This window comes from Desulfosporosinus sp. (genome assembly GCF_014237355.1).
GTDB lineage: Bacteria > Bacillota > Desulfitobacteriia > Desulfitobacteriales > Desulfitobacteriaceae > Desulfosporosinus.
On record NZ_JABZFS010000080.1, the window covers coordinates 170,897 to 215,085 of the forward strand.

The 44,189-nt window shown below is 41.8% G+C and carries 38 protein-coding genes and 1 rRNA gene; 7 read left to right on the forward strand and 32 right to left on the reverse strand.

Going from position 1 to position 44,189, the window contains the following annotated elements; genetic code table 11:
- Nucleotides 1–234: 234 nt before the first annotated feature.
- From HGJ98_RS20225 to HGJ98_RS20350, 26 genes are all read right to left on the reverse strand, one after another.
- Nucleotides 235–411: a rubredoxin gene (locus HGJ98_RS20225; protein WP_291353508.1), complete on the reverse strand. Its 177-nt coding sequence runs from the start codon at nucleotides 409–411 to the stop codon at nucleotides 235–237.
- A gap of 63 nt (nucleotides 412–474) precedes the next feature.
- Nucleotides 475–1,890, reverse strand: a complete 1,416-nt coding sequence (radA, locus tag HGJ98_RS20230) for a DNA repair protein RadA (protein ID WP_291353509.1) — start codon at nucleotides 1,888–1,890, stop codon at nucleotides 475–477.
- Nucleotides 1,891–2,035: 145 nt separating this feature from the next.
- On the reverse strand, nucleotides 2,036–4,477 hold the full coding sequence (locus HGJ98_RS20235) for an ATP-dependent Clp protease ATP-binding subunit (protein WP_291353510.1): 2,442 nt from the start codon (nucleotides 4,475–4,477) through the stop codon (nucleotides 2,036–2,038).
- A gap of 76 nt (nucleotides 4,478–4,553) precedes the next feature.
- A complete protein-coding gene (locus HGJ98_RS20240; protein WP_291353511.1) occupies nucleotides 4,554–5,615 on the reverse strand; it encodes a protein arginine kinase in 1,062 nt (353 codons plus the stop codon).
- On the reverse strand, nucleotides 5,605–6,120 hold the full coding sequence (locus tag HGJ98_RS20245; RefSeq protein ID WP_291353512.1) for a UvrB/UvrC motif-containing protein: 516 nt from the start codon (nucleotides 6,118–6,120) through the stop codon (nucleotides 5,605–5,607). Before HGJ98_RS20245 ends, HGJ98_RS20240 begins: the two co-directional genes overlap by 11 nt.
- Nucleotides 6,121–6,133: 13 nt before the next feature.
- Nucleotides 6,134–6,604 (reverse strand): CtsR family transcriptional regulator, encoded by a 471-nt coding sequence (locus HGJ98_RS20250; protein ID WP_291353513.1) that lies wholly within the window; start codon nucleotides 6,602–6,604, stop codon nucleotides 6,134–6,136.
- Between the two features lie 245 nt (nucleotides 6,605–6,849).
- Nucleotides 6,850–7,149 (reverse strand): hypothetical protein, encoded by a 300-nt coding sequence (locus tag HGJ98_RS20255; protein WP_291353514.1) that lies wholly within the window; start codon nucleotides 7,147–7,149, stop codon nucleotides 6,850–6,852.
- Nucleotides 7,150–7,381: 232 nt separating this feature from the next.
- Nucleotides 7,382–8,569, reverse strand: a complete 1,188-nt coding sequence (locus HGJ98_RS20260; protein ID WP_291353515.1) for a Xaa-Pro peptidase family protein — start codon at nucleotides 8,567–8,569, stop codon at nucleotides 7,382–7,384.
- A gap of 82 nt (nucleotides 8,570–8,651) precedes the next feature.
- A complete protein-coding gene (locus HGJ98_RS20265; protein ID WP_291353516.1) occupies nucleotides 8,652–10,628 on the reverse strand; it encodes a hydantoinase/oxoprolinase family protein in 1,977 nt (658 codons plus the stop codon).
- A 25-nt stretch (nucleotides 10,629–10,653) separates the two neighbouring features.
- Nucleotides 10,654–11,328: a vitamin B12 dependent-methionine synthase activation domain-containing protein gene (locus tag HGJ98_RS20270; protein WP_291353517.1), complete on the reverse strand. Its 675-nt coding sequence runs from the start codon at nucleotides 11,326–11,328 to the stop codon at nucleotides 10,654–10,656.
- Nucleotides 11,329–11,896: 568 nt separating this feature from the next.
- Nucleotides 11,897–12,484 (reverse strand): rubrerythrin, encoded by a 588-nt coding sequence (gene rbr / locus HGJ98_RS20275; protein ID WP_291353518.1) that lies wholly within the window; start codon nucleotides 12,482–12,484, stop codon nucleotides 11,897–11,899.
- Between the two features lie 58 nt (nucleotides 12,485–12,542).
- Nucleotides 12,543–12,806 (reverse strand): hypothetical protein, encoded by a 264-nt coding sequence (locus HGJ98_RS20280; protein ID WP_291353519.1) that lies wholly within the window; start codon nucleotides 12,804–12,806, stop codon nucleotides 12,543–12,545.
- Nucleotides 12,807–12,821: 15 nt separating this feature from the next.
- Nucleotides 12,822–13,136, reverse strand: a complete 315-nt coding sequence (locus HGJ98_RS20285) for a nitrous oxide-stimulated promoter family protein (protein ID WP_291353520.1) — start codon at nucleotides 13,134–13,136, stop codon at nucleotides 12,822–12,824.
- A gap of 254 nt (nucleotides 13,137–13,390) precedes the next feature.
- A complete protein-coding gene (locus HGJ98_RS20290; protein WP_291353521.1) occupies nucleotides 13,391–14,305 on the reverse strand; it encodes an RluA family pseudouridine synthase in 915 nt (304 codons plus the stop codon).
- A gap of 227 nt (nucleotides 14,306–14,532) precedes the next feature.
- A complete protein-coding gene (locus HGJ98_RS20295) occupies nucleotides 14,533–15,789 on the reverse strand; it encodes a malic enzyme-like NAD(P)-binding protein (RefSeq protein WP_291353522.1) in 1,257 nt (418 codons plus the stop codon).
- Between the two features lie 126 nt (nucleotides 15,790–15,915).
- The gene (locus HGJ98_RS20300) at nucleotides 15,916–16,800 is read right to left on the reverse strand and encodes a CoA ester lyase (protein WP_291353523.1); all 885 of its coding nucleotides are present in this window, start codon (nucleotides 16,798–16,800) and stop codon (nucleotides 15,916–15,918) included.
- Nucleotides 16,801–16,870: 70 nt separating this feature from the next.
- Entirely contained in the window at nucleotides 16,871–17,767 is an 897-nt protein-coding gene (locus HGJ98_RS20305) for a CoA-binding protein (protein WP_291353524.1), read from the reverse strand.
- A gap of 64 nt (nucleotides 17,768–17,831) precedes the next feature.
- A complete protein-coding gene (locus HGJ98_RS20310) occupies nucleotides 17,832–18,119 on the reverse strand; it encodes a hypothetical protein (protein ID WP_291353525.1) in 288 nt (95 codons plus the stop codon).
- A gap of 9 nt (nucleotides 18,120–18,128) precedes the next feature.
- Nucleotides 18,129–19,406, reverse strand: coding sequence for an ATP-grasp domain-containing protein (locus tag HGJ98_RS20315; protein ID WP_291353526.1), 1,278 nt, complete (start codon nucleotides 19,404–19,406; stop codon nucleotides 18,129–18,131).
- 389 nt (nucleotides 19,407–19,795) lie between these two features.
- Complete coding sequence (locus HGJ98_RS20320) at nucleotides 19,796–20,146, reverse strand: cupin domain-containing protein (RefSeq protein ID WP_291353527.1); 351 nt, start codon at nucleotides 20,144–20,146, stop codon at nucleotides 19,796–19,798.
- A 285-nt stretch (nucleotides 20,147–20,431) separates the two neighbouring features.
- Nucleotides 20,432–21,808, reverse strand: coding sequence for an FAD-linked oxidase C-terminal domain-containing protein (locus tag HGJ98_RS20325; protein WP_291353528.1), 1,377 nt, complete (start codon nucleotides 21,806–21,808; stop codon nucleotides 20,432–20,434).
- Between the two features lie 18 nt (nucleotides 21,809–21,826).
- Nucleotides 21,827–23,131 (reverse strand): FAD-binding oxidoreductase, encoded by a 1,305-nt coding sequence (locus tag HGJ98_RS20330; RefSeq protein WP_291353529.1) that lies wholly within the window; start codon nucleotides 23,129–23,131, stop codon nucleotides 21,827–21,829.
- 91 nt (nucleotides 23,132–23,222) lie between these two features.
- The gene (locus tag HGJ98_RS20335; protein ID WP_291353530.1) at nucleotides 23,223–24,473 is read right to left on the reverse strand and encodes a (Fe-S)-binding protein; all 1,251 of its coding nucleotides are present in this window, start codon (nucleotides 24,471–24,473) and stop codon (nucleotides 23,223–23,225) included.
- Nucleotides 24,474–24,700: 227 nt separating this feature from the next.
- Nucleotides 24,701–25,477, reverse strand: coding sequence for an IclR family transcriptional regulator (locus tag HGJ98_RS20340; RefSeq protein ID WP_291353531.1), 777 nt, complete (start codon nucleotides 25,475–25,477; stop codon nucleotides 24,701–24,703).
- 230 nt (nucleotides 25,478–25,707) lie between these two features.
- On the reverse strand, nucleotides 25,708–29,322 hold the full coding sequence (locus HGJ98_RS20345) for an AAA family ATPase (protein WP_291353532.1): 3,615 nt from the start codon (nucleotides 29,320–29,322) through the stop codon (nucleotides 25,708–25,710).
- On the reverse strand, nucleotides 29,319–30,641 hold the full coding sequence (locus tag HGJ98_RS20350; RefSeq protein ID WP_291353533.1) for an exonuclease subunit SbcD: 1,323 nt from the start codon (nucleotides 30,639–30,641) through the stop codon (nucleotides 29,319–29,321). Before HGJ98_RS20350 ends, HGJ98_RS20345 begins: the two co-directional genes overlap by 4 nt.
- A gap of 250 nt (nucleotides 30,642–30,891) precedes the next feature.
- Here HGJ98_RS20350 and HGJ98_RS20355 point away from each other — a divergent pair, with 250 nt between their 5' ends.
- From HGJ98_RS20355 to HGJ98_RS20375, 5 genes are all read left to right on the forward strand, one after another.
- Complete coding sequence (locus HGJ98_RS20355; RefSeq protein WP_291353534.1) at nucleotides 30,892–31,311, forward strand: VOC family protein; 420 nt, start codon at nucleotides 30,892–30,894, stop codon at nucleotides 31,309–31,311.
- A gap of 123 nt (nucleotides 31,312–31,434) precedes the next feature.
- On the forward strand, nucleotides 31,435–32,100 hold the full coding sequence (locus tag HGJ98_RS20360) for a uracil-DNA glycosylase (protein ID WP_291353535.1): 666 nt from the start codon (nucleotides 31,435–31,437) through the stop codon (nucleotides 32,098–32,100).
- A gap of 123 nt (nucleotides 32,101–32,223) precedes the next feature.
- A complete protein-coding gene (locus HGJ98_RS20365) occupies nucleotides 32,224–33,471 on the forward strand; it encodes a spore germination protein (RefSeq protein WP_291353536.1) in 1,248 nt (415 codons plus the stop codon).
- Nucleotides 33,472–33,491: 20 nt separating this feature from the next.
- Entirely contained in the window at nucleotides 33,492–34,598 is a 1,107-nt protein-coding gene (locus tag HGJ98_RS20370) for a GerAB/ArcD/ProY family transporter (RefSeq protein WP_291353537.1), read from the forward strand.
- The gene (locus HGJ98_RS20375) at nucleotides 34,595–35,710 is read left to right on the forward strand and encodes a Ger(x)C family spore germination protein (protein ID WP_291353538.1); all 1,116 of its coding nucleotides are present in this window, start codon (nucleotides 34,595–34,597) and stop codon (nucleotides 35,708–35,710) included. The genes HGJ98_RS20370 and HGJ98_RS20375 overlap by 4 nt, the downstream gene beginning before the upstream one ends.
- Nucleotides 35,711–35,760: 50 nt before the next feature.
- Here HGJ98_RS20375 and HGJ98_RS20380 read toward each other — a convergent pair whose 3' ends face one another.
- Nucleotides 35,761–38,169 carry a vitamin B12-dependent ribonucleotide reductase gene (locus tag HGJ98_RS20380; RefSeq protein ID WP_291353539.1) on the reverse strand — a complete coding sequence of 803 codons (2,409 nt, stop codon included), beginning with the start codon at nucleotides 38,167–38,169 and terminating at the stop codon, nucleotides 35,761–35,763.
- A 19-nt stretch (nucleotides 38,170–38,188) separates the two neighbouring features.
- Complete coding sequence (gene nrdR, locus HGJ98_RS20385) at nucleotides 38,189–38,680, reverse strand: transcriptional regulator NrdR (protein ID WP_291353540.1); 492 nt, start codon at nucleotides 38,678–38,680, stop codon at nucleotides 38,189–38,191.
- A gap of 249 nt (nucleotides 38,681–38,929) precedes the next feature.
- Here nrdR and HGJ98_RS20390 point away from each other — a divergent pair, with 249 nt between their 5' ends.
- Together HGJ98_RS20390 and HGJ98_RS20395 are read left to right on the forward strand one after the other, a co-directional pair.
- Nucleotides 38,930–39,067, forward strand: a complete 138-nt coding sequence (locus HGJ98_RS20390; protein ID WP_291353541.1) for a hypothetical protein — start codon at nucleotides 38,930–38,932, stop codon at nucleotides 39,065–39,067.
- A 645-nt stretch (nucleotides 39,068–39,712) separates the two neighbouring features.
- Nucleotides 39,713–41,005 carry a hemolysin family protein gene (locus tag HGJ98_RS20395; protein WP_291353542.1) on the forward strand — a complete coding sequence of 431 codons (1,293 nt, stop codon included), beginning with the start codon at nucleotides 39,713–39,715 and terminating at the stop codon, nucleotides 41,003–41,005.
- Between the two features lie 182 nt (nucleotides 41,006–41,187).
- On the opposite strand, the gene HGJ98_RS20400 is transcribed toward HGJ98_RS20395, so the two are convergent.
- The 4 genes from HGJ98_RS20400 to rrf all read right to left on the reverse strand — a co-directional run.
- Nucleotides 41,188–42,882 carry a long-chain fatty acid--CoA ligase gene (locus HGJ98_RS20400; protein ID WP_291353543.1) on the reverse strand — a complete coding sequence of 565 codons (1,695 nt, stop codon included), beginning with the start codon at nucleotides 42,880–42,882 and terminating at the stop codon, nucleotides 41,188–41,190.
- Between the two features lie 280 nt (nucleotides 42,883–43,162).
- On the reverse strand, nucleotides 43,163–43,288 hold the full coding sequence (locus HGJ98_RS20405; protein WP_291353544.1) for a hypothetical protein: 126 nt from the start codon (nucleotides 43,286–43,288) through the stop codon (nucleotides 43,163–43,165).
- A gap of 367 nt (nucleotides 43,289–43,655) precedes the next feature.
- The gene (locus tag HGJ98_RS20410; protein WP_291353545.1) at nucleotides 43,656–43,889 is read right to left on the reverse strand and encodes a hypothetical protein; all 234 of its coding nucleotides are present in this window, start codon (nucleotides 43,887–43,889) and stop codon (nucleotides 43,656–43,658) included.
- A 192-nt stretch (nucleotides 43,890–44,081) separates the two neighbouring features.
- Nucleotides 44,082–44,189 (reverse strand): 5S ribosomal RNA (gene rrf / locus HGJ98_RS20415); the annotation flags it as partial.

Below are 44,189 nucleotides of genomic sequence, written 5' to 3' on the forward strand. Positions count from 1 at the left end.
TTACACAAATTGTATCACATCCTCTACTATTTACTTTAAGGCTATGATATCAACTAAATCTTACTATAAGCTTGTTGTAATTCTTAAGAACTTCTTAAGTTTATCCTTTTCTCCCTATGTAATTCGATCAATGTTAAGAAAGTTCTTTCATAACAATAACGTTAAACTTGTACTTTCTGGTCTATAGTAAAAAGCAGTCGGCTTCCGCCGACTGCTTTTCTAGAAAAGGGATTTTTAAATTGGTTTAAACATTTTTTTACCTGCTCCGCATAATGGACATCTCCAATCATCCGGTAACTGATCAAAAGCAACATCCTTGGGAATTTTACTTTTCTTACAGCCTTTATCTGGATTATATATGTAACCACAACTTGATATTTGGCATTGCCACATTTTGCTTTCTTCGTTCAATTCACTGTCCACCCCCTTAGTTTGATTTTATCACTAATTAGTATTAATTACAATTACAAAGTGCTAATTTAGTTCTTCAATAATATGAAACTCATTATCAGCCTTAGCAGGCTTCATATTCAAATCCATAATTACTTCGTACAAAGTGTTTAGTTCTACAATTTTTAGATTTTTAAATCTCGAAGCATCCCTAACGGTATTTTTAGCAACGTAGACTCGTTTAAAGCCCATTCTATCGATTTCACGAATTCGGGCTTCAATTGATGGGACTTTTTTCAGTTCTCCAGTTAGCCCTACATCTGCCACAAAAACAATATCATTGGGAATCGCTTTATCTTTCACTGATGAAACAATACACATGATAATCGCTAAGCTAACTGATTGTTCTCTAAGTTGAAGCCCACCTGTGGTCTTGATGACGATATTTTTATCGTAGAGGTTAATCTTGCCTCTTTGTTCAAGGATAGAAATCAAGGTATTTAATTGGTCTCTTCTCAAGCATTCTGCTATTCTGGACGGATAAGGAGCGAAGGACTTCGAGACCAGACTTTCAACTTCTACAATAATTGGCCGTGTCCCTTCTTTGATCACTGCTAAGGCGCTGCCCGAAACCGTTTGCCCCTGTCCCCTTTGGGTCATAAAGAATTCCGACGGGTTATCAATGGACAACATTCCTTGTTCGGTCATCGAGAAGAAGCCTATTTCACCTGTACTCCCAAATCGATTCTTGGAGCACCAGGCTCCCCTTAATTCTTCTCCATTTTCACCATTGAGAATTAACACGGCGTCAACCAGATGTTCCAAGGCCCTGAGCCCAGCAATTTCATCATCCTTCGTCATTTGACCTACCATGATTACTGCTCTAGGACGTTTGCTATTCTTGGCAACTTTCAAAAGTTCGCTGGCACATTCCATGGTCTGAATGGGAGAACCAGGACGAGAATTATGTTCATCGAGGGTAAAGGTCTGGATGCTGTCAATAATAATCAAATCCGGGTCAAGCTCTTCAATCGAGGCCAGAACATGGTTCATACTTGTATCAGAATAAATCCATATGTCGCTCTTACTTTCCTTAAGAATGCGATCTGACCTATTTTTTATTTGGCTATCACTCTCTTCAGCTGAGGCATATAAAACCTTATAGCCCTTCGAGGCAACGTCATCCGCCACTTGTAACAGTAAGGTTGATTTTCCTGCACCGGGCCTAGCTGTCAAAATAATAATGGAATCTTTAACGATACCTCCACCAAGAACCCTATTAAATTCACTGATGCTCGTCACGATACGATCGCTGTTGCCAGCTAAAACGTCAGATAGCTTCTTCGGATAGGTCTTTCTCTTACTCTGTGAAGACATTGTTTTGGGTTGACTCTCTGACTCTTCAAAGGTATTCCATTCCTCGCATTTTGGACACTTACCCAGCCATCTAGGACTTTCTGATCCACAGTTAGAACAGCGATAGATTACTTTGATCTTCATGCAACGCCTCATTTCCTCTGGGAATCCCTGGATTTACCCCAAAATAAATACTTATTCAATAGTATATCAACGATTTAATGAAGTAGGGGCAATTCACAAATTGCCCCTACTTCTATCAATTATTCTTTGTTTCTTACAACACTACTTAAAGCTTGGAAAATTTCATTTTCCCTTCCTCTGCTTCCACGCGAATTCGATCACCATTTTTGAACTCTCCTTCGAGAATTTTCTCGGAAAGAGCGTCTTCGATTAATCGTTGTATAGCCCGACGAAGAGGTCGAGCTCCAAAAATCGGATCGTTTCCCTCCTTAGCAATCAGTTCGACCGCACTGTTATCAACCTGAAGTTCCAAGCCATTTTCCCTTAGACGCTTATTGACCTGTCGAACCAAAATTTCGGAGATTTTTACTAAGTGTTCTTTTTGGAGTGAATGAAAAACGACTAATTCATCAATACGATTCAAAAACTCAGGACGGAAAGAGCGTTTTAACTCATCCATTACATGTCCTCGCATATTTTTGTAATCCGTTTTTTCATCTTTCTTTGCTGCAAAGCCCATGGCTTCCTTCTTAAGGAAGGAAGAGCCTACATTCGAGGTCATGATAATCACAGTATTTCGAAAATCGACTGTTCGTCCTTTAGTGTCTGTTAATCTCCCATCTTCAAGGACCTGGAGTAAAATATTGAAGGCCTCAGGGTGTGCCTTTTCGATCTCATCCAATAAAACGACACTATATGGTTTTCGCCTTACCGCCTCGGTAAGCTGACCTCCTTCATCATGTCCAATATATCCAGGAGGCGCTCCTACAAGCCGAGAAACCGCATGTTTCTCCATATACTCTGACATATCAATGCGAATTAAAGCTTTTTCATCCCCGAACATTCCCTCTGCCAAAGCACGACCAAGTTCTGTTTTACCAACGCCTGTTGGTCCAAGGAAAATAAAGGAACCTATGGGACGTTTAGGGTCTTTCAGCCCTGCCCGTGCTCTCCGTACCGCCCGAGCTACTGCTGTAACGGCGTCCTCCTGCCCAATAAGTCGTTGATGAAGAAGATCTTCTAAATGCAAGAGACGTTCACTTTCTTCTTCGGCAAGTTTTTTGACAGGAATTCCTGTCCAGCTAGCTACTATCTGTGCGATATCCTCCCCAGTCACCATGGCATTTTCTTTATAGCGCTTAGTTTGCCACACATCTCGTTGCTCAGCAAGTTCACTACGAATTTTTTGTTCCTGGTCTCGGATTTGAGCAGCTTTCTCAAACTCTTGACTAGAAACCGCTGCCTCTTTTTCTTTTTTCAGGCGTTCCGCTTCTTCTTCCAGAAGTTTTAAATCAGGAGGAGCAGTATAACTAGTAAGTCGAACACGTGAAGCTGCTTCATCCATTAAATCGATCGCCTTATCCGGCAGGAATCGGTCCGAAATATAACGGTCTGACAGGCGTGCAGCGGACTCAATCGCCTCATCCGTTATCTTCACTCGATGATGAGCTTCGTAACGATCCCTTAGACCACTCAGAATCCCTATTGCTTCCTCTACGGTAGGTTCACCAACATTGATCGGTTGGAAACGACGCTCTAGGGCTGTATCCTTCTCAATATATTTTCGGTATTCTTCTAATGTTGTAGCCCCTATACATTGTAATTCGCCTCTGGCTAGAGCGGGTTTTAAGATATTTGCGGCGTCGATTGCACCTTCTGCAGCACCAGCACCTATCAAGGTATGAAGTTCATCAATAAAAAGTATGATATTCCCGTCCGCACGGATTTCCTCCATTACTTTCTTTAAGCGCTCTTCAAATTCACCACGGTATTTACTTCCTGCCACCATTGAGGAAAGGTCTAAGGTAATAACTCGTTTGTTGACCAAAATTTCCGGAACTCTGTTATTCACAATGCCTTGTGCCAGTCCTTCAGCAATGGCTGTTTTACCAACACCAGGCTCTCCTATAAGCGCAGGATTATTCTTGGTTCGTCGGCTTAAGACCTGAATGACCCGTTCTATTTCCTTTTCCCTTCCAATCACTGGATCTAGACGTCCTTCTCGCGCCTGCAAAGTAAGGTCTCGTCCGAACTCGTTAAGAGCGGGCGTATTAACCGGCCCCGCATTTTTAGATGTCGGTACGGAGTTTGGGGCTGGTATTGCGGATTCATCTAATTCTCCACCTAATAACTTAACAACCTGTTTCCATACCCTTTCAGGCCCCACATTGAGGTTCCCCAGGATGCGGGCCGCTATTCCTTCACCTTCCATAATCAGACCCAGCAGTAAATGTTCGGTTCCAATATAATTAACTTCTTGCCGATGAGCTTCCTCATTAGCTAATTCTAGAACTTTTTTGACTCGGGGTGTAAAACCGACTTCTCCATTAAAAGGCTGGCCTACCCCGGTTATTTGTTCAACCTGACTTCGAATTTTAGCAAGGTCTAGGTTCATTCCAGTTAAGGCTTGGGCAGCAATTCCTTCCCCTTCCTGAATTAACCCAAGCAATACGTGTTCAGTTCCTACTACTTGATGTCCCATTCGTTTGGCTTCACTGTGAGCTATTGCTAATACCTTTTGTGCACGTTCAGTATAACGACCTTTCATTATTCCTTCATCCTTTCTTTATGTGATGCGCGCGATTCGACGCCGAGTTTGAACTAGTAGTGAAAGCGAAGTTTCATTACTGTATCGTGCCTCGGTCTTCGCACATGGCGTTTCGAATTAGACGAGCCCGCTCCTCATCCCGTTGGCTAGGATCAAGCCCCCGATCGAGAATGTATTGCAAGCATCCAGGGCGGGTATCGACGATTAACGTAGCAAAGCAATCCTTGGTCTTCGGTAATATCCCCATATCAGACCCTAATTTATCATGCGACAAAAGATGCATCGCATCTTCGGAAGAAAGCAGCCGTGCATTTTGCAAAGTACCTCGAGCCCTCCAAACTTTATCCTCTAAAAGCATAGGCATTTGCTGACGCAGGTTTTCTCGGGCTTGAAGTTCATGCTCTACGATCTGTCTGGTTACCGCATCTAAATGAGTTAAGATATCTTCTTCACTTTTACCCAGGGTAATCTGATTGGAGATTTGATAGATGTGCCCAAAGGCCTGAGAACCTTCCCCATATAACCCACGGACAGCCAAACCTAAGCGGGCCGCCGCTCCTAGAACCTGTTGAACTTGTTTAGTAATAACCAAGCCAGGCAAGTGGACCATAACTGAAGCCCGAAGCCCAGTTCCTACATTCGTAGGACATGCAGTGAGGTACCCTTGACTTTCTCTATAGGCAAAATCCAGCTTTGCCTCCAGAAGATCATCTAAGGCTGTTGCCAAGCGATGTGACTCAATTAGCTGATTACCCGGTAAAAGAACTTGAAGTCTTAAATGATCTTCTTCATTTACCATGACTGCATAACGATGATCAGAGTTCAACGCTACACCACACGCACTGGTCGTGCCTCCTAAACTAGGACTTATTAAATGTTTTTCGATCAACACTTGTTTTTCTACATCATTTAGCTCTGCTAGGGATATATAGTGAAGATTCTCGTCATTTCCTTCCACATAGCCTAAGGCTTGGGAAATAATCTTTTCAACTTCGGCAGCATTTTCTTGGCTTAGGCCATGGGGAAAAGGAAATTCCTCGAGGTTACGCGCTAATCTCACTCGACTGCTAATAACGACTGGAGAATCTGTTTCGCTCATCCAGGCACTTTGCTGTAAAAGAAGTTCCTTACGACTCACTTTTTTCCCCTCCCGTCGATTGTTCAATTTTGCGAATCTGATCTCTTACTATAGCAGCCTCCTCAAAGGCTTCTTGTTCAATCAAGTTTTTAAGTGTTTCCTTTAATTTTCGTTGTTCCACTCGACTTCTAATCTCAGCTCCACGTCTTACAGGGATCTTACCGACATTTTGCCCTCCACCATGCACTCGACGCAACAACGGCTCAAGCTGATTTTCAAAGGTTTCATAACAGGTGCTGCAGCCGAGCTTTCCGACTTGGGTAATTCGAGAAAAGCTAATTCCACATTTAGGACACTTCATCTCCATAGGTTGCTCTTTTGTCGTAGCATTAAAGCCAAAAAGTGCTTGTAAAAACTCCGGTACAATAGCGGGATGAAAAACCAAACTTACTTCCTGAGTTTTTTTAGCACAAGTCTCGCAGAGGTAGACCTCACGAGTTTGTCCATTTTCTGTTATAAACAATTGCATAATAGCCTCTTTCTGTTGACAATGTTGACAAAGCATTCTAACTCCTCCTTTACACCAAATCATCTCTACTTAAGGTTGTTAAAATATCCTTCATAAGGCGTGCCCGCAAAGCATCCCAATCTCTAAATTCTCCACCTAAATTATTGCCAGAAAGCACGCTCTTAATCAGCGCCGCTTCCCTAGGAGTTATTAGTTCCTCATCTAAAAGCCGTTCCACCAAGGCATTTGATCGGTCACGGGAAAGTTGTTCTCCAACTAGTTGACGCATTACTTGTTGATACTGCCCTTCAATACCCAATCCTAAGCGAATTATTCTCAGATATCCTCCGCCCCCTCGGCGACTTTCGACAAGGTACCCTCTTTCAACTGTAAAACGAGTGTCTAATACATAGTTAATCTGAGATGGAACACAGGCAAACTCACCTGCGAGCTCACTTCGTTGTAACACAATATATCCTTCTGATGTTTTTTCTAGAATCTGTTTCAAGTATTCCTCAATGCGATCCGCTAGGTTTCCCATTGTTTATGTCTCCTTGTCAACGTAATATTTCTAGATACATATCATTGACCTTCCCTGACCTTCTAGTTATATGATACCCAAATTTATATATTTTTGCAAAGATTTTTTGCAAAAATTTAATAGGTTATTGCAAGATGTATTTATTGGATTTAACCCTAGCCTTAGTTAGACGAGCTTAACTGAAAAAGGGTTACGTCTATTTTCTGACGTACCCCTTCTCCTCTCTGAAAAATATCTGTTTACAACTACTTTGAAACTATAACAAAGTAAAACCAAGAAGATAGTGTTAGTAAACCAACACCGCCCAACAACCAAATGACAGGCTGCCCTTCAAGTCGTTTTGAATATATCCCTTGTAGCCGTGAGGGATTTCGCTCTATTTGCTCAGTAGGTTTAGCAATGGATGGTTTGCCCAGAGATTCACTCAGTTTCCGCATTCCAACTTTAGATGAGGTCACCCGAGGGGATATATCTATCCATTGCAACGAGCCTTTTAGCATTAGGTTAAGCTCCTTGGAACTTAGCCAAACATAGTTCTCTTTCATGGTTTTCCTCCACTAGTCCTCGATCCAATCAGATTAAGGTAAGTATTCCCCAGTTTCTAGTGGTTCAATCTCCCTAGGGAATTAGCGCCACTAGTTATAGTTTCTATCTAGGACGAAAAAATCCCTGCCGCTTAGGCAGGGACCTTTGTCCTTAAATTCTACAAAATCTACGCTATTATATCATCAAACGCACATACTCCAATGTCTTATTACCAAATCATCAAAAATAATCTTAAAGAACTATTAATTCTCTTGGTGTTACGGATAAATATCTTGCACCCAGGTCAGATTCAATGACGACTGTATCTTCAATCCCAACGACTCCAACCCCGGGGAAAACAAACTTAGGTTCAATAGCCACTACCATTCCAGATTCCAAGACCTCACTGGATCCTTTGCTAATGGTTGGGAGCTCATCAAGTTCTAGGCCTACACCATGCCCAACAAAGCGGACCTTCGCTGTTCCATAGCCCATGAAATTATCTCCGTAAGGCGTATTCTCCTGGACCCAGTTTAGAATTTCTTCATAAACTTCACCCGCTACCCGTCCCGGTATCAAGGCCCTGCGAATTCTCTCCTCCACCTGTCTTGCTGTCTCATAGGCGATTGTCAGCTCTTCGGATAAAGGTCCTAAACTCAAAATTCGGGTTTGGTCAATCTGATAACCGTTAACGACGGTCACCATATCTATAACAATCGGTTCACCTTTCTGAATCTGCTCCATAGAAGCTCCATTCGGATGGGCAATGGAGATACCTTGTCCTGTGACAGGCCCATCAAAGCAACTACGAACTGCTGCTCGAGCACCTGAAGCGATTACACCAACATGAAACTCAGAATCAAATCCTCGCATACGAACGTGACCACCATGACCGAGTGACCTTGCCTTGCCTTCTAACAATCCTTCGAATTCGACCTCACTCATCCCAGGATGAAGAACTTCCTTGGCAAATTCGAGCACCAAGGGTAAGATTCTTGCACTTTCTTCAAGTCGAGCTATCTCCCAACTCGTCTTAACTGAACGCTGTCGGCGTACCTCTTTGGAGATATCCACCATCCTAACTTCCGGAAATGTTTTACAATAACGCTCATACTGATTTACAGGGAGAACATCCAATTCCAGTCCCAATAGTCTTGGCAAGGGGAGTCCGGCTTCTTGGATATTATTAGGAATTTTTGACATCCCTCTAAGGGGAAAGACCTCCCAAGAACTTTCCTTCTGAGCTCTGTCGAAATCTCGATAGGCAAGGACAAGCGGCCTTCCTTCCACCGGAATGTAGATATGAACATTTTGAGCAGTCCCCGTATAATAGAGTGTATCCGCTCGTTGAACCAATAGTGCTCCGTCAATTTCCCTCTTCCTTAGGTTGACTTGAAAATCAGCAACTCGTTTTTCTAATTCTTTACTAGGTACTCTCATTCCTTCCCCTCCGTTTTGTGTAATATTCAGAATGTTCTATACCATTATGTTCATATTTCCGCTGAATTGCAAGCCTTTTAATTTATGACCAAGTCGAAGTTCCGATTGCTGTGACTTTAATTTTGCATTCAATAAAAAGAGGATGATCCGGAGAATAATTGATCTCAGCGTTAATATCTTCACGTTTAACAATAAGCTCATAGTGCTGGGCTCCAGTTTTTTCTGCTTCCCGTGAAGCATGCTTCCGGGCTTCATTCTCGGCATAATCGACCGCTTCCTCAAATTCATCTAAATGTTTGTGTCCCTTTAGCGAATAAACGACAAACCCGCCAAAGTTTGAATCCGGTCGAATCATCGTCTCAACGTTTACAACAATTTTTCCAACTGCGGCTCCTACCGCATTTGCTACTTCAGCATGTTCTGGAACAAGTAATGGTGTATTTAAAAGCTTAGCGACTTGGGGTAACCAAGCATGGGCCGGTGCACCAATTCCGATGATAGGCATACCCGCATTAAGTCGACAATGAAGCAAACCATTCTCTTGTGGATGAAGGGCCTTATTTAAATAATACATAACCTGTTCATTGCTCAGAGGATTGCTGCTGTTGCCTTCATACATTTGGAAGCTTTGGATTATGGTAAAACAAAGATTATCAATTATCCTTTCAGAGGCTGCATTCAAAAAATCTTCTAAGGATTTCCCCATTTTTTGAGCTAAAAGCTCGCATCCCAGCTTTGCAACTTGATCATTCCAAGCTGTATAAGTCCCACGTACATGAAGGATGTCTGTAGGTGTTAGAGTAACACGGGCAATCAGCCCGAGATTTATTAGTTTCTGAAGGTAGGACTCTGAGCTGAAGAGAATAGGGTCTACTTCCATTTTTTCGGCTAAATAGTAAAAAGTATGGGGTCCCGATCCCAGTAAATCAAGCAATTTAATTTCTGAAGGTAACAGCGTTTCACGATTTTGACGGGGAAAGGCCACAAAGCAATCAACAGACTGAATAACTGAAGTGTTTACTATCTTTGAGGCATATTGAAGAAGCTCCTTCTCGATAGAAGGATATTGGGAAGCCACATAGCAAAGAGGAAAAGCACGCCGAGGTCCCACAAGGAGCTTCCGGTCTTTAGTCATCTGAATCTGACTATCCCCGCCAAGTCCATAGGTATTTATTTCAGCGGAATGGACACGAGTAAACCACCCGCCTACTACCGCCCCCTCTTGGGTTAAACGAGGAATACCTTCCTCGACGAGGGCGATATCGGTCGTTGTTCCCCCTATGTCAACGATTAAAGCATTATCCGTGGGGGTAAGATATGTACCTCCAATAATACTTGAAGCAGGACCAGATAGAATTGTTTCGATGGGTTTCTCACGAGCGACTTGTTCACTCATTAAACTGCCATCGCCTTTAACAATCATTACAGGAGCATTTATCTCTTGTTCGGCAAGAACCTTTTTAACGGATTGAATAAGTTCTGCAATGACTGGGAGAAGTCTAGCATTTAGTACTGCGGTCACAGTACGCTCATATAAACCTAGAGTTGTGGTCAATTCATGGGCACACACAACAGGTATATGAAGCACTTCTTGAACAAGATCCCGAACCTGAAGTTCATGTTCAGGGTTACGTATACTGAGGTATCCGGAAACCGCAACGGCTTCAACCTTACCCTTAAAAGAGACAAGCTGCCCCCGCAGTAAGTCCAGGTCCAAATCTTCCATGGGCCATCCTTTTATATCATGTCCGCCAGGAGTCAGGATGACGTGCTCAGTTGGCAGAATTCCGTTGGGTTTACGACCAACCTGGATTAATCCAACTTCACACCCGCGGCCTTCAACAATTGTATTCGTCGCAAGGGTTGTTGAAAGGGAGACCATAGACAATGTATTAAAGGTTGTTGCGCCTAGACTATCAAGACAGTTGCGAATTCCAATTGTTAAGTCTTCAAGTGTTGTAAGAGCTTTTGATTTTGCAATTATTTCCTTTGAAGCCGGATCGATAATCACTCCATCGGTATACGTTCCACCAGTATCTATCCCTAAAATCCACCCCAATTTAATCCCTCCAATTAAAGAAAACTTACTGATACTTTGCTTTAAGCTCCGGATCATACGGTGATTTTCGCCCAGGGCATTTTTCCCGTGGACATAGTTGGCAATTTTCAAAGGTTCCTTCCTTCGGAAAACGAATTCCGGAAATGGATTTCACAGGCAGCAAAAGAAAACTTTCTGTAAGTTCCACACCGATTTGTTCTTTAACCTGACCGAGCAATTGGAAAAGGGGTTTTTGCTCTGTTATCGGCCAATCAGGCAACGAACCGGGGTTCATATTCGAAGCAGAAGTTAATCCGAATTCCTCATCAAGGATGGTTTTGAAATTTTCCGAAGCCGATTCAAGTATTATTTCTTGGATTGTATCTGCACAAAAGTTTTCAAACATATCTGTAATTCCCTTTCCCCATGCTTCTAATTCCACACCACTAGTTACCACAAAGGGAAAAACCCGATGAATATTTTCCAGGTTAACACTTAAAATACGGCTTTTGAACTTGATTCCATCGATAATAACGTTATGTTCATCACTTGAATCCACATAGGCATGCTTATAAATCACCTTGGGTTTAGCAATATTTCTTGCTTCTTCTGCTAATTCTAATATTCGACTTCGATATGAATGCCCTTCCTTCAATCGAAGCATTCTTAGCAATTGTTCCTCTGAGAGTTCAAAAGGAAGGTGAAGAATTATTGGTTCCATTTCATATTGCCCCTTTCCACTTAGGATATTAGATATCTCGTTAACCATTCTACTCATTACATTCTTAGAAATTAAAATTTCTTCAACTTTGTCCTGGTCCGCAAAAGATTGTATTGTGAAATAAACACAGGCGATAGCATAAAGGATATATTGGATTTCGGCTTAACTTCTTTAATATTCTGTAAACGTTCGTTAAAACCCTGTTTACTGTTATAATATTTTGGATCTACCCCCATCGTAGATCTAAAAGATATACCAATAGTGCCTGGCAAATAGTCTGTATCCACGTTACAAATTCCTATAGATTTTTCAATAATTTCTTACAGCCGAAAAATAACTGCACCCCAATTGCAGGACATTACTGACAATTGGAAGTACAGTTGTTTGAGTCATGAAGAAATATCTAAAATGTTGTGCTATGAAAAAAATACAAATCTCAGAAGGAAAGTTAAAAGGTTTGAGTCCGATACAATATCGAACTCAAACCCAACAAGCAGCCTAGCGAAATAACCTCATCTAATCTTTAGGAGTCATTACAAATAAGTTCCAATCTATACGGCCTTCTTGATTAGTATTTTTCAGGAAGTTCTGAGAAGTATCCTTGTGGATGTGCACAAGCTGGACATTCTCCGGGCGCTTCAGGGCCTTCATGTATATAGCCACAGTTTGTACATTTCCATACAGTCGGCTTATCTTTACTAAAAATTGTTCCATTTTCAAGTTCATCGGCGTAATGATCAAAACGAGTCATATGGTGCTTTTCAATTTCGGCAATTGTTTGAAAAGCCTTAGCGATATCGGGGAATCCTTCCTTCCCTGCAGTAGCGGCGAACTCTGAGTAGATTTCTGCCCATTCTTCTCTTTCTCCAGCTGCAGCAGCCCTTAAATTCGTCAGAGTATCTTTATATACTAACGGATAATCCGCATCAACATGTAGGGTGTTTGTTTCTTCCTTAGTATGAGCAACAAGAAGCTTATAAAACACTTTGGCATGTTCCTTTTCATTATCGGCTGTTTCCTCAAAAACAGCTTGAATATGTTGATACCCTTCTTTCTTAGCCACACTAGCACAAAAAACATAACGATTGCGCGCCTGTGACTCGCCTGCAAAGGCATCGCTTAGATTTTTGAATGATTCGGTTTCAGAGAATTTCATGCTTCACACCCCTTTTTTAAATAGTTTCTCATATTGGTAACTATTTATGCTTAAACTATCATCCACCTGCCGAAAGAAATTTTAAGCGAAAAGCCCAGACAAATTTATCCCCATCCTCCTCGTTAACTCGAAAGGTCAATTGAGTCGCCGGAATTTGAATTTTCCCTAAGGAACAATACCAAGTATCACTCAAATTAACTTCCCAATTCGGGCCAAGAAACCTACCCTTCCCCTTCAGTTCCCCCCCTATCGAGAGGAAATACTCTTCTAAGTCACGACGTGGCATGCCTCTCATCTCTAAAGAATATTCTTTGATCCCCATAATCCACTCTCCACATTAGTGTTCTTTTTTCATTCCATCAAAGACGTGTCTAATTGCCGCAATCGGATGTGTATAAATCATCCTGGGGCCTGAATAACGCATTATTTTTTGGATTCGTTTACGCATTTCTGGTTTATAACAATGTACAGTACATTTAGCGCAGGTCGGTTTGCTTTCTCCAAATTTGCAATGAGCCAGACGAGTCATAGCATACTCTAATAATTCTTGACATCCTGAACATAGTTTAGTATCAGGGTTATGATGAGCTTTACAATATAACTCAATCATCATCTGAACAGTTGCTTTTTCACGATCTAATCGTTTTGACAATTTTTCGTCCCAACTCCATTTCGCTAATATACAAGTTTTACGGTAAGTATGAACTTAGTTAATCGGGGAACTATAGTTGTGAAACTCTTAAAGGGGGCAAAAGACAAGTGGCAAAAAAAACCAACGACAAGTCTCGTAAACCGGATAACACTGAGAAAATTCCTTTTCCTCATGACTCTGATAAAATTGGCAAAGATGTATCAAAAGACCGGGTGTAAACCCGGCATTTTTTATTTTGTATATGTTATCTTCAGCTATTGTTTGAAAAGGTTCAAAAACTCCTGGGGTATAGCCGTCTCATAACGAACTTCTTCTCCAGTAATAGGATGTTTGAAAGCTAAGACTCGAGCATGAAGTCCTAGTCTTGCAATAGGCTGCTTAATCGCTCCATACTTCTTATCCCCAATGACACTATGCCCAATATCTTTCATGTGAACGCGAATTTGGTTCTTTCGGCCTGTTTCTAGCTTTACTTCCAATAGAGAATAATGTTTATTTTTCTTAAGAACCCTATAGTGAGTTATCGCTTTTTGACCGTCATTAGGAGTACGACTGGAATACATGATAAACGCTTTACTCTCTGTAAGCCAAGAAGTGATGGTTCCTTCCTCTTTTGTCACTGGGTCTTCAACAACCACAATATAAGTTCTCTCTAAAACAGCTTCTTTCCAGGCCTTTTGCAACATTTGCTGTACCTTCTCACTTTTTGCAAACATCATTACTCCAGAAGTCTCTCGATCAAGACGATGCAAGACAAAAATCTTATTTCTTGGATCTCTTTTCTTTACATGCTCACTTAAGATACTATAAGCGGTTAGTTCCTTCTCCGTTTCAGTTGCTATGGAAAGTAATCCTGCCTGTTTTTCAATAATTATAATATGGGGATCTTCCCATACAATAGTTAGGCCTTGAGGCTGTTGTTCTATCACTACTTTAGTCCAATTTACAACGACCTTTTGACCTTTTAAGAGAGGATGATTAAATTGGGAGATGACTTCATTGTCAACGGAAATCTGATGATGAGCCAAAAGAGATTTAATGTCTTTACGACTTTTAGTCGGAAGCTCAGCGATTAAAAACTTCATTAGTTCAGCCGGTTCCTTCACTTCTAGACAAGTTTGCTTCTCATTTCCTGTCTTAAGTTTCAACTCATTATTCGGTTTATGCATAATGCTACCCCTATCGTTTTTTTGTATACGTCCTGTGCAAGTCTCGGTAATCTATGTATCCTTACATACAACCCTCTACTCGTCATTATTCCACAGTGTCAAGTTAATTACTACCTCAGTTATCATAATAATGCGTAGTGGTACGTTAAAAAAGTCCTCTCAAAGTAGAAACCAATTCTACCTTGGGAGGACTCTTAGTGTCAAACAAGTGAAGGTTAGCAAATCGATTACTTATACTGGTTTGCTAATCTTTTCTTAAGATTTTCAGCTATACCTGCTGGGTCAATGGGATTTCTAGCAATCCCACTTTCGATAGCAGCTCTGGCAGTTGCAGCAGCTACAGCCGGGGCAACTTCAGGATTCAATGTACTTGGTATAATGAAACTAGCATTTAGTTCTTCAGGAGAGACACAATCAGCGATTGCTTGTGCTGCTGCAATTTTCATGGCATCGTTGATATCCGTTGCTCGAACGTCAATAGCACCTCGGAACATTCCTGGGAAGGCTAAAACGTTGTTAATTTGATTAATTACATCAGATCGGCCTGTAGAAATAACTGCTGCTCCTGCTTCAATAGCTCTTTCTATTGGCCAAATCTCAGGAATTGGGTTAGCCTGACAGAAGACAATGGGATCCTTTGCCATTGATTTAATCATATCTTCGGTAAGAACATCTGCTGCGGATACACCAATAAACACGTCAGCTCCTACGAGTGCGCCGGCAAGGTCACCGCTGAACTTATCTGGGTTCGTTGCTGCAGCAATTTGTTCCTTCCAGGGATTCATACCTACGGTACGACCTTCGTAAATGGCGCCTTTAGTATCGCACATAATTACGTTTTTGAGACCAACGCTCATCAAAAGTTTAATAATGGCAATTCCTGCTGCCCCTGCCCCATTTGCGACAACTTTAACATCTTCAATTTTCTTGCCAACAACTTTAAGTGAATTATAGAGTCCAGCTAAGGTAACAACAGCTGTTCCATGCTGGTCATCATGGAAAATAGGTCCTTTGAAAATCCCACGAGCCTTGAGGCCTTCCTCAATTTGGAAACACTCAGGTGCTTTAATATCTTCTAAATTTACACCTCCGAAGGTAGGTGCGGTCAATTCGACGATCTCAATAATTTTGTCAACATCTTTGGTATTGACACAGATTGGGAAGGCGTCTACATCTCCAAAAGCTTTGAAGAGAAGTGCTTTTCCTTCCATAACTGGCATAGAAGCTGCTGCTCCTAGATCACCAAGTCCAAGAATAGCTGTTCCGTTAGAGACGATGCTCACAAAATTTGCATGGTTAGTATAAATATCAAGATTTTCGATGTCTTTGCCGATCTCTTTTACTGGTTCTGCAACCCCAGGGGAATAAGCGAGGGTTAGATCATCTCTGTCTTTAGCAGGACAGGTCACCCTAACTTCGAGTTTGCCTGGTTTCACGGCATGAAATGCCAAGGCTTCTTCGCGAAGATTCTTAATTCGGCTCACGTACATCTTCTCCTTTAACCCTTTATTATTCACCCATAATTATTGAAAAGAAAGTTAAGTAATAAATTGTTTGGTCACCTCGTGGAGAGGTAACCAAACAATTATTAATGTACCTTACCTAGTGTCTTACTTAGCGTTTTTGGCGTCAATCTCAGCTTGAGCTGCCAAAATGTCTTTAGCATTCAAGTATACAGGGGTATCAACCATTTTACCATTATAGGAAACGGAAGCTTTACCTTTTGCAATACCTTCTTCTTCGAAGACTTTAACAACTCCGGTAGCCCACTCAACATCAGCAGGATCTGGGGAGTACATGCGATTGGAAGGCTCGATTTGTCCTGGGTGAATAATCATGCGGCCTTCATAACCCATTTGACGTCCTTCTGCAACGTTTCTTTCAAAGGCTTCGATATTTTTGAAGTCAACGAAAGGTGCATCGATTGCAACAATTCTTGCTGCACGGCAAGCAACTGCCACGTGAGCGCGACCATATTGTTGCTCAACACCTTCGTTGGTGAGCTTTACACGCATATCACGGCAATAGTCAACTGCTCCGAAGATTGCATTAACGTTACGTGGGCTAGCTAGGCAGCACTCAGCAGCGTTAATGATACCTTTAGCGGTTTCAAGAAGCATGGAAATTTTAATTGAGCCTACTTCTAAGCCACGACGACGCTCAAGCTCTTCAAGTTTCCAATCTAAGCGTTTTACATCATCTGCGCAGCCGGTTTTAGCTAAAGTTACCCCATGAAGTCCTTCATGAACAATAGCTTCTAAATCGTCATTGGTTAATTCAGTTTCCCAGTTATTGATACGTACATATACCTGAGCGCCACCTTGTGCAGCATATTTTAAGTTTTCAGCAACAATTTTACGAGCTGCTTCTTTCTCCGCTGGTGGAACGGAATCCTCAAGATCCAAAGTAACGATATCAGCTGGGAATTCAGGAGCCTTAGCCACCATTTTAGGATTATTTCCTGGAATATACATAACAGATCTCATAATTGTCATGATTTTTTACCCCCTAATAATTTTAAATTTTATCCTAGGCCCGGCCTAGAGAAACTATACTTCATGTCGATTAATCTTTGATTTTCTCTTTTAAAATAACTGGAATATCGGTTGGAGTTTCAGCAACAAACCCTCCGGCCTTGGTAACCGCTTCCATTTTACTCTTGGCTGATCCACGACCACGCTCTACAATATTAGAGGCATGGGAGAATCTCATACCCGCAGGAGCCCATGCACCTGCAACGTAAATGACAAATGGCTTTGTGAATTGACCTGCTGCGATAACTTCAGCACATTCCTCTTCTTGCGTACCACCGATTTCCGCATAAACGGCTACACCCTTTGTTTCCGGATCAGCCTCGAATAAAGGTAGTAAATCGGCCATTGATGTTCCCAGGACTGGTTCTGTTCCCGTATGAATGACAGTACTAACCCCAAATCCGCCTTCTCTAAGCAACCAAGGAATCGTTCCCGACTGCCCGCCACTGCGAGAGAACACCCCAATATTACCTTTTTGGAAAAACTTATTGGCCCATTCTTTATTTCCACCAAGCCAACCTACGACGGCTTCGCCTGGTGTAATAATTCCGATTGAACCGGGTCCTAGAAGTCTTGAGCCTTTAGATTTAGCATAGGCTATCATTTCCATAATGTCATGAATCGGAGTTCCCTCGACGCAAGGAATAATATTCTTAACTCCTGCATCGACTGCTTCATAAACAGCTGTTTTTAAGACTTTGCCTGGTACAAAGATAACACTAAAGTCAATTTCCCCTTGCTCGCGAGCAATTTCTTTAACGGTGTTAAAGACCGGAATACCATGAACCTCTTCTCCGGCTTTTCCCGGACTGGTTCCACCAATTACTTTAGTACCGTATTCTTTCATGTATTTTGTCCGAACAGATCCTTCCCGACCCGTTATCCCTTGGACGATAACCTTGGTACTCTTATTGATCAAAATGCCCATTTTTATCCCTCATTTAACATTTTGCTTCGTTCTACCTAGACGACCTACTTTAGTTACTCTACTACTATTGCCTCTTTAAAAGGTACTCATCCAAACCTTTAACAGGTATCTCGATGGTTATCGCATTGTTACCTTTGGTCTTACAAGCGAGTTCACATGCTAAACATTCCGTTCCGAGACGCAAAACTTCTTCAGTATCGCGATGTGCAACAGAAGCTCTACCTTGGTCATCAATCCCAAGTAAACCTCTGGCAAACTTTTTGCACGCGTCGGCACATGCTTTTGTCTCGCATGTATCACACTTGCTGGTATCGATTTTGACAGTTAGAGTTTTTTCTGCGAATTCCAGCACAAGTTTCCCCTACTTTCCTTGAGATTCTTTCTCGGCTCTATAGTCTTTACTAAGAGCTAAGAGTCTTTGTCCAATGAATTTTGTATCAGTCACATACTCTTTACCATAAATTTCGATTCTCTTGCCTGGGCCGTCAGAGCTCATAAGGTCTGCAAGACCCGTTCTTAGAATCTCCAGCGATTCATCTTCCCTGTTGCCACAGAGTAGCAGTACACAGGGCAATCCAGGTTTCTGAGTCGGAAGGATTTCTCTTAACACCTTGACGATGGCATGGGCATGATGCCACTGTTCCTGGTTTGCCATCATGAACCCGCCAAGCAGATAACCGTCAATATTTGGCTGTGAAAGGACACTCTTTGCTACCCTATAAATCTTTGAACCAACTGGATTACCACTGGTGTCAGCATAGTTTGCCGGCTTAAGGCCAACTTGATTCAAAGCGTCTAACCCCATCATTGCTGAACCGCCGCCGATAGGATGGTAGCCTATATAACCTGGGCTTACTTCGTCATACCCCATATTCATGAGGAAGCCTGTACCACGGGCATCGGTCTCTTCAATACTCCAGCCAATAAGGTCTAACTCTGTTGGAGCACCGGGTAAATCCCGAGCAATTGAGATGCCAAATTCCGGATGACGTCCTACCGAACTGTTGTCAATTTCCATTTTGCAATCTGCACATACTAAGTTGCCACTCCCCGTCATAATGAAGGGATTGATCTCCAGAGTTTGACAATCAAGTTTCTTGTACGCCTGCGAAAGCTTAGCTAAAAAACTTGCAAATTTACTCAAATCTTGAGCAGGAATTCCAGCTCGTGCACAGAGATCAACGGCATCGTAAATTTGTAGACCATTGATTGGATCGATGTTAACTTTCAAGAGTAATTCCTCGGGAACACTTTCAATGTCCATTCCACCCTCAGTGCTGAACATCAGCATAGGTGAACGTGCTTCTCTTGCACCATTAATAACGAAAGAACAGTAGTACTCTTTTTTAATATCAAGCTTTTCCTCGACAAGAACTTGTTCAATAGGATTCCCGCCGATGTTTTTGGAAAAAATTTCTGCTGCGGCCTCTGCAGCTTCCTCAGGAGTATTAACTAATTTAACAATTCCAGCTTTACCTCGGCCTCCGGCTTGAACCTGTCCCTTTACGGCAACAGCCTTACCAATCTCCTCAGCAATCTTTCTGGCTTCTTCTGGAGTTGAGGCTACACGTCCTTGTGGCACTGGTAGTCCTGATTTTCTAAGCCACTCTTTTCCCTGGAATTCTAGGAATTTTGCCATACGTTATCACTTCCATAATGAAATTTTCTTGCAACATTCGGTCGCCTAAAAAGATCAGCTATTTTACTAGAAACATACCCTTAGTACTTTTAGTACAAACAGTTAAAGGTTGTGTCCCTCCCTTCCACTCTGCATTTTCAAAAAGATTTGCGGAGTTAGCAAAGACTGCTTATGGCATCGTAGTAATAATAACTTGGTATTGGAAAATCGAGATTCTACAAGCACTGTTTCACTATATAAAACTCAGTTTCATTTTCCCTTAGGACCATTATCTATCTTATTTGCTATTTAGTCAACCGCTTAGCGAGTATTTTTTTCAAATTAAGTATTTTTTATTTATCTTAGTTTAAAAGGTTCTAAGCTCATCACTGAAGATATGCAAGCCAGGATTATCCAAGCTTAACTGTCTCCACTGGTACCGGACCAGCAATACCAATAAAGACGAAACGATCTGTACCTGTATTACGCATTCCATGGGTTTGACCCGCTTTAGCTAAAATAGCCATACCCTTTTTTATCTCTACTTCTTGATCATCCCCTGCAAAATAAAGACCTGACTCACCCTCTAAGCAAATCCAAACATCATCAGCATTAGGATGTTGATGGAGGAATACTTCTTGGCCTGGTTCTAAACACCACATGGCTCCTAAGGTCTTATCTGACTGATAAACCATTACTTTTTGAGGAGCATTCAAATCAAACTGGGTCAATTCTTCAAGCTTAAAAACTCTTTCTTTCATTCGTCTACCTCCCATTAAACTATAGTTTTAAACCAAAATTAAAAATTTACTATTAAGAATATTTCGACAATTTTAGGTGATTTATTCCTCTTTTCGGACCTCCAAATACGCGCACCAAGTGATGTTAACAAGTGAGGTCTAGTTAACAATGGATATGTATGATAAAACACCCTACTGCAGCCAAGAGAATGCTTTCCTGATTATAATCAATATTCCCGAATCAGGTGGGTATTACCCCACCTGATTATCAAAAAGTGTTACAAAGTATAAATTTTCTTCTTAGATTTATAGGTCGATGATTTTCCCTGGGTTAAAGCGATTGCTCGGATCAAAGCTTCTCTTAATCTTTCTAAAAGCTTCCATAGCAGCGGGAGTAAATTCCTTATCAAGATATTTCTTCTTGACTAGTCCGATTCCGTGTTCACCACTTATTGTACCGTCGAGATCAAGAGCCATCATACAGAGGGCCTGTTCAGCAGCATGGACGGTTTCAGTTTCCTCTTTATTCCGTTGATCGAAAAGAATGAGCGGATGAAGATTTCCGTCACCCGCATGGGCCACAACTCCAATGGTCACCCCAAAATCTTTTGCTACTTTAAGGACTCCGCCAATCGCTTTTGGGAAGTTACTCCTCGGAACTGTAATATCATTAACTCCATAGGATGGTCTAACGCGAGCAACAGATCCGAAGGCACTGCGCCTTGAAGTCCAAATTTGATCCACTTCTGCTGCCGATTGAGCAACTTTAAATTCTTTAGCAATTTTACTAGCGATTTCACCGATGGTTTTGACTTGTTCGTCCATATCTTCTGGATATCCGTCAACCTCAATAATGAGAACAGCTCCAGCGTCACGTGGAAGCCCGGCATGAGTAAAATCCTCAGTCGTATTGATAAGCAAATTATCCATTAATTCCAGGGTTGTCGGAATAATACCGGCAGCAACTATATCGGCAACCGTTTGAGAAGCATCTTCAACTTTGTCGTAAAGAGCTAGCATCGTTTTCTTGGCTCTAGGTATCGGTAGGATACGGACGAAAACTTTGGTAACCAATCCTAGGATTCCTTCCGAGCCAACAATGATTCGAGTCAAATCGTAACCGGGTTCACTTTGGAAATTACGCCCCCCGGTTTGAATGACTTTACCATTGGGGAGAACGACTTCTAGACCCAACATATAATCCCGGGTAACCCCATATTTAAAACATTTCGGTCCACCAGAACATTCACCTAGATTTCCTCCTATTGTTGAGGCCTTAAAGGAAGAAGGATCCGGAGGAAAATAGAAATTTTTCTTTGCGAGTTCAACTTGAAGGTCAAAATTAATTACTCCAGGCTCAACAACTGCTACAAAGTTTTCAGTGTCTATTTCATGAATTTTAGTCATTTTAGTAAAGCTAATAACCACAGATTTTTCAGAAGGAATGGTTCCACCACTCTCATTCGTACCAGCACCCCGGGGAACAAGTTTAATATCGTGTTCGTTCATCAATTTGACAATTTCAACGACTTGTTCCGTTGTTGTCGGAGAAACGACTCCTAACGCTTCACCAGATAATAAGGTGCCGTCATAACCATAGGTCAACAGACCAACTTTGTCTGTAACCACGTTTTTCTCCCCAACAATTTCCTTCAGCCGCTTAACAACCGCTTGGCTTAACATATTCAGACCTCCTTCTTCTTAAGCCTCTAGACTTACCCCAGGATTGAGAATCCCTTTGGGGTCAAATTGTTGACGCAGTTCATTGAGCAAACTTGTGGTTTGCTTCCACATTTCCGCATCATTGTAAACATCAGCTTTGAGCTTATGACCCAAGAGGCCCTTCACGTTCCCGCCAAGGGACATGGCCAGTTTATTCACTTTCGTGGCTAAATCAAGTTTATCGGTTCCCTCAGGCAGAGCCAAACAAACATATCCGAGAAGTCCTTCGACAATTACACCAGGATAAGCCCCTAGATCCCCCGTAAGGGCTTCGAGCTGAGCTAAGGCTTGAGGCATTTTCATCGGGCCAACCACAAACTCCACGGTTCGCGACCGTTTTGCATTGAGTTCGGCGCGAACTTTAAGCCAACCATTGATCACTTGATCATACTCAGCGCCCTCCTCAATGATCTTTACATCAGAGCCTCCACCCAAGGTAAGAACTGAAGCAACTTCATTAGCGATGTTTTTCCCTGACTCTTTAAATCCTTGTAAATCAACGATCACAAGCTGCCCTTCCGTTCCAGGTTTTGCATTTTTCGCAAGAGATGCATTGATGAGATTCATCCGGGTTGGATGGACATTCCGCTTAATCAGGGTATTGAAGGCTGCATTCGCTTTATGCATGGATGCGAAGGTTCCAATGACTGCTTTTTTTGCTGCCGGTGCAGGTAAGAGCTTCACAAGAAGTTTGGTGAAAATCCCAAATGTTCCTTGGCTTCCGACTGCGAAGTGGATGAAATCCAAACCAGAAACGTTCTTAATGCATTTATTTCCAATCTCCAGAATTTCCCCAGTCGGGAGAACCATTTCAAATCCCAAAAGGAACGTCCGGGTAGGACCATATTCAAAGGATTTAGAATCGGAATCCCCAATCGCAAAGCAGCCGCCAACCGAACTGGTTTCGAGTTCATAAGGCTCCGGAGGAAAGTTTAATCCGAATTCCGCAACTTTAAGAAGGAATTCTTTATGAAGAAGTCCTGGTTCGACCACAGCCACAAGGTTTAGTTGATCCATTTCTAAAAGTCGGTTCATCCGGGACATAACCATGGCAATCCCGCCCGTAATCCCCTGGGTATCGACGACGGCCCCGCCTACCCCTAATTTCACATTCTTCTCATTAGCCAGTTTGACGATACTGGAAACTTCTGAAGTACTAGCAGGTAAGACGACGACTGCAGGCTTACCTTGACCTTTTAGATATTTAGCCATTTCGGAAGGAGAATCGATGACATAGGCATCACCGACAATCCCTTTTAACTTACTGATATTGACGTTACTCATGACTACCCGCCCTTCCACTCATTTACTAGAACTTGCGGTCAGCATGTTCCGCAAAGGGAAATTTATAATGTTCAGTTTCTTGACACCCAATTTAGTCCTCGTAAGCATTGGCCATTATATCGGCAACATGCATAACCTTTTGTTTTTGACCAACTTTGTTTATGCCACCTTGAAGTCTCAACATGCAAGCTGGGCAACTTGTAGCCACTAAATCCGCATTGGTGTCTTTGATGTTTTGGGTCTTCTGATCTGTGATATCTGTTGATACCTCATGATAGAAGGCTTGTATTAAACCGGCGGCCCCACAACAACGGTTGGCTTCAAACATTTCCTTATATTCAATTCGAGGAACCATTTGCAACAATTGCCGGGGCTGCTTTGTTACCTTAAGACCACGAACCATATGGCAAGGATCATGATAAGTGACTGTAAGAGGCGTTGAATTATGAAGTTTCGTCTGATCGACACCAATTTTTTCCATATATTCTGAAAACTCTACCACTTTTTCACAAAATAGTTTCACTTTTGCCAAATAGGACGGCTCATCAGCAAAGAGCTTTAGATAATCATGTCTAAGCATGGCCACACAGGACCCACATGCTGAGAGAATAACTTCAGCATCACTATACTTATCTAAAAAGGTATCAATCGTTTTGCGGGCGTTTTTCTTCGCTGTTTCGAAGTCACCATAGCAATATTGCGGAAGACCGCAGCACACTTGATCTTTTGGAATAATTACTTCACAGTCATTTTTTGTTAATACTTTAACGACAGAGTGAGCGGTTTGGTCTAAGGCGTGATTGAGAAAACAGCCCACATAAAATCCGACTTTGTGCTTCGGATGTTGCACCGTAATCTTCTCAGGGACCTGCTCCAAAAATGGTTTTTTGGCAGTAGGGAAGTTTCGAATATCAATACCGCGAAAATAGTCTAATCCATCAATTTTGTTGAGGAAACTTTTGCCCATTCCTTTGAAAAGTCTAAATCCCATATCTAATCTCTTTGGACTTGCTAAGGTATTTAAAGCAAAGGACTTTACAAATGGTTTGATTCCTTTTTTGAGTTTTAGATCTCGCCGGGCAGCCATGACGAGTTCATTACCATGTACACCGTTTGGACAAGTGACTGCGCATTCTCCACACAGCAGACAGCTCATGATAGCGTCTTCATACTCTTGATTAGGTTCCAGTTTCCCATCGGCGACAGCTTTGATGAGCTGGATTCTTCCTCGTGCAACCATTGTCTCTGCCCCAGTCAATTTATAGGTCTTACAAGCTGTATGGCAGCCACCACACTTGTTACACGTATTTAGCATTTCATATACGTCTTGTAATACTCCCACTGATCTTCCCCCTTCTTTTACAGCGTCTTAAAAAGTGACCTGACACCTTGATAAGTTGCTCCTTTCTTCTCAAAGTAGTCAAATTGTTTTGTTTCATTAGTTAAAACAAAGTTTCAAAATATTCATGACTCTATTATTACCTTATCTAAGTAAATCGTCAATAGCAAACTTTCAAAAAATTTTAGTTATTACTATGACTTTTAAAAGACTTGTTTAAGTCACTATAATTAGTTGCTTTTGTAAAAGCTAAATCCAAGTTTCGCTGAGATTATTTCTCCGGACTTTTTCAATTCTTCACCAATCCATTCAATTCCCTTTTCAGTGATCCTACTCGCTGGTCCAGAAACACTGATCGCACCGATTGCTTGCCCAGAATAATCAAAAATTGGTGTCCCAAGGCATATAATTCCGATTTCGTTCTCTTCCTTCTCAATTGATATCTTGCTTTCCTTAATAGTTCTAAGACCTGTGAGCAGGATCTCTGGGTCAGTGATAGTGTTAGGAGTATATCTAGTCATGCCTTTAAGTTCGAGGATATGCCTGACTTCCTCTTCCGGTAAGGTTGATAGTAATGCTTTTCCTACTGCTGTACAGTGCATTGGAGCCCGACGACCAACCTTAGAGTGCATACTAACGACTTGAGAACTTTCTGCTCTATCGATATACACGATTTCTCCATCATCTGGAAGCACTAAGTGAACAACTTCATCCAATACTTTTACTAAGTCACTTAGAACAGGGGCAGCTACTTTTCTAATTTCCAGATCATTGAAAAAGCGAATTCCTAGTTCAATAATTTTAATCCCTAATTGATACCGATCATTTTCTTTTTTCCTCTCGACATAGCCCCTATGACATAAGGTTTGTAAAATTCGATGAACTGTGCTTTTATGCAAACTAATGCGACTTCCAATTTCCGTAACTCCCAATGGTTCTTCGGCATGAGCTAGCACTTCCAATACATCGAGGGATCGTTCGAGAGTTTGCACATATTTTTCCGACACGGGATAGTCCTCCTCTGATTAGCAGATTAAGTTTCAATATATAAAACTATGTTTTACTCTTTTATGTAGTATGACCCTTTTTAGGGCTTTAGTCAATAGCCTAATTTTCTAAGTAAATAAAAAACTCTTAAAACTTAACACCAGCGCACATTGCCCCCTGTCAGGGGGCAGTTTTACACTGAAATGACGTGCGCGAAGGACTCTTGTTTGCTGGATTCGGGATTAGGTTTCTACGCCATCTCTAACCTGACCTTGCTTCCGAGCCCGCCAGCTTCGGCGGGAGTGAGGACCAGTCGACGGGAAAGGCGATTTTTTAGTTCTGGCACGTGACTAATGATGCCAATTGTTAGGTTTTGTAAGTGAAGTTTCTCAAGTGTATTCATCACTGTCTCCAGAAGAGTAGCATCTAGAGTCCCAAACCCCTCATCTAGAAAGAAGAATTCCAGGGGTGCTTCCCCACGTAGTTGAATCTGAGTTGATAAAGCCAGGGCAAGGGCAAGAGCGGTGAGGAAAGTCTCTCCACCTGACAAACTGCTTACGGGTCGACGTACTCCACCGTTGGCATCGTCACGCATGATAAAGCCGCCCTCAGAATCAACCTCCAAGGCATAACGTTGATTTGTCAATTGTCTCAAACGTTCGGAGGCATCCAAAGAGACGTTGGTTAATTGTTCTTGGGCAATATACTCTACAAAGGCATTCCCTTTGAAAACCGTTTGCAAGATTTTGAGTAAATTTTGGCGTTTACTAAGGGCTTTTCGTTCCCCTTCTAGACGTGACCATTCTTCATGGGCCACTTTCAGTCTCTCCAACCTTTGTTGATTTGCCCCCCGCTGTTCAATCGCTTCGGTATAGGAGTTTTCCAGCTCTTTGAGCCTAACCGGCCAAGCGAGCCATTCCTCAGGACGAATGTGTCGGCCTTTAAGTACAATTTCGACATCCTTCTTTTTTTGTTGGTTAACTAGTACATTTTGCCGGAAGGTTGAAATATCTTGTTCCATTTGCAGCCGCTCCCCAGCCTCGCATAAAGCATTCTTTGCCTCTGCCACGGTCAGGAATTGAGCTGTTTGAAGACCTAAGTCTAACTTTCGTTGAGCCGTATCAAACCCTTCTTGAGACAATTCCAGGGTCTTATAGCTAACTGCGCGAGTCTGTTCTGCTTGTTTCAATACCTCTTTAGCTAGTTCATAAGCTTTTTTAAACCCTTCTTCTGTACCCGTCACAAACGACAATTCCTTCTTAACTTGCTCAATGCTTTCACTGGCTGGCTTTCCTTCAGTTAAACCATTCCATTTTACCTGCAGTTCGGCGAGATCCCGAGCAGCTTCTGTGCCCACTGTTTTTAAATTTTGAAGGTCAAGCTCACAATTCGTCTTATCTAAAACAAAACGTTCCTGAGCGTTGTTTACTTCTCGCAACTCTTTTTCAAAACCAGATAATTTCTGATTTAGAGTGCTCATCATCTCATCCCAGTTTGAATATTGCTTTTGTAGTGCTAAGATTTCTGTTATAGGAATCTCACCACGGAACTTGTCCAAATTTGTTTTTCGTTGAGCTTGGTCATTTATTAATAGGCTTAGACGATTTTGAACCTCTTTTCCCACTCCCTGTAATGAGGCAATATGAGCTCCGATTTTATGCTGCTTTTTTTCCACTTCGGCTAGCTTTTGGAGGGCATTCTCCAACTGACGATTCCCTTGTTCTTGCTCCGCTTTCCATTGGTTCATAATCCGATGATCCTTGGTCAACTTGGATTCTTGTTCCGTTAGCTGTGCCTTTAAACTATGAACTTCCTTATTGCGGTCTGCCTCAGCTAATCCCCCACGATAAGTAGAAATAGCACGTTGTTTGTTTGCAACAAGATCTGCTTGTTTTTGCTCCTGCTCCTCTTTTGAGGACAGCTGAGCCTTGGCTACTGCAAGAGCTGTCATACCTTCAGCACGTTTCTTCTCCAGACTTTGGAGCTCTTTTGATGCCTGCTCCAGTTCATTCCTTACTTTGTCCAGCAACTCCTTACCCAAGCTCTGAGCAGGTTTAGGATGGTGAGTGGAACCACAGACCGGGCATAGTTCTCCTGCCACCAGGTTCTCAACCAGTAATCCCGCAAGATTCTCTCGCTCTAGATTCTTCACTTCTGTTATTTTTTTTTCGACAAAGGCTCTTGCCTCTTCCAAGGCTGCAGCAATCTCACCTTGTGTCTTCAGCCTGATTCCTACTTGGACTTCTGATTCTTGACGTTCCTTTGAAATGATTTGCAGTTGTTCAAGCGCTTCACTGCCTTCTTGTTCAGCCCGTTCAATATTCGTAATTATGTGTCGGTCACGTTCTAATTCCTGAGCTCGTTGACTTAAACGTTCCTCCTGAACAGGCGGAGTTTGGTACATACTCCTCAATGTTTCCTTCAAATTCTCAACTATTGTTTGAGCAGTCTGAACCTCCCCTTGAACTGTCTGAAACTCTAATTGCCGTTCTTCGAGCTCGGATAAGTTTCTCTCCAAGTCTATTTGCAAGTTCTCCACTTGCTTTGACACCATTTCATACCCTTCGAAGGCTTGGGCTGAGGCATTAACCCGACTCCGCTGAGCTGGATCTACCGTGATTTGCTGAATATGGATTTTTACATCTTGTTGCAGTTTTTGAATCTCTGCTTTTTTATCGGCAACAACTTTGATTCTTTGCTCTAAGTCCTTTCGAATCTGGTCAAGGGTGCTATAGTTAAGACGCGCTTCGTTTATGCGCCCTTGGCGTGCTTGGATATCAATCTCTAGACTTTTTGCTTGCTCAAGTTGTTCTAGCCTGCGTAAACAGCGTGGTTCGTCTTGTAGTCGTTTTTGATTTGCTTCAACCCACTTACCTTCGGAAGTTTCCTTTTCAAGTCTGGCCTCTATAAGTTGCCTATCTGTATCTTCAGCCTGACATTTAGCCTCCTTTAATTTCTGTTCGGATATGACGATCTCTTGCAAGAGGGAACGGATCCCTTCTGCGCGTTCAGCTAGACTTAAGCGTTCTGCAAGTTTATCAATGTTTGGTTGTTTAAGAACAAGCTCAGCCTCTTCGTTCTTAAGGTGATGTAGCTGTTCTTGGAGAGTCCATATTTCTTTGGCTTCGTCATACTGACCTTTTAAATTCTTCAATTCCTTAAAAATAGTATCTGAGGTTGCGATGATAGCCTGTACATCAGCATATGCTTGGTTAACACGCTCGACTGAAGCATCTCCCAAACCCTGTTGCCGCTGTTCTACTCCATTTAGGTTGAATTTAGTATTCTCCACTTGTTCTGTAAGTCGAGCTGTGAGTTCCCTGCCATAGGCTTCAAGGGAAAATAACCGCTCCAACATTAAGCGCCGATCTTTGGGTTTAATCGTGAGAAACTCAGCAAATTTCCCTTGAGGAAGAACCACTGCTCGGGTAAAATCCTCGACATTAAGACCTAACACGGCTTCAATCTTCTTGGTCATCTCATCGGCTTTGGAGGCCAAAACAGTTTCAACTTCGTCAACAATTTCTACTAATCGGCAAGTCGACGCCTTCACTGTTCGCTCTCCTGAGCGGCGATAGGCCCTTTCTGCACGATACCCTATCCGTTGATCTCCTGTAGCTAAGGAGAAACTATATTCCACCGTTAGCTGGTCTTCCGCATGATTAAGAATCCCTTGAGTATTGTTGGAAGCCCGTTCAACAGTTCCATATAGGGCCAAGGTGATAGCATCAAGAATCGTTGATTTTCCGCTGCCAGTCGAGCCGAATATTCCAAACACACCTGTTTCACATAGTTTGGAGAAATCAATTTCCTGTACTTCTCTAAAGCTGTTTAAGCCAGCTATTCTTAAGCGAATCGGTCTCACGCTGTCTCTACCTCCTCATCATTTATTGTTTGTGATTGAGGGGATAAAGTAGTTATAGCTTCATCAATTGTGGTCGATGGCGCTGTTGTACTGTCTGGATCAATTAAGGATAAAAATAATGAGACCAGTTCCTGCTCCGGCTCTGCTCCACCGGTTCGATCTTGATAAAATTTGCGGAAAAGCTCGTCAATAGGCAATTTAGAACGCGCCTCCGCGACAATCTTCTCTGTATCTGGGAAAACAGGGCGAATATTAATCAGGCGTTCTCTCTGCCTGCGTATACTATGGATATCCTGAGATTGAAGTGGGCTTGTCACATAGATCTCCAGGTCAATCCAGGCATTAAGATCCCTACCCTCATCAATCCACTGCTGCACCTGAGCTAACCCCTCTTTAGCTTGCCATTTGACGAGAGGGAATCCGGCGCTTAAAAAAATCTCACGGGTCGTTACCGCTCGACCAGGAAACGCTTCGACAAGGGTCACGGACTTGGCATATCCGGTCTCAGAGAAGCTATAAGCCAGTGGGGAACCAGAGTAACGAGTCGGAGCCACTGCTCCTTTAACAACTTGGGCACGATGTAAATGCCCAAGAGCAACATACTGAGCGCCTGAAGGCAGAGCATTTGTTTCGACAGTTGGAGCACTTCCTAGTTGAATTGGTCGTTCTGACTCAGACTCCATTCCTCCACGTACAAAGAGATGACTTATACCAAGGTTGACCGCATCTGGGCGAAAGTGCTGACTAAATGAGGAAAATAATTGCTGAACCCGTTTGGAGTACTCTTCACGTAGGATTTTCTCATCTAAACTTTCACTTAAAACTTCGTTAAGCCGTGACTCGGAAGGATAAGGCAACATAGCTACGATTGCCGGATCTGGGCAATTAGGAATATCTAACTCTACCCACCCTTGGCCTGCTGCAATTCTTGTGACCCTTTTCTGATTCGTCTGGGCTAAGAGATTGGGACTGCTAGGCTTCAATACCTCTTTGGGAAGGCCGTATAATGTAATCCCATTCCCTTCAGCAAGTGGACTCGCTGCACAAAGTCGCTCAGGGTTATCGTGATTCCCGGCAATTGCTACGATTGCCCGACTACCTCCAGCTGATAACCGATCTAAGGCAGCATAAAAAAGTTCTTCTGCAATGGCAGGAGGGTTAACCGTATCGAAGACGTCGCCGGCAATCAAAATAAGATCCACCGCTTCGTCTTCCACGATTCTACAAAGTTCATTAATAAACATTACTTGTTCCTCTATCCGACTGCGTCCCTCGAGCGTGCGCCCAAGGTGCCAGTCCGATGTATGTAAAATCCGCATGGTCACTAGCTCCTTTCAACCACCACCAATATCTCTAATCTTATTATAGATCATGTCCTAGACAAAAGGTTGTGGACATTTTTGGATACTGTATCTTTTTCTATTAATTAGGGGAGACAAAGGAGATGGAACACACCGTATCGAAGGGGTATCTGAATTAATTAATCCGTTGCTGAACATAATATTAAGGTATTGAATCCACTCCCTTGAAGTGGGAATCTTAAGAGTATAACGAAAGAGGGATTTCAAGATGAGTGATTGGTTAATACCTTACCTTGTTTTTAACGGAAACTGCGAGGAAGCTGTTAATTTCTATCAAACAACTTTAGGCGGAGAAAGTCAGATTCTTCATTTTGGTGATGCTCCGCCAAACCCGGACTTTCCAGTACCTGATCATTTGAAAAATCTCGTTATGCATGCTGAATTAAGAAAAGATGGTCATATCATACGTTTTTCAGACACCTTTCTTAATAACCTGTACAATACCGGCAATAACATTTCCTTCTCACTAGAATTCAATACAAAAGAAGAAACTCGAGAAATGTATGAGGTATTATCTGAAAGTGGTACGATTGATATGGAGCTGCAAGAAACCTTCTTTAGCCCATTATACGGTAAGTTTACTGATAAATTTGGAGTGATGTGGCAGGTTTCTTGTAAACCAGCCTAATACATAAAAGTGGCAGCGCTATCGTCGCTGCCACTTTTATGTTATAAAGAAAGAGGCAAAAAAGTCCAGTGATTAAACAGAACACTTTGCATTGAGTAATAATAGCGGAAGGAGTAACAACTAATGCCTGTTCAAGCCGATTGGAAGAGACTACTCGATGATGAAATCAAAAAGGACTATTATATTCAGTTGTTAGCATGGGTAAAAAATGAGTATCGGAATAAACAGATCTTCCCTAAAAAGGAAGATGTGTTTAATGCTTTAGTATATACCTCTTACGAGAATACCAAGATCGTAATTTTAGGACAAGACCCCTATCCCAATGTCGGTCAAGGAATGGGGCTTAGTTTCTCTGTTAATATTGGAGTACCCTTTCCAAAGTCGCTCCAAAATATTTTTAAGGAACTACAATCAGACCTCGGTTGTAGGATTCCTAAACATGGTTCTCTCAGGAAATGGGCTGACCAAGGTGTCTTACTGCTTAATACATCACTTACAGTAGAGGCAGGAAAACCTAATTCCCATCAAACTATAGGTTGGGAAATTTTTACTGATAGAATTATTTCTTTAGTGAACGATAAGGCGGATCCTGTAGTGTTTATTTTATGGGGTAATAATGCTCGTTCCAAAAAGAAACTGATTACCAATTCCCATCATTTAATCATCGAATCCGCTCATCCCAGTCCCCTATCTGCCAGTAGAGGATTTTTTGGAAGCAAACCCTTTTCCCGAGCCAATAGTTTCTTGATATCCAATAATAGAGTGCCGATTGACTGGCAGATTGATTAATTCAGTAACGACTAATATGGGAAAGCCCTGTCCATCACACTTAGTGGACAGGGCTTTCCTTTATTACATATATTTCACATCCCTAGAGATACTATTATACGACTAAAAAACAGAGGTATGAGGATGTTTAATTTTTGGAAAAAGAACAATACGCGCCCAGTAAATAAGGATATTAGCTTTCAAAGAATCGATCTTAGACGCAGTGCTGAAGAATCAAATTCAGATTCATCAGAAGATAATGGATCTAAATCCAAAAGATCTAAACCTAAAAATAATCTTGAAGGATTCCCCATTGTAAGTGCTATTACTCGAGATAAAGACCAGCTTTTACGTGGATCAAAACTACGTTTTACGGAGGACGCACAATATAACCTTCAAATATTAAAGGATTTGGTCCCTACTTCGGAGTTAATTGCAGAAACTATCTTACTAGGAAATCTGGCTCCCAAAGAAGTTCTTATAGTCTATATAGGTAACATAGCCAACCTTAGTATTGTCGCGGAAGTCAAGCGGAGAATTAAGACTATAAAAGCAAAAACCCTATACGAAAGCAGTTATATACAAAGAAATATCGAAGATTCAACGCTTAGCCCCTTTCCACAGGTTGAAGCAACAGAACGTCCCGATGTCGCAGTAAGCGCATTATTTCAAGGAAGAATTATTATCATCCTGGATGGTAGCCCGAATACCCTGCTTGCCCCTTGCACCTTCTTTGACCTTATGGATACCCCCGATGACGCATATACTCGTTGGTTCATTACTGCTAGCTTTTTTAGGGTTGCCCGATATGTCATGTTATTACTGGCTGGCTGTCTTCCAGGGTTTTATATAGCCTTGCTGTCTTATAACCCAGAGATGCTTCCGACCCGAATTCTCCTTCTTATCCTTAATTCACGGGAAGGGACACCCTTTCCTATTTATTTTGAGGTTTTTCTAATGATGGGGATAGCGGAGGCTCTTCGAATGATGCTATTAAGAGTCCCTTCTCTACTGGGCTCTACTGTGGCTCTCTTTTGTGGGATTACCCTGGTGATTTCAGGTATATTCTCAAATATTATTGGCCCCGGTCTAGTAATCGTTGTTACTTTAACCTTTTTGGCATCTTTTGGCATACCAGATTATGACCTACGTTCATCCATCCGAATAATTCAATTCGTGACAATGATTATTTCCAGCTTCTTAGGTTTATTCGGTTTCGCACTATCCTTCTTCCTTATCTGCATCCACCTCTCTACCCTAAAATCCTTTGGTATTCCCTACATGGCACCCCTGGCAACCCTGGAAATAGACGCTTGGGGTCATACCCTCCTGCGTGGAAATTCTAAAGAAATGCCTATTGATGATACTTATAAACCTCAAGACCCTCGATAGAGGAAGAAAAGGTGATACTTATGAACGAAAAAATCCCTGCGCTAAAGGATCGTCTTCATACGCGGGCCCTTGTACCGTTGTTAATCTTAACTATTGTCGAGTATGAAGTTTTTACATTTTCGAAAGCTACAGTTGCAGCAGCCAAGCAGGATGCTTGGCTTTCTATCCTTATCGGTGCAATCATTGGCAGTTTTATTGTCTATCTGTTTATAAAACTAACCGCTCGCTTTCCGAATATGAGCTATTTTCAGTACCTGCCAATTGTCTGGGGAAAACCCCTTGGCTTTTTAATTTGTTGTCTTTATCTCCTATTCTGGGTTGCCTTCTTAAGTTCTATTTTTTACGAATCATTGTTAGCTAATAAAATGTTATTTCTTCCGCAGACTCCCACAATAATACCTCTCATTCTCTTTGCCCTTTCCCTTATTTGGCTGGTTTCTTCCGGACTTATCCCAGTGATCCGTTTCTTCCAGTTACTCCTACCCTTTCTGGCCATTCCCCTACTCATATTGGCCCTACTGTTCACTACATCCGTCAAAATCGATCGATTCTTACCAGTTCTGGAAAATGGATTACTACCAGTCTTAAAAGGTTCTTATTACGTTCTTGGAGCCTATCAAGGCCCGGAAGTTCTGTTATTTGCCGCTCCCTTTTTTATGAAAATCAAGCAAGGAGTAAAATCCTCTCTGCTGGCCTACAATATAACGATCTTTTTTGGTTGGTCAAATACTGTTGCTGCCATTGGGATTCTTGGCGTACAGAACCTAAACGAATCAGTTTTACCCGGAATTAACGTTGTCAACCTCGTTGAATTTCCAGGTTTCCCCGTGGAGCGTTTCGGTCTTCTGCTCACACTGCCTTGGTTAATTGCAATTTATTCTACTCTAGCTATTTATCTCTATCTTCTATGCTCAAGTACTTTTCAATTATTCAATCTACGACGTCGGACATGGCTTATATTTATTATAACCGCAATCCCTGTAACGATAGCTTACCTATTGCCTAATGAGGCATGGCATGAGCAGCTCCGACTATACCTGACCGTTGTATCAGTACCTATCGTCTATCTACTTCCTGTAATGACCCTTATCCTAGCGGTTGTCCGGAAGAAAGGCAGGACAACATGAGAAGTAAGTTAGCGCTATTCCTAATCCTCCCTCTTTTAATACTTACCCCTGGCTGCTGGGATCTTCAGGATGTGAACGATACAGCTTTTGTACTTGGAATCGGCATTGATACACCCTCAAATTCGGATACTGCAAAGTATAAGGTGACTTTTGAGTTTGCCAAGCCTCTCTCAACCCGAGAGCACCCTGTTACCCAGAGTTTAGTCGTCAGTACGGATGCGGACAGCATTCTTCAAGCGATACAACGCATCCAGACCAGTATCAGTCGAAAAATCTCTTTGAGCCATCTGCGATCGGTGGTTATCGGAGAAGATATTGCCCGAAAGGAAAACTTTCGGAATCTTACTAACTACCTCATTCGAGAGCCCGAATTGGCCTTAAGACTCCGACTGGTATTCGTACAACAGGCCCAAGCTCGAGACTATTTCTATACCAATCCCAGATTTGAAAAACGGCTCGCGGCGGAAATGGTAGCAATGGGCATGCTGCAAAAAAAACTTGATCTTGTTAGAACAAATAATTTCCTAGATTTCATCATTGACTTGAACAGATCCAACGGAGTGGCCTCGGGCAGTCGAATTACTATCCCAAAAGGTGACAATGTAGCTGTTCGTGATGGGGCTGCTGTGTTTAAGAATTGGAAGCTGGTCGCCTGGCTCAATGCAGATGAAGCTCAAGCCTCCAACTGGCTTCTGGAAAAAAACCAGGCCATTGTAGTAGCTAAAGAAGGAGAAAATACATATACCTATCAGGTTAGAAAGAAGGATACGAAGTTTAAACCAAGCTTGGATAGTGGAAAGCCTTCCTTTGTTGTTAAGGTAACCACTGAAGGACCATTAATGGAGGAAGCAGGGAAAAATCTAGATTTCTCTAAGCCAGAGAATTTAAAAAAAATGGAAGGCGTCTTTAATGAAGCAATTCGTAAACAGGTAACGTCATCTATAGAAAAATCTCAAAAAGAAATCAAAGCCGATTACCTCGGCTTTGATAAAGCATTTCAAAAAACCTACTCGAAGGAATTCAAATCCCTAAATTGGAATGAGATTTACCCCACAATACCTATTGAAGTTGAAGTTGACTGTAGTATTAAGGGCTATGGATTACTTAAGTAGTACTGAGAAAAATCCGGACATGCATTTGCATAATCCGGATTTTAAACCTTTTATCCACACTTTGAATAGCCACAGTGTGTGCATACTACACAGCCGCTTTCATGGTTAATTGATTTGCCGCACTCTGGGCAAGCATTTGCAGCGGAAACTTTAGACCGGCCCTTTTTCCCTGTCACTTTTTCTGCAACTTTTTCTGAATGGGTAGCCTCTCGCTTAACGGCACCGGTGCTTTCAGCCTCTAGTGCTGTTGCTTTAGCCTTTTTCTGAACATCCGAATAATCAATCCCTACTTCATTATACTTTCTAATTACGCGGGCAATTGCATCTGGGCAGGACGTAACATTAACCCCTTCCCTCCGCATACAAGCTGGGCAGCGTATTCCTTTGATCTGCTCAGTAATTGCATCCACGGATAAGCCCGAACGCAGTGTAATGGAAATCAAGCGTGCTGTTGCCTCGGATTGGGATGAACACCCCCCGGCTCGACCTGTATTCGTAAAGACTTCACAAATTCCTTTTTCGTCTGCATTAACACTCACATAGAGGTTACCACAACCGATTTTAAGTTTTTCTGTAACCCCTACGGTAGTTGTCGGACGTGGGCGGGGAACAACGGTATTCACTTCTGGAATAAACGGTGTTTTCGGGATAACCCATTCGCCTCGTTGTTCGGTCTCTTCACTCGCTTCTTCGGTTTCGCCTTGTGCCGCTGAAGTTCCTGTGGAAAGCACCTGCTCATCCCGACTACCATCACGATAAACGGTTAAACCTTTACAATTCAGTTCATCTGCCAATCGATAGGCCTCTGCAATTTCTTCTCGTGTCGCAGAGTTAGCGAAATTAATGGTTTTGGAAACCGCATTATCCGTATATTTCTGAAAAGCAGCCTGAATACGAATGTGCCATTCAGGTGCGATCTCTTGAGCTGTGGTGAAAACTTCCTGTACCCAGTTAGGAACTTCAGGCAAGCCTAAGACAGTCCCCATGTCCGCAATTTTTCGCATAAGTTCTTCAGAATAGAAACCAAATTCTTTGGCAAAGGCTTCAAAAAGCGGGTTGACTTCAATTAAAGCTGTTCCATCCATCACGGTTTTAGTGTATGCTACCGCAAAGAGGGGTTCTACTCCGCTAGAAGCACTACAAATCATGGAAATTGTTCCCGTCGGAGCAATTGTTGTCAAGGTGGCATTGCGCAGTTTCATGACCCCGTCATAGATAGAGCCTTCATAGTTCGGAAAGGTTCCCCTTTCTTCAGCTAAGCGTTGGGATTCAATGCGGGCTTCTGTCTGGATAAAATTCATTACTTTCTCTGCATATTCAACGGCTTCTTCAGTCGAGTACGAGGTCTGTAGTAAAATGAGCATATCTGCAAATCCCATGACACCAAGTCCAATTTTACGATTTCCTTTTACCACGTGATCGATAATTTGCAACGGATACTGATTGGCATCAATGACGTTGTCCAAGAAACGGACGGATAATCGGGTGACTTGACTCAATCTCTCCCAATTAATGACCATTTTTCCGTCTCTTTCAATCACCATTAGTTTTAGATTGATCGAGCCTAAGTTGCAAGCTTCATTCGGAAGCAAGGGTTGCTCCCCGCAAGGATTGGTTGCCTCAATTTCCCCTAACAGTGGGGTAGGATTCCCTTCATTTAATCGATCAAGAAAGACAATTCCAGGCTCTCCGTTTTGCCATGCATGATCTACAATTTTATTAAAGATCTCTGGAGCAGATAATTGCCCGACTGCATTTCCAGTATGGGGATCTATGAGATCATAAGGACGCTCTTCTCGAACGGCTTTCATAAATTCTTCTGTAATTCCAACTGAGATATTAAAATTTGTAATCTCTTTGTTATCTTCTTTGCATTGAATAAAATCTATAATATCGGGATGATCCACACGGAGAATACCCATATTGGCTCCCCGTCGAGTGCCACCTTGTTTAACTGCTTCCGTCGCCGAATTAAATACTTTCATAAATGAAATTGGACCGGAGGCTACCCCACCCGTTGACCGAACCATGCTGTTTTTAGGGCGTAAACGAGAAAAACTGAAACCAGTTCCTCCACCGGATTTATGAATAATTGCTGCATTTTTTATGGCATCAAAGATTTCTTCCATGCTGTCTTCAACAGGCAACACAAAGCAAGCGCTCAATTGGCCGAGATCTCGCCCGGCATTCATCAATGTAGGCGAGTTTGGCATGAACTCGAGATTCGCCATCATGGTGTAAAATTCTTTAGTCAAGGATTGTGTTTCTTCCTTGCCTTTCCCATATAGATCCTTTTCAATACTTGCAACTACACTAGCTACTCGATAAATCATATCTTCCGCAGTTTCAATTACTTGCCCATTTTCTTGTTTTAAATACCTTCTAGCCAATACAACTCGTGCATTAGGCGTTAAATCAACTTTTGGCCAGGTTTTTGGTGCTTGTCCTTCGAAACTCAACTCTTATCCCCAACTTTCCTTAATCACTACTTACACTATTCTTTTTTTCAATTATACCCCGCTTTTCGATAAGTTCATGTAACTCCTCCATAAAGCGCTGGATGTCTTGAAACTGGCGATAGACAGAAGCAAAACGTATGTAGGCAACTTCGTCCATTTTAAATAATTGCTCCAGCACTGCTTCACCAACTTCGGAACTAGACACCTCTCGCTCATGGCGATTACGCAGTCTCTTTTCAATGGCAAAGGATGCATTCTCGATTTCTTCAATAGAAATCGGTCGTTTTTCGCAAGCTCTGAGCATGCCTGCCATCATTTTAGAGCGAGAAAAACCTTCGCGCCGCCCCTCTTTTTTTACAACGATGAGGGGAGAATCCTCAAATTTTTCAAAGGTGGTAAATCGCCGCGAACAGCGTTCACATTCCCTGCGTCTACGGACCGCAGTTCCTTCTTCAACTTGACGAGAATCGTGAACTTTTGTGTCCTCGTTTCCGCAGAATGGACAATGCATAGTACCACCCCCAACATATAGTGTCCTATTGAATTTAATCATACTATATGTTGTGTGTCAATAGTCCTATGGGCCTTATTTAGCTTGTTCTTCTTTTCCTTCGCTGATTTCTGTTCACTATCGTTTTCTTCCTTCATTTTTTGCTTAACACTAGTTTTAATTATTTAGAAAGTAGTATTCCTTGAACAAAAAGGGCAGAATACCTTTGTTCATATAACATAACTGCTTATCTTAGGAAGGAGTGACATTGTGATTAAGAAATTTCCGGAAAGAAATGCAAACCCTAGCACTAAGCCAATTCCATCTCGACCGGAAGATCAACCCAGCATGGATTCCAGAGACGGGCATGGATTATCAAAAGAAGAAGCCTTAAGATCTAAGAAGTGATTATTTCTGGTATACAATATCAGCTTAACCTGAATAAGTTCTTGTTCCTAAAACAAGTTAATGAAAAGCTGTATCTCCCATAAGGTTATGGTTTCGTTAAGGAGTTAGAAGCTCAAAGAGGAAGACCAGATAAATTTGGTCTTCCTCGCTTGCTATGTTATACTTAGTATTCCTTTGTTTAATCTTTTTGTTTACAACGAAATAGCTTACTGCACATTCTTAGAAAAGTATTTAATTGCCTTTTGATTGATTATCGAATTATTTTATCAAACTCCTTCATGAATGATTAAGGGAACATCGTCAATAGAATTGGAAGATCTTTGAGAACGTATAACTGATGTTAAGAGTTTTGTGACTAGAATAACTTTAATAAGTATCCCTCCCTATTAGTTGCCGGAAGTGCTCCGTGAGGTTGGGCATACTAACTAACGGGTATTGGCATAATACTTTTATCAGCTATACTACAGTATCCTTTTAGGTAATTACTTTTGCATCTGTATTTTGAGAGAAACTTCTGATGGGATTTATTGAACAATGAGGAGTATGGAGTTAAAAGTGCTTAATCCAAGCGTATCAGCTTTATGTAGAAAGCTATAAATAATTTTTAGGAGGTGTATGTCTTACTCCAAGTAAGATTACTCTTTGATGAATATTAATTTATTATTGATTGCTCTATTAATTGTATTAACCGCTTTTTTTGTAGCAACTGAATTTGCCATTGTAAAAATCCGTGTTTCCAGAATTGATCAGCTTATTTCTGAAGGAAAAAAAGGAGCAGAGGCTGCTAAGAGAGTCGTAACTCATTTAGATGAGTATTTATCAGCCTGCCAACTTGGAATCACAATTACCGCGTTAGGTTTAGGCTGGCTTGGTGAACCTACAGTTGAAGATCTGTTGTATCCGTTGTTTGTGTATTTTGAGTTAAGTCAATCAATTACACATTTATTATCATTTGGTATTGCATTTGCTTTAGTAACCTTCCTGCATGTTGTGGTTGGTGAACTTGCACCCAAAACGGTTGCCATTCAAAAAGCAGAAGCCGTTACTTTAGCCTTTGCAGTACCTATTATCTGGTTTTACAAAATAATGTATCCATTCATTTGGTTTTTAAATGGGGCAGCACGTGTTCTTGTTGGCCTATTTGGCTTAAAGCCAGCATCAGAACATGAAATAGCACATTCTGAAGAAGAACTGCGGATTTTGCTAACCGAAAGTTTTAAAAGCGGGGAGATCAATAAAAACGAATTAAGATACATGAACAACATTTTTGAGTTCGATGAAAGAATTGCAAAGGAAATCATGGTTCCTCGTACAGAAATTGTTACTATTTCTATTGATGATACCTTTAAGGACATTCTTAATATTATCCAAACAGAAAATTATACACGTTATCCTGTTTTAGATGGAGACAAAGACAATATTCGAGGTTTCATAAATGTTAAAGAGTTTCTAACTGCCAATCTGATAAGTAGGATAAACCAGGAAGACATGAATTTAGAGGGCTTCATTAATCCTGTTATCCATGTTATGGAAACCATCCCTATTCATGACTTGCTTGTAAAAATGCAAAAAGAACGCACCCATATCGCCATCTTAATGGATGAATACGGTGGTACTTCCGGTTTAGTCACAGTTGAAGATATACTTGAAGAAATTGTTGGTGAAATTAGAGATGAATTTGACGAAGACGAAGTACCGGAGATTCAAAAAATAAATGAAGATCATTATATCCTAGACTCTAAATTACTCATTGAGGATGTTAATAATTTGCTAGGTACAGATTTTACCCACAAAGATGTTGATACCATAGGTGGGTGGTTCTTGACTCAAAACATCGAAGCAGAGACAGGGTCTGATTTTGAAATCGATGGATACACATTTAAAGTGCACCAAAAAGAAGGGCATCAGCTTCATTATTTAGAAGTTATAAAAAAATGAACTGGCAAAGATAAAAAATCACAGTGTCAACGAATTGTTAACACTGTGATTTTTTACGTAAAACTTACTTACAATGACTTGGGACAACGCAAAGACACCTGTGATTCAGTAACATTAAAACCTTTTTTTACAGCCATTTATATTTTCATTCCACCGTTGATAATTACATTTTACTAAATATTTTATTGCGAGCTCCCCGCAGCCACCTGAACTGCCGCATCCTTTTCTTGTTGCAACATTTTTTCTCGCTCTTCGTCGACTAAATAACGTCGCAACACTTTGCCAACGGCTGTCTTAGGCAAACTCTCTCGAAACTCAACCATCTTCGGAATTTTATACACTGCTAGCTTATCTTTACAATACTTCAGGATGTCCTCTTCCGTAACACTAGTTCCTTCTTTAAGAACGACATAGGCTTTAACCATCTCTCCCCAATAAGGGTTACTAATTCCGGCGCATACTGCTTCCCTCACGGCAGGATGAGTATAGAGGACTTCCTCAACATCGCGCGGATAGACATTATAACCTCCAGTAATGATCATATCCTTCTTTCGATCAACAATATAGAAAAACCCGTCTTCGTCTTTATATGCGATATCTCCAGTGTAAAGCCATCCATCCTGTAAAACAGCCGTAGTTTCTTCAGGTTTTTGCCAGTACCCTAGCATAACTTGATCTCCTTTAACCACCAATTCTCCAATCTCTGTTGGTGGAAGTTCCTTTTGCCCTGTCTCTAAGTCCATAATTTTAGCGTCTGTATTCGGCGCCGGAACACCGATTGAGCCTACTCGAGAATTGAAGATTGGATTTAGGTGGGTTGCTGGCGATGCTTCCGATAAACCATAAGCCTCGACCAACCTCCCACCCGTTAGTTCCCCGAAACGGATTGCCACTTCTTTCGGAAGCGGGGCCGAGCCACTTAGACAGCACCGAATTGATGATACTTTATATTCCTTGATCTTTGGATGATTAATGACAGCAACATACATAGTTGGGGCACCGGGAAAGAATGTTGGTTCATAATCGTTGATGTGTTGGAGGACGGCATCAACATCAAATCTAGGCAAAATAATCATAACCCCTCCGGATAGTATTGAAAAATTCATACAAGCTGTCAAAGCGTAAATATGGAACAAGGGCAAAACAGTTAGAACTCTTTCCTTCCCCTCATGGCCTACAATCCATTCCCAAGCTTGGAAGGCATTAGCCACTAGGTTGTGATGGGTTAGCATAACTCCTTTGGCCGTTCCAGTTGTCCCTCCTGTGTACTGCAAAACTGCTATATCTTTCGAATTGCTTACAAAAGGCGGGGACTCTAATTCATCTAAACTAAAATCAGAAAGTAGTTCTTCGAGATCCATGTATTCAGGGTTATCCGCTAAACCCAAACCGGCTAACCCCGAAAATCCACTTAAGTAGTCTAAGGCAATTAATTTAAGTCCTATTTCTTTTTGAACTGGAGCAATCCGAGGCAATAGTTGTGGTATAGAAACTATTCCAATGGCCCCAGAATCTTGTAACAACGCTTTAAGTTCACTTTCAACATAGAGTGGGTTCGTCTGAACGACGATAGCTCCTATTCTTTGGATTGCAAAAAATGATATTACCCAGTTAGCGCTATTAGGCATATATATTGAGATGCGATCCCCTTTTTTCACTCCTCTTTTGATGAGCGCCTTTGCCATGCGTTCAATAAGAGTATCCATCTCACTGTACGTAGTTGTCTTTCCCCCAAAAATTAGTGCAGGGTTATTTGGAAACTTTAACTTTGTTTGCTTAAATACTTCTACTAGAGTGAGTTCTGGAATTTGTAACTGTCTACGAACATTCGATTCATAAAAACGAAACCAGGGTCTCTCTGAACTAGATAATTCCATATTTCAATCCCCCTTGCCTAGCTTTGAATGTTTACTCATTCATTTTTACATATTCTAGCACATTTCTCTTGATAATAGTATAGACTTATTCAAATTTTCTTTATATTATTACTATTCAGTTAACTGTGTTTTTGCCCCTTCGCAACTCCCCTGACGGATTCTTTAGTTTCAAAGACCCTCAAGTCCCATAGACTTTGGACAGTCTTCATGTCGACGAATTGCTATCTTATATATTTAAGAGGCTACCACCGATTTGGTGATAGCCTCTATGAATCCATTTTTAGAAAATAACTCCTAAAGCGATAAGAATCAAAATTGCGATTGCAATAATTCCTGCGCCGGCATAGTTTCCACCGCTAGGACAGCCACAAACGCCGCCATACCCTGCACCACCATATCCGTACATTTATGATTTCCTCCTTTCTAATTAGAATACGATTCCCATTGCGATAAGCAAAAGAATAATTACAACAACCGCTGCAATTCCTGCGCCAAGGCCATGACCGCAAGCTGCTCCATCAACACCGCCAAATGCCATTTGCATTTCCTCCTTTGTTAAGAGATAGTGTATACTATTCACGCTCTGGCAATTATGGAACAATTTTCCTATTCAAATTTCTTCTGTGATTAGTCTCAACTGTTGACGTTGTAAAGACAAACTGAGGAAAATGACAATGACCCGTTTAGTATCGGCCTTTTCCTTTGTGAATTAGGTTTTTGTATCAGTATTAAGAAGCACAGACAGACTACCTTAAAGATAGTCTGTAGCTTGTTTACCGAGCGATACGAAAGTCGGATGAGAATTTCGCCACATTGCGACTCGTGACGCAAACTCCTGCAATGTGACGAAAAACACGATAGTCTCCAGTACGATAGTCTCCGGTGGAGAGTATCGCCGAAGCCGTGATCCGTGAAGGAATACCTTCCGGCGAAGGATAGAGTATCGCCGAGCCACCCGCCCCAAAGGAACACTTCGTGGCGAAGGAACGAGCTTTTCGCCGCCACACTGCGACATAAAAAGCTCTCACCAGCAGTGTGGATCCCGAACACGAAAAGCGAACGAGCTTTTCGCCACACTGCAACCCAAGACGCATACTCCTGCAGTGTGGATCGTGGAACCCCGGACCCAAGTATCTTAATTTACAGTATGACTAAACAAGCGACAGACTACCTCGTTAGAGGTAGTCTGTCGCTTGTTTACCTGGCGATGACCTACTTTCCCAGGGGCTATGCCCCAAGTATCCTTGGCCCTGGAGGTCTTAACTTCCGTGTTCGGTATGGGAACGGGTGGAACCCCTCCGGCATAA

What these genes read in the sequence shown, in the direction of transcription:
- HGJ98_RS20290 (WP_291353521.1), bottom strand. Translation starts at nt 14,305, where the DNA reads ATGCATAAACCGAATAATGAGTTGAAACTTAAGACAGGAAATGAGAAG.
- radA (WP_291353509.1), bottom strand. Translation starts at nt 1,890, where the DNA reads ATGAAGATCAAAGTAATCTATCGCTGTTCTAACTGTGGATCAGAAAGT.
- HGJ98_RS20280 (WP_291353519.1), bottom strand. Translation starts at nt 12,806, where the DNA reads ATGGGGATCAAAGAATATTCTTTAGAGATGAGAGGCATGCCACGTCGT.
- HGJ98_RS20365 (WP_291353536.1), top strand. Translation starts at nt 32,224, where the DNA reads ATGTTTAATTTTTGGAAAAAGAACAATACGCGCCCAGTAAATAAGGAT.
- nrdR (WP_291353540.1), bottom strand. Translation starts at nt 38,680, where the DNA reads ATGCATTGTCCATTCTGCGGAAACGAGGACACAAAAGTTCACGATTCT.
- HGJ98_RS20405 (WP_291353544.1), bottom strand. Translation starts at nt 43,288, where the DNA reads ATGTACGGATATGGTGGTGCAGGGTATGGCGGCGTTTGTGGCTGTCCT.
- HGJ98_RS20300 (WP_291353523.1), bottom strand. Translation starts at nt 16,800, where the DNA reads ATGACAATTATGAGATCTGTTATGTATATTCCAGGAAATAATCCTAAA.
- HGJ98_RS20350 (WP_291353533.1), bottom strand. Translation starts at nt 30,641, where the DNA reads ATGCGGATTTTACATACATCGGACTGGCACCTTGGGCGCACGCTCGAG.
- HGJ98_RS20305 (WP_291353524.1), bottom strand. Translation starts at nt 17,767, where the DNA reads ATGGGCATTTTGATCAATAAGAGTACCAAGGTTATCGTCCAAGGGATA.
- HGJ98_RS20325 (WP_291353528.1), bottom strand. Translation starts at nt 21,808, where the DNA reads ATGTTAAGCCAAGCGGTTGTTAAGCGGCTGAAGGAAATTGTTGGGGAG.
- HGJ98_RS20400 (WP_291353543.1), bottom strand. Translation starts at nt 42,882, where the DNA reads ATGGAATTATCTAGTTCAGAGAGACCCTGGTTTCGTTTTTATGAATCG.
- HGJ98_RS20355 (WP_291353534.1), top strand. Translation starts at nt 30,892, where the DNA reads ATGAGTGATTGGTTAATACCTTACCTTGTTTTTAACGGAAACTGCGAG.
- HGJ98_RS20360 (WP_291353535.1), top strand. Translation starts at nt 31,435, where the DNA reads ATGCCTGTTCAAGCCGATTGGAAGAGACTACTCGATGATGAAATCAAA.
- HGJ98_RS20370 (WP_291353537.1), top strand. Translation starts at nt 33,492, where the DNA reads ATGAACGAAAAAATCCCTGCGCTAAAGGATCGTCTTCATACGCGGGCC.
- HGJ98_RS20260 (WP_291353515.1), bottom strand. Translation starts at nt 8,569, where the DNA reads ATGAGAGTACCTAGTAAAGAATTAGAAAAACGAGTTGCTGATTTTCAA.
- HGJ98_RS20315 (WP_291353526.1), bottom strand. Translation starts at nt 19,406, where the DNA reads ATGGCAAAATTCCTAGAATTCCAGGGAAAAGAGTGGCTTAGAAAATCA.
- rbr (WP_291353518.1), bottom strand. Translation starts at nt 12,484, where the DNA reads ATGAAATTCTCTGAAACCGAATCATTCAAAAATCTAAGCGATGCCTTT.
- HGJ98_RS20395 (WP_291353542.1), top strand. Translation starts at nt 39,713, where the DNA reads ATGAATATTAATTTATTATTGATTGCTCTATTAATTGTATTAACCGCT.
- HGJ98_RS20320 (WP_291353527.1), bottom strand. Translation starts at nt 20,146, where the DNA reads ATGAAAGAAAGAGTTTTTAAGCTTGAAGAATTGACCCAGTTTGATTTG.
- HGJ98_RS20250 (WP_291353513.1), bottom strand. Translation starts at nt 6,604, where the DNA reads ATGGGAAACCTAGCGGATCGCATTGAGGAATACTTGAAACAGATTCTA.
- HGJ98_RS20255 (WP_291353514.1), bottom strand. Translation starts at nt 7,149, where the DNA reads ATGAAAGAGAACTATGTTTGGCTAAGTTCCAAGGAGCTTAACCTAATG.
- HGJ98_RS20235 (WP_291353510.1), bottom strand. Translation starts at nt 4,477, where the DNA reads ATGAAAGGTCGTTATACTGAACGTGCACAAAAGGTATTAGCAATAGCT.
- HGJ98_RS20375 (WP_291353538.1), top strand. Translation starts at nt 34,595, where the DNA reads ATGAGAAGTAAGTTAGCGCTATTCCTAATCCTCCCTCTTTTAATACTT.
- HGJ98_RS20330 (WP_291353529.1), bottom strand. Translation starts at nt 23,131, where the DNA reads ATGAGTAACGTCAATATCAGTAAGTTAAAAGGGATTGTCGGTGATGCC.
- HGJ98_RS20245 (WP_291353512.1), bottom strand. Translation starts at nt 6,120, where the DNA reads ATGCTTTGTCAACATTGTCAACAGAAAGAGGCTATTATGCAATTGTTT.
- HGJ98_RS20270 (WP_291353517.1), bottom strand. Translation starts at nt 11,328, where the DNA reads ATGGAACCAATAATTCTTCACCTTCCTTTTGAACTCTCAGAGGAACAA.